The organism is Pseudomonas sp. GW821-FHT02H06 (assembly GCF_059421525.1).
In genome coordinates, this window is the sequence record NZ_JBWKVD010000016.1 from 44,250 (window position 1) to 101,250 (window position 57,001).

Sequence of the window (57,001 nt, forward strand, 5' to 3'; positions counted from 1 at the left end):
GGTGCACTCGACAGGATTCGAACCTGTGACCGCTCGGTTCGTAGCCGAGTACTCTATCCAGCTGAGCTACGAGTGCAGATGGCGCTTTTTAAACCAGTTCACCTCTGGGCATCGCATTTTACTTCTGGAAGTGAGTGGTGCTTCCGAAGACCTGTTGAAGCCAGGCTCTTTCTAACTTAAGACTGTTATTCATATCACTACAAACAACGCTTAAATGGTGCACTCGACAGGATTCGAACCTGTGACCGCTCGGTTCGTAGCCGAGTACTCTATCCAGCTGAGCTACGAGTGCATTTGTTGCCGCGCATTATAGGCCGTCAAATCTCTTGGTCAAGCACTTTTTCTAGTAAATTCAACAACTTACCGATCAAGCCAGATTACAACGTACTACGCAAATAATGGCGGAGAACGGGGGATTCGAACCCCCGACACCCTTTTGAGGTGTACTCCCTTAGCAGGGGAGCGCCTTCGGCCACTCGGCCAGCTCTCCGCAACACGGGGCGTATAATAACCACCCTTTTCCCCGTTTGCAAACCAAAAATTCAATAAAAATTAATGGCTTGGTTCTTCGTCCTTCTCTTTCTTTATACGCAGGTAAATCTCTTCGCGGTGAACAGCCACTTCCTTGGGCGCGTTGACCCCAATGCGCACCTGATTGCCTTTTACGCCGAGCACGGTCACGGTGATTTCACCATCACCAATGATCAGACTTTCCGCGCACCGGCGAGTCAGAATCAGCATACCTATCTCCTTACGGCTTACATTCAAGGGATTACAGTCTGCACAGACAAACGGCATGATCCCGAGCCAGAGGCCGCAGGTCCATGCCTCAGTATCGACCAGCGCCGGAAAAAGAATAGCGACTTGCGCACATCCACTCGCAGAAGGCGCAGCCGAAACCGCGCCCTCTGCCGAAGGCTTACTCGCCCTGACGCGGTGCGTCGAGTTCGAAGGCGGTGTGCAGCGCGCGCACGGCCAACTCCAGGTACTTCTCCTCGATCACCACCGAGACCTTGATTTCGGACGTCGAGATCATCTGAATGTTGATGCTCTCCTTGGCCAGCGCTTCGAACATGCGGCTGGCAACCCCGGCATGGGAACGCATGCCGACACCGACGATGGAAACCTTGGCGATCTTGGTGTCGCCAATGACTTCGCGAGCGCCGATTTCGTTGGCGGTGTTCTGCAGAACCTGCAGCGCGGCCTGGTAATCATTGCGGTGAACGGTGAAGGTGAAATCGGTGGTGTTATCGTGCGAAACGTTCTGCACGATCATGTCGACTTCGATGTTCGCGCCGCTGATCGGGCCGAGAATCTTGAACGCAACGCCCGGGGTGTCTGGCACGCCACGGATGGTCAGCTTGGCTTCGTCGCGGTTGAAGGCGATGCCCGAAATGATCGGCTGTTCCATGGATTCCTCTTCATCAATGGTAATGAGGGTGCCTGGACCCTCCTTGAAGCTGTGCAGTACGCGCAGCGGGACGTTGTACTTGCCGGCGAATTCGACCGCGCGGATCTGCAGGACCTTTGAACCGAGGCTCGCCATCTCCAGCATTTCTTCGAAGGTGATCTTGTCCAGCCGCTGGGCCTGCGACACAACACGCGGGTCAGTCGTATAGACGCCATCGACGTCGGTGTAGATCTGGCATTCATCGGCTTTCAATGCCGCAGCCAGCGCCACGCCGGTGGTGTCGGAACCGCCACGACCCAGGGTCGTGATGTTGCCGTCTTCATCGACACCCTGGAAACCGGCGACCACCACCACACGACCGGCCTTCAGGTCAGCGCGAATCTTCTGATCATCGATCTGCAGAATCCGCGCCTTGTTATGGGCGCTGTCGGTGAGGATGCGAACCTGATTGCCGGTATACGACACAGCCGGAACGCCGCGCTTGATCAGCGCCATGGCCAGCAGTGCAATAGTGACCTGCTCGCCGGTGGAAACGATGACGTCCAGCTCGCGTGGCACCGGTTGGTCGCTGATTTGCCGGGCCAGTTCGATCAGGCGATTGGTTTCGCCGCTCATGGCCGAAAGCACGACCACCAGATCATCGCCCGCATCACGGAATTTCTTGACCTTGTCGGCCACCTGTTCGATGCGCTCTACCGAGCCCACCGAGGTGCCGCCAAACTTTTGTACGATTAAAGCCATCTCAAAGCCGCCTCAGCCCATGAAGGGCGCCCGTTATCATTCAAACCGCGAAGCGCCGGGACCCGAACGACGGGCCCCGGGGTGGGTCGACTTAAATACCTTGTTCGGCGAACGGAACAGCCAGTGCCAGCGCTGCTTCGAGTCCGGCAGCATCAACACCGCCGCCTTGCGCCATGTCAGGACGACCGCCGCCTTTACCGCCTACAGCGGCAGCCGCTTGCTTCATCAAATCACCGGCTTTGAGTTGGCCAGTCAGGTCTTTGGTGACGCCTGCCACCAGCACGACCTTGTCTTCATGCACCCCGCCGAGCAGGATCACTGCGCGACCGAGCTTGTTCTTCAATTGGTCAACCAGGGCCAGCAGCGCCTTGCCATCCTGACCGTCGAGACGGGCAGCAAGAACCTTGACGCCTTTGACGTCCACTGCCGAGCCCGACAGATCGTCGCCCGCAGCACTGGCCGCCTTGGCCTGCAGTTGTTCCAGTTGTTTTTCCAGCAGACGATTGCGTTCCAGCACCGCCGACAGTTTGTCCAGAACGTTGTCGCGATTGCCTTTGACCAGGTTCGCGGCTTCCTTCAGTTGTTCTTCAGCCGCGTTCAAGTACTCCAGCGCCACGGGGCCGGTGACCGCTTCGATACGGCGCACGCCTGCGGCCACACCGCTTTCGCTGATGATCTTGAACAGCGCGATGTCGCCGGTACGGTTGGCGTGAATGCCACCGCACAGCTCGACCGAGAAACCGCCGCCCATGCTCAGCACGCGGACGTTGTCGCCATACTTCTCGCCGAACAACGCCATGGCGCCTTTCTTCTTGGCGGTCTCGATGTCGGTTTCTTCAGTCTCGACGGCCGTATTCTTGCGGACTTCGGCGTTGACGATGTCTTCAAGCGCCTTGATCTGCTCGGGCTTGATGGCTTCGAAGTGGCTGAAGTCGAAACGCAGGCGCTGACTGTCGACCAGCGAGCCTTTCTGCTGAACGTGATCGCCCAACACCTGGCGCAACGCCGCGTGCAGCAAGTGCGTGGCGGAGTGGTTCAACGACGTGGCCTGGCGCACTTCGGCAGCCACTTCGGTGCTGACGGTGGTGCCGACTTTCAGGCTGCCCGACACTTGAACACCGTGGTGCAGGAACGCGCCGCCGGTCTTGGTGGTGTCGCTCACGTCGAAGCGCGCATCGCCCGCGGTCAGGTAACCGCTGTCGCCAATCTGGCCGCCGGACTCTGCGTAGAACGGGGTCTGGTCGAGGATGACCACGCCGTCCTCGCCTTCACTCAATTGCTCGACCGCGAGGCCGTCTTTGTACAGGGCGACGACCTTGGCCTCGCCTGCGGTGGCTTTGTAACCGGTGAACTGCGTGGCCACGTCAACCTTGACCAGGCTGTTGTAGTCCATGCCGAAGGAACTGGCGGAACGCGCACGTTCACGCTGGGCATCCATCTCACGTTCGAAACCGGCCTCGTCGAGGGTCAGGTTGCGTTCGCGGGCGATGTCGCCGGTCAGGTCCATCGGGAAACCGTAGGTGTCGTAGAGCTTGAACACCACATCGCCGGGGACGATGGTGCCCTTGAGTTCGGCGAGATCCTGCTCGAGGATCTTCAAGCCCTGCTCCAGGGTTTTGGCGAACTGCTCTTCTTCGGCCTTGAGCACGCGCTCGATGTGCGCCTGCTGGTTTTTCAGCTCAGGGAAGGCTTCGCCCATTTCGGCGACGAGTGCGGCGACGATCTGGTAGAAGAAGCTGCCCTTGGCGCCCAGCTTGTTACCGTGACGGCAAGCGCGACGAATGATGCGGCGCAGCACGTAGCCACGGCCTTCATTGGACGGCAGCACGCCGTCGGCAATCAGGAAGCCGCACGAACGGATGTGGTCGGCGACGACTTTCAGGGACGCCTGATTGTCGTTGCTGCAACCGATGGCTTTTGCAGCAGCGGCGAGCAGGCTCTGGAACAGGTCGATTTCGTAGTTGGAATTGACGTGTTGCAGGACGGCGCTGACGCGCTCGAGGCCCATGCCGGTGTCGACCGATGGCGCTGGCAGCGGGTGAAGAACGCCGTCGGCCGTGCGGTTGAACTGCATGAACACGTTGTTCCAGATCTCGATGTAGCGGTCGCCGTCTTCTTCCGGCGAACCCGGCGGGCCACCCCAGATGTCGGCGCCGTGGTCGTAGAAGATCTCGGTGCACGGGCCGCACGGGCCGGTGTCGCCCATCGTCCAGAAGTTGTCGGAGGCGTACGGCGCGCCCTTGTTGTCACCGATGCGCACCATGCGCTCGGCCGGCACGCCGATTTCCTTGGTCCAGATGTCGTAGGCTTCGTCGTCCGAGGCGTAAACCGTGACCCAGAGTTTTTCCTTGGGCAGGTTCAGCACGCCGGTCAGGAAGGTCCACGCGTAGGTGATTGCGTCGCGCTTGAAGTAGTCGCCGAAGCTGAAGTTGCCCAGCATCTCGAAGAAGGTGTGGTGACGCGCGGTGTAACCGACGTTTTCCAGGTCGTTGTGCTTGCCACCGGCACGCACGCACTTCTGGCTGCTCACGGCGCGGGTGTAGGCCCGTTTTTCCTGGCCGAGGAAGCAATCCTTGAACTGGTTCATGCCTGCGTTGGTGAACAGCAGGGTTGGGTCGTTGCCCGGGATCAGGGAGCTGGAGGCGACTCGGGTGTGGCCTTGCTCTTCGAAGAAGCGAAGGAAGGCTTCACGGATTTCTGCGCTTTTCATAGGTTCTTCCACGGAAACTGCGGCCTGGCACATGCATAGCGTCGTTCGACGCAGCGACGGCAAAGGGCCGCATTATATAGGCGTTGTACGCTCGGTACAGCGTGTTATTCGATAGAAACCGGCAATCGGGCTGATCACCCGATCAGCGAACGCCAAATTCGGCAAATGCCGCAACGACCTTGTCCAGATGCGCAGCCGTCACATCCAGATGGGTGACCATGCGCAACCGCGGCGCAGCACTCAGCACGATACCGCGCTCGGCACACAGGGCGTTGAGCGCCTGGGCGCGATCGCCGATCCGTACGTAAACCATGTTGGTCTGCACCGGCTCTACGTCAAAACCGAGGTCCGCAAGCGCTTTGCCCAAGGCGGTGGCATTGGCGTGGTCGTCGGCCAGACGCTCGACCTGATGCTCCAGCGCGTACAACCCCGCTGCTGCCAGGATGCCAGCCTGACGCATGCCGCCGCCGACCATCTTGCGCAGACGCCGGGCCTTGGCGATGAACTCACTTGAGCCGCACAGCACTGAGCCGACCGGCGCGCCGAGCCCTTTGGACAAGCACACGGAAACCGAATCGAAATGCCGGGCAATCTCACGCGCGTCCACGCCCAGTTTGACGGAGGCGTTGTACAGGCGAGCGCCGTCGAGGTGCAGATTCAGCCCTTTTTCCCGGGTGAATGCCCGGGCCGCCGCGAGGTATTCCATCGGCAAGACCTTGCCCTGCATGGTGTTTTCCAGGGCCAGCAAGCGGGTGCGGGCGAAATGAAAGTCGTCGGCCTTGATGGCGGCGGCGACCTGATTCAGGTCCAGCGATCCGTCCGCCTGGTTGTCGAGGGGTTGAGGCTGGATCGAGCCGAGCACCGCCGCGCCGCCGCCTTCGTATTTGTAGGTGTGCGCCTGCTGGCCGACGATGTATTCGTCGCCGCGCTCACAGTGAGCCATCAGGCCGAGCAGGTTGCTCATGGTGCCGGTCGGCACGAACAGCGCGGCGGCAAAACCGAGACGCTCCGCCAGCCACGATTCCAGCCGGTTGACCGTCGGGTCTTCGCCATACACGTCATCGCCAAGGGGTGCGCTGGCCATGGCGTCGCGCATGCCGGCCGAGGGTTGAGTCACGGTGTCACTGCGCAGATCGATAACCGCCACGATGAAGCTCCCGTTCATTAGGGTCGAGCCTCAGTTCTGAGGCCCGGGGCATCGATAATCAAGGCTTGGGACTGGAATGCCAAGACGCCTTATAAGAAAAGCTGATGAAAACCATCAAAAAGGCTCCAAGCGAATCCCGGAAATCTATGTTACAAACTGCACGCCGACGGAAAACGCCGTTGGCAACGTTCTCAGGGCGGGGTGCGATTCCCCACCGGCGGTAATGGCGCGCAATGCGTCTAGCCCGCGAGCGCTTGCAGCGAGCTTACCCTCGATGCAAGGTCAGCAGACCCGGTGTGATCCCGGGGCCGACGGTATAGTCCGGATGAAGAGAGAACGGGACTGGCACAACAGGATCGTTTCGAGACCAATCCAGGCGCTTGGCGTCGCGGACGGTTTCGCACGTACCCTGGCATCCCATTCGATCCAAAACGCCCTGTTTTTTTCATTCAAACAGGAGTCAGAACATATGCAACCTACCGCCATTCACGCTCACGAGCGCATCGCTTTCATTCAAGCCTGCTGGCACAAGGAAATCGTCGATCAGGCGCGCAAGGGCTTTGTCGCCGAGATGGCGCAACACGGTTACGCCGAGACCGACATCGATTTCTTTGAAGTCGGCGGCGCGTTCGAAATCCCGCTTCACGCCAAGTTGCTGGCCAAGTCAGGTCGCTACGGCGGTGTCGTGGCTGCAGGTCTTGTGGTCGACGGCGGCATCTATCGCCACGAGTTCGTCGCGCAATCGGTGATCAGCGCGCTGATGCAGGTTCAGTTGGAAACCGAAGTGCCAGTCTTCTCGGTCGTGCTGACCCCGCACCACTTCCACGCCGGTGAAGAGCACCAGAAGTTCTTCTTCGATCACTTCGTACACAAGGGTCAGGAAGCGGCCAAGACCTGCGCGGACACGCTGACAAAGCTGCGTGCAGTGCGTCGGGTGAGTGAGGGGCAGAAAGCGGCGGGTTGATGTGATGCGTCTGGAATGCCATCTGCTGAAGATTCGGTAGTCCAGACGTCGCGCCGCCTCGCATGAAACACGGCACCTGTGGGAGTGACCGGGGTGGCGCTCCACCTTGCTCACGAAGGTGGCATTCCAGTCGCTAGACACTTAGCGGCTGTACCGACGCCTTCGCGAGCAAGCTCGGCTCCCACAGTCCATTGTTCGGCAGATGCTTCTGCGAAGGCAGTTTGAACAGGTCGCTTCAGGCCAACGTCTCTTCCGTCGCTGGCACGATCAGAATCCCCGCCCGCAGCCCGTTCTTGACGTTCGGGTTGGGGAAGATGATCCGGGCGCCCTCTTCTTCTATGACCCAGCGTGAGTCGGCCAGGTCTTCGGCCAGCACGTAGCCTTTTTCCAGCTCCGTGAAGTTCTCGATGTCCGCTGGCAAGTTCAGGCGGAAGGCGTCGCTGTGCTTGATGATCTCCCGGGCTACGCTGAACAGCTGCAACCCGTTCAGATCCCCAGGCTCATCGGCTTCGGTGCCGGTGATCAGGCGTTCGAGGCAGGACTTCAGCTTGTCGAGATTGACCTGCTGGTTCTGCCCGAACGGGCGTGCCTTGCCCAATTCCAGGGTGAAGGCTTCGGCGTCGAGCTTGTCGTAGGTGTAGGCGCTGAACACGATCGACGACTTGTTCTGCAGCAGCACCGCTTCCATGCCGGCACTGCGCAGCCGTGCGAGTTCGCGGCGGGAATGAGCGCGGCCTTCTTTCCACGGGTACAGCGCGAACTGCTCGATCTTCGAACCGCGAATCGCCGTGTGCAGGTCGTAGTGCAGGCGGTAGCGGCCCGGAATATTGAAGAAGCTGGCGGCCAGACGCTCGAGTTCGCAGGCGCGCAAGGCTTCGCTGCCGCCGCTGTGCTCATGACGGCCATTGAACAGCCGGTTGACGTCCTGCTCGACGTAACGCCCACCGCTGCGCATCGCTTCGGGATTGCCGAACAGGAACAGAATACGTGCGCGAGGCTTGAGTTCGCCCCGGGCGATGGCGTGAATCAGCGCGTCGAGCAGCTCGATGGGCGCGGTTTCATTGCCGTGGATGCCGGCGGACAGCAGCAGGTCGGTGCCATTGTCACGCGCTTCGGGAGGCCGGACTTCCAGCGCTCCCTCGGCGAGCCAGCGCATGCGAACGCCGTCGACGGTCAGCTGAGTCTTTTCCGCAGGTTCGCGACCCGCGAGGGTCAGTTCAAGCAGTTTGCCGAGGGCGAGCATGGGGAGCTTCCTGCGCAGGCTTAGTCGTGGGTGCAGTCTGGGCCGTGCACGTGGCCTTCTTCGTCGTCGCCGCTCATGTCAGCCGGTTCCATTTCCAGCTGCAGGCTGACCAGGTTGGTCGCCAGTGGACGCAGCAGCAGGTTGGCGTATTCGGCATCGCCTTCTTCGACGTCAACGCCGATCAGCAACTGGCCACGGCCGTCCTGTTGAATCCAGACTTCTTTGCCCTGCCAGATAACGGCAAGACGGGTGCAGGACGTTTCCAGCTGAGTGCCGTCGGTGTCTTCGAGGATCAAACGCAGCGCGTCGGTCATGGCAAAACTCTCTCTGTAAAAGCAAAAACATCGCCGCCTGACGCCGCTCGGGCGCAGGCGTAACGGATGGGGTGCATCAATTGATCTGGAAAGGATAGACCGCGCCCAGCTTCAGGTGCTGCGTCAACTCGTCCAGCGCCGTACGGCATTCAATCAGCAGTTGGGGATCGGCCAGATCACTGTCGCTCATGCGGTCGCGATAGTGCTTGTCGACCCACTGCGTCAGCGTGTCGTACAGCGGCGCGGTCATGATAACGCCTGGATTGACCGCCGCCAGTTCGGTTTCATTCAGGGCCACGCGAAGACGCAGGCAAGCCGGGCCGCCACCGTTCTGCATGCTCTGCTTGAGGTCGAATACCTTGACCTCGCGGATCGGGCTGTCGTCTGCCAGCAGGCGCTGCAGGTAATGCCACACGCGCTCGTTGCTGCGGCATTCTTCCGGCACGATCAGCAGCATCGAACCGTCGGCGCGTGACAGCAACTGGCTGTTGAACAGGTACGAACGCACAGCGTCTTCCACGGCCACTTCACTGCGCGGCACGCAAATGGCCTGGAAGCGACCGCCACGTTGACCGAGTTTGTTGTGCAGCTCGGCGAGCATGGGCTCGGTATTGAGGAATGCGTCCTCGTGATAAAACAGGACCTCGCCATTGCCCACCGAGATCACGTCGTTATGAAACACGCCCTGATCGATCACGGCCGGGTTCTGCTGAGCGAAAACGACGCCCTCGGCGCTCAGGCCGTGCAGACGCGCAACGGCCTGGGACGCTTCGAGGGTCTGGCGGGCCGGGTATTTCTGCGGCGCGGGGAAACGGCTGTCGAACGCGGCGCGGCCGAAGACGAAAAACTCGACGCCGGGGTCCCCGTAGCTGCGGCAGAAGCGCGTGTGGTTGGCAGCGCCTTCGTCGCCGAACTGGGCAACGGCAGGCAGCGCCGCGTGGTGGGCGAAATGCTGCTGATCGGCGAACATTGCGCCGAGCACGCGGCTGGTGGTCGGGTGCTCGATGCTGCGGTGGTATTTGCAGTTGAGGTTGGCGGCGGTGAAATGCACGCGGCCATCGGAGGTATCGGCGCTCGGGCTGACCGTGGCGGCGTTGGCCACCCACATGCTCGAAGCCGAGCAGCTGGCGGCCAGCAGCGGCATCGACTCTTTGGCGGCGCGCTCGATGACCTGTGCGTCGCTGCCGCTGAAGCCCAGCTTGCGCAGACCGGCCACATCGGGACGTTCCTGGGGGGCCAGCACGCCCTGGGTAAAACCCATCTCCATCAGCGCTTTCATCTTGGCCAGCCCCTGCAAAGCGGCCTCGCGCGGATTAGAGGATTGCTGGCAGTTGTTCTGGGACGCGACGTTGCCGTAGGACAGCCCACCGTAGTTGTGGGTCGGGCCCACTAGACCGTCAAAGTTGACTTCACAGGATTTCATCGGTGAGGCTCCGTGGATCTGTTTTTATGTGCACATTCTTCGACGTGCGCTGCGCTATCAAGGAGCGCGGTCAGTTCAGGGTGATGCCGGGCGTCAGGCTGGCAGGCAGCGCCAGGGTTTCGGTCTCCAGCGACGCCACCGGATACGCGCAATAATCCGCCGCGTAGTAGGCGCTGGCGCGATGGTTGCCCGAGGCGCCGACACCGCCGAACGGTGCCGTACTCGCCGCGCCGGTCAGTTGCTTGTTCCAGTTGACGATGCCTGCACGGCTCTGCAGCCAGAACTGCTGATAGCGCGCCTGGGAATCCGACAACAGCCCCGCCGCCAATCCGTACTGCGTGGCATTGGCCTCTTCGATGGCTGCGTCGAAATCAGCGTAGCGAATCACCTGCAATAGCGGGCCGAACAGTTCCTCATCCTCACGATCTGCCACGTCACTGACGTCGATGATGCCCGGCGTCAGCAGCGCCGATTGCGCGGCAGGCTGGGTCATTTCAAGCAATGCAACCGCGCCATTGGCCAGCATTACTTCCTGGGCATCGATCAGTGCCTGCGCAGCGGCCAGGGAAATCACCGAGCCCATGAACGGCGCCGGCTGTTGATCGAATGCGCCGACCTGAATGGTCGACGTCACCTCAACCAGCCGCGCCAGGAATGCATCGCCCCAGGCACCCTGGGGCACCAGCAGGCGGCGGGCGCAGGTACAGCGCTGGCCGGCGGAAATAAAGGCCGACTGGATCACGGTGTACACCGCGGCGTCGACGTCCGCGACCTGATCGACCACCAGCGGGTTGTTGCCGCCCATTTCCAGCGCAAGAATCTTGTCCGGGCGACCGGCGAACTGTTGATGCAGGGAATTGCCGGTGCGGCTGGAACCGGTGAAGAACAACCCATCGATCCCTGAATGGCCCGCCAGTGCGATGCCGGTGTCCCGCGCGCCTTGCAGCAGATTGAGAACGCCCGCCGGCAGACCGGCTTCGATCCAGCATTGCACGGTCAGTTCGGCAACTTTGGGGGTCAGCTCGCTCGGCTTGAACACGACAGTGTTGCCCGCCAGCAATGCTGGCACGATGTGCCCGTTAGGCAGGTGACCCGGGAAGTTGTAAGGACCGAACACCGCCACCACACCGTGGGGCTTGTGTCGCAGCACGGCGGTGGCGTCGCCCAGCGGGCCGCTCTTCTCGCCGGTCCGCTCGCGGTAGCTCTGAATCGAAATCGCCACCTTGTTGGCCATGCTGGTCACTTCTGTCGCCGATTCCCACAGCGGCTTGCCGGTTTCCTCACCGATGCAACGGGCGATTTCATCGGCGCGGTTTTTCAGCGCAGCGGCGAAGGCTTCGAGCACGGCAATGCGCTCGTCCAGACTGCGCGTCGCCCAGGCCGGAAACGCCTGTCGGGCGGATCTGACCGCCGCATCAACCTGTTCAGCCGTCGCGCTTTGGCCCGACCAGATCACCTGCTGGCTCACCGGGTTCAGGGACTCGAATGCGTCGCCCTGCCCGTCCTGCCAGGCACCGGCAATGTACAAAGTGTTCATCAAATACTCTCCCGAGCGGGCGACAGTTGCACGGCGCGAACTTGATCACCGGCGCTGAGGCGCAAGCGCTTGGCCGTCTGTGGATCGACCACCAACGTGCCGGCGGCAAGGCGCGCAGGCGCAGCGGTCACGCGGCAGTCTTCGCGCTTGCGGTTGTGGATAAGGAATGGCGTCGCATCGTCGCCCGGTGTGCCGACGGCCAGCACCAGCGCCTGGCTGTCGCGGACTGCGCGAATCTTGCTGGTTTCGCACTCGATGGCCGGGCCGGCGTCGAAAATGTCGACGTAACCTTGATAGCTGAAACCTTCGGCCTTGAGCATGGCCAGCGCCGGTTCGGTGCTGACGTGTACGCGGCCAATGACCTCACGCGCTGCCTCTGAGAGGAAGCAGCTGTACAGCGGAAACTTCGGCATCAGCTCGGCGATGAAGGCGCGGTTGCCGACCCCGGTGAGGTAGTCGGCCTGGCTGAATTCCATTTTGAAGAAGTGTCGGCCCAGGCTTTCCCAGAACGGCGAATGGCCGTGTTCGTCGGAGATGCCGCGCATTTCAGCGATGGTCTTGGTGCCGAACAGCTCCGGAAACTCGGCAATGAACAGCATCCGCGCCTTGGACAGCAAGCGGCCATTGAGGCCATTGCGGTAGTCGGCGTGGAGGAACAACGAGCACAGCTCGGAGTTGCCGGTGAGGTCGTTGGCCAGGAACAGCGTCGGGATCTCCCGATAGATATTCAGCTCTTGAGAAGCGCTGACCGTCAGGCCGACCCGGTAGTTGTACCAGGGCTCGCGCAACCCCACGGCGCCCGCGACGGCGGAAATGCCCACGACTTTCTCGTCGTCATCTTCGAGCACGAACAGGTAGTCAGCGTCGCCCCGCCCGGCCTCGCCACGGAAGGTTTTCTCGGCCCAGCCGACCCGGTGCGCCAGACGCTCTTCATTGGCCGGCAAGGTGGTCAGGCCTGCGCCGGTGCTGCGCGCCAGCTCGATCAGCGCCGGAAGGTCACTGCTGCGTACGGGACGAACGATCATGCTTTCTCCTCATGCCGGTGGTTCTGCAACCGCCGGCGAACTCGCTAACCTGCTTTACGGCGTCGGCCTGCGACTGCAGCGCCCATCACCGTCAACTCATCTCATCCATCGAGCCCGGCTTTCAGACCGCGACAATGCGCACGCTGGCGCCTTCGCCGACACCCAGCGCTTCGGCCGCGGCCAGGCTCAGGGCCACTGGCTTGCCTGGCACCCAGTCCAGTTCCAGCATTACGGCGCGGTAGTCCTGCAACTGGCCGTTGGAAACCAGATAAGGCCGCCCGCCCTTCACCGCATCACCGGTACTGACCGTGTCGACCTTGACCGGCACGACGCGGCTCTGGGCGATGGAGCGAATGCCGGACACCCGCGCGTGCAGGGTCGGCCCGCCGTCGAAGATGTCGATGTAATGATCGGTCTCGAAGCCTTCGCGCATCAGGATGTCGAAGGTGATCTGCGCACGCGGATGAACCTGGCCCATGGCTTCCTGCGCTTCATCGGGCAGCAGCGGCACGTAGATCGGGTAATGGGGCATCAGCTCGGCGAGGAAGGTCCGGCTTTTCAGCCCGCACAGGCGCTCGGCTTCGGCGTAGTTGATGTCGAAGAAGTTGCGGCCGATGGCGTCCCAGAAGGGTGAGTCGCCGTGGTCGTCGCTGTAACCGACGATCTCGGTCACCACCGAATCGGCGAAGCGCTCCGGGTGGCTGGCGACGAATAGCAGACGGCCACGGGAATTGAGTTCCGACCACAGCGTGCCGACCAGCTCAGGCAGCACGTAGAAGCTGGTCAGCAGGCTGTTGCCGGTGAGGTCGTGGCACTGCGAGAGCACGTGGATCTTGTTGTGGATCTTCAGTTCACGGGAGGCGTGGACGAAGGTTTCGTTGCGAAAGCTGTAGAACGGCTCGGAATAACCCGCCGAGGCGACGATCCCGGAGCAGCCCACCAAACGACCGGACTCGGTGTCTTCGAGGACAAAGAAGTAGGTCTCTTCGCCGTTGAAACTGACTTCCGCCGCGAACGAGGCTTCGGACGCGGCAATCTTGTCACTCAGACGTCCAGCGTCATCCGGCAGGGACGTGACACCAATCGGGCTGTCTGCCGCGAGTCGTTGAACCTCGCTCAGATCCGCCATTTGCGCGGGGCGCATCACCAGCATGGTGTCACTCCTTGAGAAAAAAATCGGGCCGGTCATCCGGCACAGGAAAAAACAAAAGCTGAAGCGGCGCTCAACCTTGTGGGAGCGAGCTTGCTCGCGAATGCGGCGTGTCTGATCCAAGCGTTTCGCTGACACACCGTTATCGCGAGCAAGCTCACTCCTACAGAGGTTATGCGTCCATTAGCGAAGGGCTTTACACCCCGGCCAGCTTGGCAACCGCACGTTCGAAGCGGTTCAGGCCTTCTTCGATGTCGGCGTCTTCGACCACCAGGCTCGGCGCGAAACGCACCACGTCGGGACCGGCCTGAAGCACCATCACGCCTTCCTGCTCGGCGGCGTTGAAGAAGTCTTTGGCCTTGCCTTTCCAGGCGTCGGTCAACACGCAGCCGATCAGCAGGCCCATGCCACGCACCTGGCTGAACACGCCGTATTGCTGACCGATCTTCTCCAGACGGGCCTTGAACAGTTCGTGCTTGGCCTTCACCCCCGCCAGCACTTGCGGGGTGTTGACCACGTCAATGACTGCCTCGCCCACCGCGCACGCCAGCGGGTTGCCGCCGTAGGTGGTGCCGTGAACGCCAACAGCCAGGTGCTTGGCAAGTTTTTCAGTGGTCAGCATGGCCGCCATCGGGAAGCCGCCGCCGATGCTTTTCGCGCTGGAGAGAATGTCCGGCGTCACGCCGTAATGCATGTACGCAAACAGGTGACCGCTGCGGCCCATGCCGCTCTGGACTTCGTCGAAGACCAGCAGCGCGTTGTGCTCGTCGCACAATTTGCGCGCGCCTTGCAGGTATTCAAGTTCGGCCGGCAATACGCCGCCCTCACCCTGGATCGGCTCGAGCACCACCGCGCAGGTCTTGTCCGAGACGGCGGCTTTCAGCGCGTCCAGGTCATTGAAGGGGACGTGGGTGATGCCGGTGATTTTCGGGCCGAAGCCGTCGGAGTATTTCGGCTGACCGCCGACGCTCACGGTGAACAGGGTGCGGCCGTGGAAGCTGTTCAGGGCCGCGACGATTTCGTACTTGTCCGGGCCGTACAGATCGTGGGCCACGCGACGGGCCAGTTTGAACGCGGCTTCGTTGGCTTCGGCGCCGGAGTTACAGAAGAACACGCGGTCGGCGAAGGTGGCGTCAACCAGCTTCTTGGCAAAACGCAGCGCCGGTTCGTTGGTGAAGACGTTGGAGACATGCCACAACTTGTTGGCCTGCTCGGACAGCGCGCCGACCAGCGCAGGGTGCGCATGGCCCAGCACGTTGACCGCGATGCCGCCGGAGAAATCAACCAGTTCGCGACCCGACTGATCCCAGACGCGAGAACCCTGACCGCGCACGGGGATGAAGGCTGCCGGGGCATAGTTGGGGACCATCACCTGGTCGAAATCGGCACGTTGCACCGGTACTTGCTCAACGGACATCGGAGTCTCCTGAAGAGGAACGCCTGCCTGGAACTGGCGAGCGATGGAAGGATTGTAAGGACTGATTCGGGCCGGGCCTTGCCGCCAAGCGACAACTTCTTATAGCGCCAAACCGGCTTTTTACGGGGTTTTCGGCAATGCGACAAATTGCGTCACAAAGGCGCAGTTTAAACACTGGCGTGCGGTTGGGGCACTGTTGACTTCAGGGCGACCCGCCTGGATTTTCAACCGCGCTCGGCGGGCACCGATGACAATTCGAACGGGCTGCTGCTGCGACGCTGATTGCGGTCTTCGCGAGGGGTGGCGCCGAAGAAGTTACGGTAGGCGCTGGAGAAATGCGGCCCCGAAGAGAAACCGCAGGACAGGCCGATCTGAATGATCGATTTGCTCGTCTGCATCAGCATCTGCCGCGCCTTGTTCAGGCGCAGTTCGAGGTAATACTGGCTCGGCACCCGATTGAGGTACTGCTTGAAGATGCGCTCCAGCTGACGCCGCGACACGCACACGTGCTGGGCGATTTCGTCGGTGGTCAGCGGCTCTTCGATGTTGGCTTCCATTAACAGCACCGCCTGGGTCAGCTTCGGGTGACTGGAACCCAAACGGTTCTGCAGTGGAATCCGTTGACGCTCGCCGCCTTCGCGGATGCGCTCCACCACCAGTTCTTCCGACACCGCGCCGGCCAGTTCGGCGCCGTGGTCACGGGCCAGCACCGCCAGCAACAGATCCAGCACCGACATCCCGCCGCAGGCCGTCAGGCGATCGCGATCCCAGTCGAACAAATGGCTGGTGGCGATGACCTTGGGGAAGCGCTCGGCGAAATCGTCCTGCCAGCGCCAGTGCACCGCCGCACGGTACCCGTCGAGCAAACCCAATTGCGCCAGCGGATACACACCCGCCGACAACCCACCGATCACGCAACCGGCGCGGACCAGTTGCTTGAGCGCGCCGCCGAGGGCCGAAGACATCGGCGCCGGTGGCTCGTCGGCCAGCAGAAACAGCTTCTGAAACCCTTCCAGACGACCGACCCACGGCTCGCCCGGCAATTGCCAACCGCTGCCATCAATCGGCGGTTCGGCCTGCAGAAACGACAGTTCGTACACCACTTCGGGGTGAACGCGCTGAGCAACACGCAGGGCTTCCTCCGCCAGCGCCAGGGTCAAGGCTTTGGTGCCGGGCCAGATGAGAAATCCGATTCGATGGGCAGTCATGGCGTGCAATCCGAAACGTGTCGCTAAAAGGGGTCGCACGCCTGGCATGCGATGGGATTCTGTAACCTTCAGTCAATGGCTGCGGCCTGAATGACGCGCAGCATGAACCGTTCTGAAGCAAAACGCACCGCTCTCACGTGGGGGCGGGTTACTTCAAACTGCCTGACAGGAACTGCTGCAAACGCTCGGATTTCGGATTGACCAGCACTTCACGGGGGTTGCCGCTTTCTTCGACCAGGCCCTTGTGCAGGAAGATCAGCTGATTCGACACTTCACGGGCGAAGCCCATTTCGTGAGTGACCACCACCATGGTCCGGCCTTCCTGGGCCAGCGCCTGCATGACTTTCAGCACATCACCGACCAGCTCGGGGTCCAGGGCGGACGTCGGTTCGTCGAACAGCATGACTTCCGGCTCCACTGCCAGCGCCCGGGCAATCGCCACGCGCTGCTGCTCGCCGCCGGACATATGCCCCGGGTAAGCATCCTTGCGGTGATAGACGCCGACCTTGTTCAGATAATGTTCGGCCTTTTCCAGCGCTTCTTTCTTCGGCACGCCCAGGACGTGCACGGGCGCTTCGATGATGTTTTCCATCGCAGTCATGTGCGACCACAGGTTGAAGTGCTGAAACACCATCGACAGGCGCGAACGCATGCGCTGCAGCTGTTTCGGGTCAGCCGCCTTCAGGCCGCCGTCCTTGTTGGAGACCAGCTTGAGCTCTTCGTTGTTGAGCAGAATGCGGCCGGATTTCGGCTGCTCCAGCAAGTTGATGCAGCGCAGAAACGTACTCTTGCCCGAGCCGCTGGAGCCGATGATGCTGATGACATCGCCAGCCTTGGCGGTCAGCGAAACGCCTTTGAGCACTTCGTGACTGCCGTAGCACTTGTGCAGGTCCTGGACTTCCAGTTTGTTCATGATGTCGGTTCTCACAAGTAATCAGTCACTGAGCAGGCGGCCGCTGCGCAACGGTGTGCGGCCGGCCACTTTGGCCATCCAGAAACCCGGCTGGGCGTAACGCAGTTTTTCGATGGCGAACAGCACGCCGGCGGTACCGGCACAGACGGTGGTAGCGCGATCGGTCAACGGGTCGATGACGTCGAACAGCGGTTCACCGGGCTCGACCCAGGCCCCCGCTGGACGCAAGAAAGTCAGCACGCCGGGATGGGGCGCATAAATCATTTCGGTGCCTTCGAACGGCATGCCTTCGCAGGCTTCATGGCCAGGTTGCGGCCACTCGCCACTGATCAGCCCCTGCTCGGCCAGAAACGCCAGAATGCCTTCGGCGTAGGCCTCAGCTTCGGCCTTGCCGGTGTTGGCCTGACCGCCCAGTTCGAGGGTAGTCGCCAGGCAGGCCAGCGGTATCTGCGCGTCCGGAAACTGCTTGGACAAGCGCAACCACGGCAGCGAACAGGCTTCGTCGAACGAGCTGCCGCCGGAATCTTCGGCCAGCAGCGCGACGGTCACCCCCAGATGCGCCGACAGCGAACGCCACTGCGGCCAGTGCTGCGGCAAGGCGTACATGTGCAGCGAAGCGTCGGTGTCGCAATGCAGGTCCAGCACCACGTCGGCGTTGCAGGCATGACTGAGCAAGACGCGCTGCATCCCGGCCAGTTCGCTGCCGGCCGGCGGCAATTGCTCGAGCACGTCGGCCATGGCCTGACGGATCAGTTTGACGTTGGCGTGGGGGTCGTCACCGAGCTTGCCTGCCAGCGCCTGGGCGACCGGCTCGCTGAGCTCGGTGAAATCGCGATTGAAGTTCTTGCCGCTGCCGTACTCGAAACGGCCCTGGTGGTTGCCCTGCAGCAACTGGCCCAGACCGATCGGATTGGCGACCGGCACCAGCTCGATGACGCCCTTGAGCAGGCCCTGTTCTTCCAGCTGGGTCAGGCGTTTCTTCAATTCCCAGGCGGTGCGCATGCCCGGCAGCTCGTCGGCGTGCAGGCTGGCCTGAATGTAGGCCTTGCGCTCGCCCTGACCGAAACGGAACACACTCAGGGTGCGCTGGGTGCCGAGATTGCCCCACGGTAGATCGTGATCGATGCGCTGCATATCAGTGCTTCCTCGGGGCGAGGTAACTGAGCCAGCGGCGCTCGGCCAGCTTGAACAGTTTCACCAGAATGAACGTCAGGCAGAGGTAGAAAACGCCCGCCGTGATGTAGGCCTCGAACGGCAGGTAGAACTGCGCGTTGACCGCGCGCGCCGCACCGGTGATGTCCATCAGCGTGACGATGGAGGCCAGACTGGTGGTCTGCAGCATCATGATCACTTCGTTGCTGTACTGCGGCAGCGCCCGGCGCAGGGCCGATGGCAGCAAAATCCGGCGGTACATCTTGGCTTTTGACATGCCGATTGCCCGCGCCGCTTCGATCTCGCCCGGCGGCGTGGATTTCAGGCTGCCGGCAATGATTTCAGCGGTGTAAGCGCTGGTGTTGATGGCAAAGGCCAGGCACGCGCAGAAGGTCGCACTCGACAGCCACGGCCACAGGATGCTTTCACGCACCGCTTCGAATTGCGCCAGCCCGTAGTAGATGAGGAACAGCTGCACCAGCATCGGCGTGCCGCGAATGACGTAGGTGTAGCTCCACGCCAGCAGATTGACCCAGGCGATTTTCGACACGCGCATCAGGCCCAGCGGCAGGGCAGCGAGCAGGCCAAAAAACAGCGACAGCGCGAGCAGTTTGAGGGTGATCAGCAGACCGCCGACGTACAGCGGCAGGCTTTCCCAGACGACGTTGTAATCGAAAATCATAGGTCTGCCACCCTCACGCCGGCCGAGTAACGTTTTTCGATGTAGCGCAGTACGAGCAGCGAGACGCTGGTGATCACCAGGTACATGGCCGCGACTGCGAGGAAGAAAGTGAAGGGTTCGCGGGTGGCATCGGCCGCCTGCTTGGCCTTGAACATCATGTCCTGCAGACCGACCACGGAAATCAGCGCGGTGGCCTTGGTCAGTACCAGCCAGTTATTGGTGAACCCGGGGATTGCCAGACGAATCATCTGCGGCACCAGAATGCGGAAGAACACCCGGCCACTGCTCATGCCGTAGGCCATGCCTGCTTCGGCCTGCCCTTTCGGGATGGCCATGAACGCGCCGCGGAAGGTTTCCGACAGGTACGCGCCAAAGATGAAACCCAGCGTGCCGATACCGGCCACCAGCGGGTTAAGGTCGATGTAGTCGTCGTGACCGAGCAGCGGCGCGATGCGGTTGAGCAGGTCCTGACCGCCGTAGAAAATCAGCAGAATCAGCACCAGATCGGGAATGCCGCGGATCACGGTGGAGTACAGGTCGCCCAGCCATGCCAGCCAGCGCACCGGCGACAGCCGCAATGCCACGCCGATCAGGCCGAGCACGATCGCCAGCGCCATGGAGCACAGAGCGAGCTGCAAGGTCAGCCATGCACCGTCGAGGATGACGGCTCCGTAACCTTTCAACATGTTGTTTGGCCCTCAAGCGCGGGATAGAAAAATGGCGCAATCAGTCGGTGCGGTGACCGGCTGCTTGCGCCATTGACGGCTTCAAACCACGTTACTTGCCGTAGATGTCGAAGTCGAAGTACTTGTCTTGAATGGCTTTGTATTTGCCGTTGGCACGAATGGCCGCGATGGCTGCGTTGAGCTTGTCCAGATCAGCCTTGTCGCCCTTGCGCACGGCAATGCCGACGCCGTCGCCGAAGTAGTTGACGTCGGTGAAGGCCGGGCCGACGAATGCGTAGCCTTTGCCGGATTCGGTATTCAGGAAGCCGTCCTGCAGCAGGGTGGCATCCGCCACGGTGCCATCGAGACGACCGGCGGCGATGTCCAGATAGACTTCGTTCTGCGAGCTGTACGGTTTGATTTCAGCACCCAGCGGGGCCAGGACTTCGCGGGCGAAACGCTCGTGGATCGAGCCACGCTGCACGCCGATGTTCTTGCCCTTGAGTTCGGTCAGCGCGTCGCTGACGACGGTGCCCTGCTTCATGACCAGACGGGCCGGGGTGTTGTAGTACTTGTTGGTGAAGTCGACGGACTTCTTGCGGTCTTCGGTGATGGACATCGAGGACAGGATGGCGTCGATCTTGCGCACTTTCAGCGCCGGGATCAGGCCGTCGAATTCCTGCTCGACCCATACGCACTTGACCTTCATCTCTTCGCACAGGGCGTTGCCGATGTCGTAGTCGAAACCGACGATGCTGCCGTCCGGCGCCTTGGAGGCAAACGGAGGGTATGCCGCTTCGATGCCGATCTTCATGGGCTTTTCATCGGCGAATACGGGCTGTGCCAATACGGTCAGTGCCAGCGCACCCAGCAGCATGAGCTTTTTCATTTCTTGGAACTCCATCGGTATAACGCGACAAATGGCAGTGAGCGAGACGCTCAATGAACAGGAGGAATCAGAAAGTGCGACGCGAGGTGCCGGCGGGTCTCTGGACCCGACAAGCCTTCGGCGAGTGGTCGGCATTTTAGCGGCAGGCTGAAAGTCGATATTTCTTCAATGCGACAACTAGTTACAGAAGCACATGAAATCGTGATCAGGCCAATTGACATCCAAAAAGCTTTATGCAAGTGCCAGAGTTGGCAAACCTATCAACGAAGCAAATAACGCGCCCATTATTGGCAAAGCCTTATGATCCGGCAAGTCCAGCGTGGGAGCGGGTTGATTCGGGGCGATGAAATGCTTTGTTTTCGGGTGGAAACGCCCCACAGCGGGGCGGGAGGTTACCGGGGCGGGTGTGGGGTAACAAATCGATATTTCCCGATTCTTCGGGGGACCGTCCGGGTATTAGGATCAAGAGCGTCCGCCTGGGGGCGGACTGTTTCGCCTTCGGCGAGTTACTTGGAAAAGCACCCCAAGTAACCAAGGGTGCTTGCTCTCGGTTGGGCCCTTCGTTCCTCAGGGTTCCCTCACTCCGGCCTCGCTCCGTGGGCCCGCCGCCATCCGCCATCCATGGCGGGGGGCGGCTCTCGCGGCATCCATGCCGCTCGGCCCACTCCACGAGACCTGCGTTCAGCCTGCACCCAAGTCGCGATTGGCGGTGTCTGAGCCTTTTGCATATGAAGATCAAAAGCAGATCAAAGGCCAATCAAGGGCAGATCAAACGCTGAGGACTTGTGGGAGTGAGCTTGCTCACGAAGGGGTTGGTACATCCATCGAATATCTGGTGCTTGGAATACAGCATTCGCGAGCAAGCTCGCTCCCACAGGGAGGGGGTGCGATCAGCAAAATTGTTGGCGCCTGGACTGGCCTCTTCCTGGCTAAAGCCAGTCCCACTGACAGCAGCGCGTTCAGTCAGTAGGACTGGCTCCGACTGTAGGACCGGCTTCAGCCGGGAAGCTTTTGCTTTTGCAGTTGATCTTCTACGCGATAGCCCAGACACCGCAAAATGCGACTTTGGTGCAGGCTGAACGGAGGTCTCGAGGAGTGGGCCGAGCGGCATGGATGCCGCGAGAGCGCCGTCAGGACATGGATGTCCGTTCGGCGCGGGCCCACGGAGCGAGACCGGAGTGAAGGAACCCGACGAAGTCGGGCCCAACCGAGAGCAGGCACTTTTGGTTACTTTTAGTGCTTTTTAAAAGTAACTCGCCGAAGGCGAAACGTCTGCCCCCAGGCAGACGCCCTTGACGTTAAAGGCTTTCACGCCGCAGTCATGGTCTTGTGGGTCTCAACCAGATGCGCAACCACACTCGGATCGGCCAGCGTCGAGATATCGCCCAGCGCGTCGTACTCCCCGGTGGCGATCTTGCGCAGGATGCGTCGCATGATCTTGCCGGAACGGGTCTTCGGCAGACCCGGCGCCCACTGAATCACATCCGGCGAAGCAATAGGACCGATCTCCTTGCGCACCCAGTTGCGCAATTCGATGCGCAACGCTTCGTCCGGAACCTCACCGCCATTAAGGGTGACGTAGACGTAGATGCCCTGCCCCTTCAAATCGTGAGGCACACCCACGACGGCCGCCTCGGCGACTTTCGGGTGAGCCACCATCGCGCTCTCGATCTCGGCGGTGCCCATGCGGTGGCCGGACACGTTGAGCACGTCGTCGACGCGGCCGGTGATCCAGTAGTAACCGTCTTCGTCACGACGGGCGCCGTCGCCGGTGAAATACATGCCGCGGAAGGTCTTGAAGTAAGTGTCGACGAAACGGTCATGGTCGCCGTACAGGCTGCGCGACTGACCCGGCCACGAGTCGAGAATCACCAGATTGCCTTCCGCTGCGCCTTCGATGAGGTTGCCCAGGTTATCCACAAGGGCCGGAATCACGCCGAAGAACGGACGCGTCGCCGAACCCGGCTTCAAGGCAATGGCGCCAGGCAGCGGGCTGATCAGAATGCCGCCGGTTTCGGTCTGCCACCAGGTGTCGACAATCGGGCAATTCTTCTTGCCGACCGTGTTGTAGTACCAGTTCCAGGCTTCCGGATTGATCGGCTCGCCCACCGAACCCAACAAACGCAGGCTCGAACCGTCCGCGCCCTCTACGGCCTTGGTGCCCTCGGCCATCATGGCGCGGATGGCGGTCGGTGCGGTGTAGAGGATGTTGACTTTGTGCTTGTCGACGATTTTCGACACGCGGGTGATGTCCGGGTAATTCGGCACCCCTTCGAACAACAGCGTGGTCGCGCCATTGGCCAGCGGGCCGTAGACGATGTAGCTGTGGCCGGTGACCCAGCCGACGTCCGCGGTGCACCAGTACACTTCGCCCGGACGATAGTCGAACACGCGCTCGTGGGTCAGCGCCGCGTACAGCAGATAGCCCGCAGTGGTGTGCAACACGCCCTTCGGCTTGCCAGTGGAGCCCGAGGTGTAAAGGATGAACAGCGATTCTTCGGCGCCCATTTCTTTCGGCGCGCAGGTGCTCGATGCCACGTCCAGCAGCGAGTGGTACCAGATGTCGCGATGACGGTTCCACTCGATGTCGCCACCGGTGCGTTTGCACACGATGACCTTCTGTACGCTCGCCGTTTCCGGGTTGGTCAGCGCACGGTCGACGTTGGCTTTCATGGCGGTCTTCTTGCCGCCACGCAGCCCTTCGTCAGCGGTGATCACCACTTTCGATTTGCAGTCGATGATGCGACCGGCCAGTGCTTCCGGGGAGAAACCACCGAACACCACGGAGTGAATCGCACCGATGCGCGCGCAGGCCAGCATGGCAACCACGGCTTCCGGGATCATCGGCATATAGATGGTGACGACATCGCCGCGATGGACATCCTGCCCGCGCAGCGCGTTGGCGAACTTGCAGACTTCTTCGTGCAGCTCGCGGTAGGTAATGTTGCGGCTCTCGGAAGGATCGTCGCCTTCCCAGATGATCGCGATCGAATCGCCGCGCTCGGCCAGATGGCGGTCGAGGCAGTTGTAGGAAACGTTCAGGGTGCCGTCGGCGAACCACTTGATGTCGACGCGGTGGTCGTCGAACGAGGTCTGTTTGACGGTGGTGAATGGCTTGATCCAGTCAAGGCGCTGGGCTTGTTCGCGCCAGAAGCCATCGGGATTGACCACCGACTGCTGGTACATCGCCTTGTAGGTCGCCTCGTCAGTCAGCGTGTTGGCTGCCACTTCAGGGCGGACGGGGTACAGGGAAGCCGCACTCATCTTTCTTACCTCGGTGGAAATGTTGTTGTTTTATGACCCTGTTGTATCCGCCGATGGCTGTAAAGGCCATTCGACGATGGTCTTACCGACTCCGAGCATAGCGCCGAAAGCAGGTCCAGTGCCCGATTCCAGGCAAATCTTCATGTCCCGGCTACGACTGAAGAACCCATCGAACGCCTGGCCGCAACCCGACAACGGCGATTGTTGCCGTTTCGCTCAATAGACTTTATCAAAATGGTTTCTATATGAATTCAGAACAGGGGCATAGAATCCGTTCCGCCAACACGGCAAATGATTGATAAACAACAGCCCCCCCACACTGCACTGTCAATCAACTAAACCTACCCGGTCATGATTCGCTTCACGCAGAGCCCCAAAAAGGTTTTGTGCACCCTGTCGACCGCAGTTCTTGCGACGCAGTGTGAATGAAGCAACTTAGAGGAAATGAGTAATGAAAGCTGCACTGGTTGTAATGGCTCTTTGTGGTTTCAGCGCCATGGCAATGGCAGAAGAATCCGGCGCAAAAGTGGCCGCTCAGCAACAGCGTGTCGAGGAGTACACCTATTCCACTAAACTGGATATCGCGAAAGTCATTTCGGTGGACGAAGTGCCTAACGTCTGCCAGGTCGTCCCGCAGCATATGACTTACGAAGACTCGCAGGGCAAACGCCACGTGCTTGAGTATCAGGTCATGGGTAACGGGTGCAGCAACGGTTGATCAGCACGCTCTGTTGATCAGTTGAGCGCGCCGCTTACTTGCAGGAGTGCGCTTGCCCGTGAAGTGCGGTGCATGAGTTTATATATCCGCCAGCAGTATTACCGATTCGCGGGCAAGCGCACTTCTGAAGTCATCACCCACTATTAACTCTGGCCTATTCCATAGTGCTTCAACTTATTGGCGACAGTTGTATGGGAAACACCCAATCGCTTGCCTAATAAGCGGCTGCTCGGGTGTGCCGCATAGAGTTGCTCAAGTACTGCCTTCTCGAATCGCCCGACAATATCTTCCAGCCCGCCTTCCAGAGAGAAGTCGCCCAAGGGTGGGCGCACGCCGTAATCCGGCAGGCGAATATGTTCGGCTTTCACCCATTTGCCGTCGCACAGCGAAACAGCCTGGAACAATACGTTTTCCAGTTGCCGTACATTGCCGGGCCAATCGTATTGGCTGAGGCGTTCCATTGCCGCTGGCGCCAGCCGGGGCAAAGTGCAGCCGATCTGTCGGCTGGCCTGATCGAGAAAGTGCTCAACCAGCGGCGCGAGCCCATCCAGGCAGTCGCGCAGGGGCGGAATGTGCAGCGATAGCACGTTGAGCCGGTGGTAGAGGTCCTGGCGGAATTCACCCCGGGCGCAAAGTTCGGAAAGATCCACCTGCGTCGCGCAGATGATGCGCACGTCCAGGTAAACCTCTTCGTCGCTGCCTACGCGTCGAAAGCAGCCTTCCTGCAAATAGCGCAACAGTTTCGCCTGCAACCGCGCACTCATTTCCGCAACGCCGTCGAGAAACAACGTGCCGCCCGAGGTCAGCTCCAGCAGCCCCAACTTGCCTTCGGCGCGGGCACCTTCGAACGCGCCGGGGCCGTAGCCGAACAGCTCGGTCTCGGCCATGGATTCGGAGAACCCCGCGCAGTTGAGCGCCATCATCGGGGACTGGCCGCGAGGGCTGGCCAGATGACAGGCCCGCGCCAGCAGCTCTTTACCCGTTCCGGTTTCGCCTTCGATCAGCAACGGCGCATCCAGCGGCGCCATGCGCCGGGCCTCCCGGACCACAGCCGCCATCACTTTCGAGCTTTGAAAGATGCTGTCGAACCCCCGCAGCTCCTGCTTGCGCACGTTATAGATGTGCTCGCCGACCCGGTCGGCGCGGTGCAGCGTCAGCACCGCGCCGGCCATGGCTTCGCTGTCTTCGTGCTCGGACTGCAGGGGCGCGATGTCAGCCAGAAAGATGTCGCCCTTCACTTTCACGCGCAGGCCGTTGATGCGCGAGCGATTGGCGCGCACCAGTTGCGGCAGGTCGAAATCCTCGGCGTAACGGGACAGCGGAATGCCCGGCACTTCATCGACCCGCACGCCCAGCAACTGCGCGGCGGCGCGGTTGGCCGCAACGATGGAGCCGCCCATGTCGATGGAGAGCACGGGGAATTCAAGTGCGCCGAGCAAGGCATTGAGCTCCATATGCCGACGCTCGCTGGGCATTAATCCCACACGCTTGACGCCAAATACCCCAGCGACGGTCTCGAATTTCGGCACCAGCGCCTGGAACTGCAGATTGATCAGGTTCGGGCAGCGCAGATAGATGGCGTCGCCATGCTCACCGCCGACTTCTCCGCCGGAGACGTTGACGCCGTAGGCCACCAGTAGCTCGAGGATGTCGCGGAGGATGCCGACGCGGTTCTGGCAATGGACTTTGATACGCATGGAGGGCTCGCGGGGTGGCATCGATTTCGGGTTGGCCCGAGTTTATCGTCAAGAATACGTTACAGCGCAAGGGCCAGACGAGACAGCACGGCGAATGTATTCAGGCGAACCCGGTCAACCGTCACGATTTCTTTACGAATTATCGGACAGGGCTGCGCAAATCGGGCTGGAGCCTTGCAGCTGAGAGGCGCCAAATCAGCTATCAATATCCCAATCAGTTTTACCCCCAATCGCATTGCTCCATATAAGAACAAGCCATCAGGAGAGCCCCATGAGTACGCAGTACGTCGCCCGCGAGCCGGACGCCACCGGATTCATTGATTACTCGGAAGCCGAGCACAGAATCTGGAACACCCTCATCACCCGCCAGCTCAAGGTGATCGCAGGTCGTGCGTGCCAGGAGTATCTGGATGGCATCGAGCAGCTCGCCCTGCCCCAGGACCGTATTCCGCAGCTTGGCGAAATCAACCGCGTGCTGGGCGCGACCACGGGGTGGCAAGTCGAGCGCGTGCCGGCGCTGATCCCCTTTCAAACCTTCTTCGAGTTGCTGGCGAGCAAGCGATTTCCGGTCGCCACATTCATTCGCAGCGAAGAAGAGCTCGACTACCTGCAAGAGCCCGACATCTTTCACGAGGTTTTCGGACACTGCCCCTTACTGACCAACCCCTGGTTTGCAGAATTTACCCACACCTACGGCAAGCTCGGTCTGGCAGCCAGCAAAGAGCAGCGCGTGTATCTTGCCCGCCTCTACTGGATGACCATCGAATTCGGCCTGGTCGACACGCCCCAGGGGCGCAAGATCTACGGCGGCGGCATCCTCTCCTCGCCCAAGGAAACCGTTTACAGCGTGTCAACAACCCCTGAACATCAGCCCTTCGACCCGATTGAGGCCATGCGCACGCCCTACCGCATCGACATTCTGCAGCCGGTGTATTTTGTGCTGCCGGACCTCAAGCGCCTGTTCGACCTAGCCCATGAAGACATCATGGGCATGGCCCGCACGGCGGCTGAACTGGGGCTGCACGCGCCGAAATTTCCACCGAAAAATAAAGCCGCTTAAAACAACAGCCGCCCCAAAAAAAGCAGCCCGAACCCGATCAAGGAATCTTTCAATGACCGCTCTCAACCAATCCCAATGCGAAGCCTGCCGCGCCGACGCCCCACAGGTCAGCGACGCCGAGCTGCCGGATTTGCTCAAGCAGATCCCGGACTGGAACATCGAAGTGCGTGACGGCGTCATGCAGCTGGAAAAAGTCTTTCTGTTCAAGAATTTCAAATTTGCGCTGGCGTTTACCAACGCGGTCGGCGAAATTGCCGAGGCCGAAGGTCACCACCCGGGTCTGCTGACCGAATGGGGGAAAGTGACCGTGACCTGGTGGAGCCATTCCATCAAGGGGCTGCACCGCAACGATTTCATCATGGCCTCCCGCACAGACGAGGTGGCCAAAAGCGCCGAGGGCCGTAAGTAAATGCATTTTTCACAGATCCAGCGCGTACCGGACGACCCCATCCTGGGCCTGATTCAGGCCTACGCCAAAGACCCGAATCCGAACAAGTTCGACCTGGGCGTGGGCGTCTATAAAGATGCGCAGGGCCTGACCACCATTCCCCGCGCGGTGAAAATCGCCGAGCAACGGCTGGTCGATTCCCAGCCCACCAAGAGCTACATCGGTGGCCATGGCGAACCGCGTTTCGGCACGCTGATCTGTGAGCTGGTCATGGGCGCCGATTCACCGCTGATCGCCAGCAAACGCGTCGGCGCTACCCAGACCCCTGGCGGCACGGGCGCGCTGCGGTTGAGCGCCGACTTCATTGCCAACTGCCTGCCGGGCAAAGGCATCTGGCTGAGCGATCCGACCTGGCCGATTCACGAGACCATCTATGCCGCTGCAGGCCTGAAGGTCAGTCACTACCCCTACGTGGGTAGCGACAACACGCTCAACGTGCAGGCCATGCTGGCGACGTTGAAGACCATTCCGGAAGGCGACGTTGTCCTGCTGCATGCGTGCTGTCACAACCCGACCGGGTTCGACCTGTCCCGTGATGACTGGTACGCGGTGCTGGAAATCGTCAAGCAACGCAATCTGCTGCCGCTGATCGACTTCGCGTATCAGGGTTTTGGCGACGGTCTTGAAGAAGACGCCTGGGCGGTTCGTCTGTTTGCCGGCGAACTGCCTGAGCTGCTGATCACCAGTTCGTGCTCGAAAAACTTCGGCCTGTATCGCGAACGCACTGGCGCCTTATTGGTCTGCGCTGACACCACCGAGAAGCTGATGGATGTGCGCAGTCAGCTGTCGGCGACCGCCCGCAATCTGTGGTCGAACCCGCCGGATCATGGTGCCGCCGTCGTGGCCGAGATCCTGGGCGATCCTGAGTTGAAAGCCCTGTGGGCTGAAGAAGTGGAAGAGATGCGCAGCCGAATTGCGCAGTTGCGCGTCGGGCTGGTGGAGGCGCTTACACCGCTGGGCCTGGGTGAGCGTTTCGCCCACATCGCCGTGCAGCGCGGCATGTTTTCCTACACCGGCATGAACGACGATCAGGTAGCGCGTCTGCGCAACGAGCACAGCGTGTACATGGTGGCGGCGGGTCGAGCCAACGTTGCGGGGATTGATGCCACGCGGCTGGATGAACTGGCAGCGGCGTTTGCGGCGGTTTGCAAAGACTGAGGCGATCACCGATTCAACGCTTTTAGCGGGCCGCGCGGATGTTGCAGGAACCCATCCTCACTACATGACCGGCGGCCCGCATTTAAAAGTCTGATTGTCATTTGTACTGCTGTATCCTCCCTGAGCGTTTTAGGACGCGCTGTTCAATTCAGCCGCAACACACTTGTGAGGAGCGACGATATGCATGAAATCCCGAACTTCCCCTTCCCAAGCCAAACCCAGCAAAGCGCAGCAGCCCGCCAGGAACTCGGTCAGCCGATCGAGATGAAAGCCAGCGGTAAACGCAACGAGAGCAGCAAAGCCCAAAGCCCGCGCTGAAGGCTAATTGTCCAGCCCCTATGGAAGAGCGTCTTCAAGGTGTATTTCCATAAGGGCTGAATCATTCGCGACAGGCTTCACCCCTGCCCCACCCCGAATTCAGATCTACCCATCCGCTACTGCCATGAACGGCCGTGCCTCGTTATCATGTGCCCTCGCGCGGATTCAAGCGTCTACGCTTCAACCCGATTGCCCCCTCGCTATTCTTTTTCCGTCGTAACCGTGGATCTATGCCCATGCCAGACGCTTCGAGCGCTGCCCCTCAACGTCCTATGGCTGTCACGCTGCAGGTTGTTTCCATCGTGCTGTTCACCTTCATCGGCTACCTAAACATCGGTATCCCGCTGGCCGTATTGCCCGGTTATGTGCACACCGACCTTGGCTTCGGCGCGGTCGCCGCCGGGCTGGTGATCAGCGTGCAATACCTCGCGACCCTGCTCAGCCGCCCCTACGCCGGGCGCATCATTGACACCCGGGGCCCGAAGAAAGCAGTGATCATCGGCCTGTTCGGGTGCGGGTTGAGCGGCGTGTTCATGCTCCTCGCCGACTGGCTCGACGCCTGGCCGATGGTCAGCCTGATCAGCTTGTTCGTGGGCCGGCTGGTGCTTGGCAGTGCAGAGAGCCTGGTTGGCTCCGGCTCGATCGGCTGGGGCATCGGCCGCGTTGGCGCCGCCAATACGGCCAAAGTGATTTCATGGAACGGCATCGCCAGTTATGGCGCACTGGCCATCGGCGCGCCGGTGGGTGTTTTGCTGGTCAACGCGCTGGGGCTGTGGAGCATGGGCGTCAGCATCATGCTGCTGGCAGCGCTGGGTATTTCCCTGGCCTGGAAGAAAACCCCGGCGCCGCTGGTGCATGGGGAGCGGTTGCCCTTCCTTCACGTGCTCGGCCGCGTGCTGCCCCACGGCACCGGGCTGGCGCTGGGTTCGATCGGCTTCGGCACCATCGCGACCTTCATCACCCTGTATTACGCCAGCCACACCTGGCCGAATGCGGTGTTGTGCCTGAGCCTGTTCGGCGCCTGCTTCATCGGCGCACGCCTGCTGTTCGGCAACCTGATCAACCGCATCGGCGGCTTCCGCGTGGCGATTGCCTGCCTGTCAGTGGAGACGTTGGGGTTGCTGCTGCTGTGGCTGGCGCCCAACCCGAATCTGGCGCTGGCCGGTGCGGCGCTGACTGGCTTCGGCTTCTCGCTGGTGTTCCCGGCGCTCGGCGTCGAAGCAGTCAATCTGGTGCCGCCCGCCAGTCGCGGTGCGGCAGTCGGGGCTTATTCGCTGTTCATCGACCTGTCGCTGGGGATAACCGGACCGGTGGCGGGCGCCGTGGCGGCAGGTTTTGGCTTTGCGTCGATCTTCCTGTTCGCCGCGCTGGCTTCACTGAGCGGGCTGGGGCTGAGCGTCTACCTGTACAAGCACGCGAAGAGAACGCGAGAAAAGCCGGTCGCCAGCTGATCCCGTAAACGCTGCTCAAAAATCGACCTTGCCCCGTCCTGCCTTGATCGACCCGCGCTTGGTCTTCGACTCCAGCCGGCGGGTCTTCGAGCCCAGGGTCGGCTTGGTCGGCCGGCGCTTCTTCTCGACCTTACCCGCACTAATGATCAGCTCGCTCAGGCGTTCCAGCGCATCGGCCCGGTTCTGTTCCTGCGTCCGGTATTGCTGCGCCTTGATGACCAGCACGCCGTCGCTGGTGATGCGGCTGTCACGCAGCGCCAGCAGGCGTTCCTTGTAGAACGGCGGCAACGACGAGGCATTGATGTCGAAGCGCAGGTGCATGGCGCTGGACACCTTGTTGACGTTCTGACCACCCGCACCCTGGGCACGGATGGCGGTCAGCTCGACGTCGCTGTCCGGCAGATGGATGTTGTTGGAAATGATCAGCATGGCAACCTGTGTCCTGGTTCGAAGCCGCCGCGACGTCACCGGCGGCTCTCGCCTTATTTAATGATCGACGTCCGCTGGGCCATTGACTCGCTATCGGCCCGACGCTTGTTCTTGATCAGGTAGAACACCCACATCGCCGCCAGCCAGACCGGGATCGCGTAGACCGAAATCCGGATGCCGGGAATCATCAGCATGATCCCGAGAATCAGCACCACAAACGCCAGACAGACGTAGTTGCCGTACGGGTACCACAGCGCCTTGAACAGCGGCTGCTGGCCGACCCGGGTCAGGTGCTGGCGGAACTTGAGGTGCGAATAGCTGATCATCGCCCAGTTGATCACCAGCGTGGCGACCACCAGCGACATCAGCAGCTCAAGGGCATTTTGCGGCATCAGGTAGTTGAGCAGCACGGCAATCAGCGTCACCGCCGCCGACACCAGAATCGCCCGCACCGGAACTCCCCGACCATCGACCCGCGCCAGTGACTGCGGCGCATCGCCCTGCTCGGCCATGCCAAACAGCATGCGCGCGTTGCAATAGGTGCCGCTGTTGTAGACCGACAAGGCCGCCGTCAGCACGACGAAGTTCAGAATGTGCGCCGCTGTCGTGCTGCCCAGCATCGAGAACACATGCACGAACGGGCTGCCGCTGTAGGCATCGCCGGAGGCATTGAGGTCAATCAGCAAGGCGTCCCATGGCGTCAGCGACAGCAGCACCACCAGCGAGCCGATGTAAAAAATCAGAATCCGGTAAATGACCTGATTGATCGCCTTGGGAATGATGGTCTGCGGCTGGTCCGCTTCCGCAGCGGTGAAGCCGAGCATCTCAAGGCCACCGAACGAGAACATGATGAACGCCAGGGCCATGACCAGGCCGCTCACGCCATGGGGGAAGAAGCCGCCCCGATCCCACAGGTTGCTGACCGACGCTTGCGGGCCACCCTCGCCGCTCACCAGCAGATAACTGCCCAGGGCAATCATCCCCAGAATCGCCACGACCTTGATGATCGCGAACCAGAATTCGGCCTCGCCAAAGACTTTTACGTTGGCCAGGTTGATGACGTTGATCATCACGAAGAACACCGCGGCCGAGGCCCACGCCGGGACTTCCGGCCACCAGTACTGGATGTATTTGCCAACGGCGGTCAGCTCTGACATGCCCACCAGAATGTACAGGACCCAGCAGTTCCAGCCCGACAGGAAACCGGCAAAGCCGCCCCAGTATTTGTGGGCGAAATGGCTGAACGACCCGGCCACCGGCTCTTCGACGATCATTTCGCCGAGCTGGCGCATGATCATGAAGGCGATGAAGCCGCAGACGGCGTAGCCAAGGATCATCGACGGGCCAGCGGACTTCAGCACCCCTGCCGAGCCCAGGAACAGACCCGTGCCAATCGCGCCACCGAGGGCGATCAGCTGGATGTGACGGTTCTTCAGACCACGCTTCAAGTCACCCGAATGGGACATGTTTTCACTCATTGGCAAACCACCTTGGCGCGCTTGTCTGTGACGGAATCGAACCCGACGCGCTCATGACGCGGCGGAGGGAAACGGAGTGGGTAACCCCGAGGGATTGGCGTCCATACGCCGGTGGATCACAGAAAAAACGGGCGCGCATTGTACACCGCTCACACCGGATTGCGCGGAAGAGTAGGACCGGCTTTAGCCGGGAATCTGTTATTGACTGGGCTCTCAATCACTCTGCCGACACAATTCTGTCGCAAAAATAATTCCCCGAAATCGAAAGCTCCCTAACGTTGTTTTCGCAGGAAGTTTCGATAATTCCGGCGAAATGCCAGCATTTATCTCCCATTTTTTATTTTGCAACACTCCGGTTATTGCACTAGTTTTTTCAGTGCTTGCTGGCCACGAAGGTCAGTGTGCTTCCATGACGAGGACCCGGGGCTCAGCCCTCTCGTCCTCGCTGCATTCGGCAAGTACGTCATTCTCAGGAGATTCACCTATGCAAACAGTTGAACTGGCTCTGGAAGAAGAACTGCAATTGGACGATTGGTTTGAAGCACCGACTCATGATGCCGCTGTGGAAATGATGCAGGCTGACGCCGTCGTGCCGTTTGGCACCGCGATGTGGCCGTTCTAAAACAGCTGAAGGGCGAACGTGGCTAACGCGTTCGCCCTCTTGTTTTAAGCATTCGGAGCGGAGCGCACTATGGATAACAGCAGCGCAATCGAACATTTCCTGTATTACCTGCAACGCCACCCCGCCGTCACCGGCATGAACACTCCCCAAGTACTACTGGCTCATACCCCGGAATACCGCCGCATCGTCAATGGCATCATCGAAAGCGCTACGGCGCGGGATTTCTTCCGGTTCAGCACTATGCCGCTGGACACGTCTCCTATCAGCGAACTGACCGAAGCCATCACCGATTCCGATCTCTTCGTCTTGTTCTACGATTCCTCAACGCTGCCCAATCCTCGCGCGGAGGGGCCACCGTTCATTCGCCAGTTGCAGGAGTTGATGTCGGCGCAGTGGAAGAAGTCTCTGCTGTTCAAAGATTACGGCGACTATTTCTACGACGCCTTCAGCGTTGAGCCCGAGCGCATCGCGCAGCTGAATGCGGCACTGATCGACACCATGAACCAAGGCGAGACCCTCAGCTTCAGCGACGATCACGGTTCATATTTTGAGGCCCCGCTGCGCGAGCTGAAGAAATGGACCAACATCAACGGCGTCGGCAACTACGACCTGGCCCCCGGTGAGATCGCCACCCACAGCGAATCCATCAACGGTCATGTGCGGTTCCTCGGCACCTTTCTCAGCACCATCCCTTTCGCGCGCAAGTACGGGATCATCGAATCCCCACTGGAACTGTGGATCGAGAACTCCGTGGTGACCCGCATCGCTACTGAGGTACCGGGGCTGGAGCACGACTTCAATAAATACCTGGACGCCAATCCCTCGAACCGTCGAATCGAGGAACTGGGGATCGGCACCAACGAAGGCGTCAGTCAGCTGTACGCGCGCAACGCAGGGTTCGAAGAGCGCCACTGCGGGCTGCACCTGGGCTTGGGCGGCGGCGCCAAGGGCAGCCATCACATGGACCTGATCTTCAACAGCGGCTCACTGGCCGTGGACAAGCGCGTGGTGTTCGACGGGACCGCCTACGTCGTCTGACTCCCAAGCGGGCATAAAAAACGCCAGTCTCTCGACTGGCGTTTTTCGTAGTGCAGACCGCTGTCAGTGTTTCACAACGGCATTACTCAGGCTTGCGGCGACCGAAGCCCGGACGCTGACCGGAGCCGCTTGGCGGGCCGCGGCGTTTGCCGGACGGGGTCTTGTCGTCCACCAGACCGATGCCGGGGCGCGAAGGCTTCGGCTTGGCAGGACGCTTGTTCATGTCGCTCGGACGTTCCGCCACCGGCGTGCCACGACCGCTTTCGCTGCGGGCGCTGTCGCCACGTGGATTGCCGCCACGGGCAGTGTCGCCACGACCACCGATGGCCGGACGCGGCGTGCGCGCCGGACGACCGCTTTCGGCAGGTTTGCGCGCCGGGCGCTCGCCATCAGCCAGACGCGGCTCGCGGGCCGGACGATCCGGGGACACCGCATCCTTGGCCGGACGAACCTGACGCACGCGCTCGCCTTTGCCCAAAGGACGGGATGACTGACGCTGCAAACGTTCCAGCTTGTCTTTGGTCTTGGCGGTCATCTGCGGCATCGCGACCGGCGTCAGGCCGACCTCGGCGCTGAGGATGTCCACTTCCTGCTGACTCATTTCGCGCCAGCGACCCATCGGCAGATCGGAATTGAGGAACACCGGACCGAAACGCACGCGCTTCAGGCGGCTGACCACCAACCCCTGGGATTCCCACAACCGGCGAACTTCACGGTTGCGGCCTTCCATGACCACGCAGTGGTACCAGTGGTTGAAGCCTTCGCCACCCGGCGCCTGCTGAATGTCGGTGAAACGCGCCGGGCCGTCTTCCAGCACCACGCCAGCCTTCAGGCGCGCCAGCATGTCGTCGTCGACTTCACCACGGACGCGCACGGCGTACTCGCGGTCCATTTCGAACGAGGGGTGCATCAGGCGGTTGGCCAGTTCACCGTCGGTGGTGAACATCAGCAGGCCGGTGGTGTTGATGTCCAGACGACCGATGTTGATCCAGCGGCCTTCTTTCGGGCGCGGCAGGCGATCAAATACAGTCGGACGGCCTTCAGGGTCGTCACGGGTGCAGATTTCACCGTCGGGCTTGTTGTACATGACGACGCGGCGAACGGTCTCGGCGGCTTCTTCGCGGCGGATCACGCGACCGTCGACCGTGATGGCGTCGTGCAGGTCGACGCGCTGACCGAGCGTGGCCTGAACACCGTTGACCTTGATGCGGCCTTCGCCGATCCAGGCTTCAACGTCGCGACGGGAACCGACGCCAATGCGCGCCAGGACCTTCTGCAGTTTTTCGCCTGCTGGGCCGATCTCTTTGTCTTGCTTGTCTTGTTCACTCATCTGGGCACCTCCCGGTGTGTCGAATCAGGGCATGCGCGAGTGGGCATGGCCTGTGGCCCGGCTCTCTGGACGAGAGCGGCTCCGGATCAGAACAACTCTGAAGCGGAACGGGCAGAAAACTGAAATCCCTGGCGCGTGTGGATCGCCAAAAGGTCGCGAATCATACGCGCCTGACGCGCGTTGCGCATCAGAGAGTAGATGAAAAATTCAGGCTCACTTCTTTTTCCGCCGACTGGCGCCCTTGAGTTTGATCAGCCGCAGAGCCGACTCGGCGAGCACCGAGCGCTTTTCGTCCTTCTCCATCTTCTTCCAGGACTTGATTTCGCGCTTGCTGCGACCGCAGCCGAGGCAAATTTCTTCGTCGAATTTGCAGAGGCTGATGCAGGGGTTTTTGGTGCTCATGGGTTCGCCTGAGTGAGGAATTGGGCGCTGCGGACATTTCCGCCACAGCCATCGTCACCGCGGATCTTCATCGTCCTGCGGCGGTTCTTCCAATTCAGACTCTTTATCGGCCTCATCGAGCAATAAATCGTCGAAGTCGATTTTCAGGCCCTGCTCCATGGTGTCGAGCTCGGCCAGCAGGCTGCGGAAACTGGTCTCATCCCGGGGCGCTTCGGGCTCGGCGTCAGCATCGAGCGACAGACTGGCGTCGGCCAACGCTTGCAAATGCGCGGGCACCGGCGCGTCGTCGAATTCCAGCACCGGCTCGGTTTCCATCTCGCGCAGGTCGGCCAGCGGTGGCAGTTCATCGAGGTTTTTCAGGTTGAAGTGATCAAGAAAAGCTTTGGTGGTGGCGAACATTGCCGGCTTGCCGGGTACGTCACGGTAGCCGACGATTCTGATCCACTCGCGCTCCATCAAGGTCTTGACGATGTTGGTATTGACCGCGACGCCACGCACGTCCTCGATCTCGCCACGGGTGATCGGCTGGCGATACGCGATCAGCGCCATGGTTTCCAGCAGGGCCCGCGAATAACGCTGGGGCCGCTCTTCCCACAAGCGCCCGACCCACGGCGCGAACTTCTCGCGGATCTGCAAGCGATAGCCGGTGGCAACTTCTTTGAGCTCAAAGGCGCGGTTATCGCAGGATTTGGCCAGCAGCGTCAGGGCCTTCTTGAAGACCGGAGGTTCGGGCCGCTCTCCCTCTTCGAACAGCTCATAGAGGCGCTCCAGGGACTGCGGTTTTCCGGAGGCAAGCAGAAACGCTTCGAGCAACGGCGCCAGATCGCGGGGTTCATTCAGGTTCATTGATCAGCTCTTGCTCTTTATTCGGCTCGCGCCCGCACATGAATAACGGCGAAGGCTTCGTTTTGCACCAGCTCCACCAGTTGCTCCTTGACCAGTTCCAGCACGGCCATGAACGTCACCACCACGCCCAGCCGCCCCTCTTCTGCCGTAAACAGCTCGGCAAAGGGCACGAACCCCGCGCCTTTCAAGCGCTCCAGCACATCACTCATGCGCTCGCGGGTGGACAGCGCCTCGCGGCTGACCTGGTGGCTTTCAAACATGTCGCCACGACGCAATACGTCGGCCATCGACATCAACAGCTCTTCGAGGGCGACATCCGGCAGTAACTTGCGCACCCGCGCTTCGGGCGCCTCAAGCCTGGGTATAAAGACATCACGGCCCACGCGAGACAGCTGGTCGATGCCTTCAGCTGCCGCCTTGAACCGCTCGTATTGCTGCAAGCGGCGAATCAGCTCGGCGCGAGGGTCACCCTCTTCTTCCTCGGCCATTTCCGAGCGCGGCAGCAACATACGCGATTTGATCTCGGCAAGCATGGCCGCCATGACCAGATACTCGGCGGCGAGCTCCAGACGCACGGTTTTCATCAGCTCGACGTAACCCATGTACTGACGGGTGATTTCCGCCACAGGGATGTCGAGGATGTTGATGTTCTGCTTGCGAATCAGGTAAAGCAGCAGGTCCAGCGGGCCTTCGAAGGCTTCGAGGAACACTTCCAGCGCATCCGGCGGGATGTACAGATCGACCGGCATCTGCGTGACGGCCTGACCGTAGACCATGGCAAACGGCAGCTCTTGCTGAGCGCCGGCCTGCGGGTCGATGTGAGCGTCGGTCTGAACATCCAGCGTTTGCGCCTGGGTCACTCGACTTCGACCCCGAACGGCGTCGGATCGCCGCAACCCACGCGCACCACCTGCGGCTCGCCATCGGTCAGGTTGACCACGGTCGAGGCCGAAATGCCGCCCTCGCCTGCGTCGATGATCAGGTCCACCTGATGCTCGAGAATCCCGCGCATCTCGTAAGGGTCACTCATCGGAATGGTCTCGCCGGGCAGGATCAAGCTGACGCTCATCAGCGGCTCGCCCAGTTCCTGCAACAGCGCCTGCGCAATGGGATGACCCGGCACGCGCAAACCAATGGTCCGCCGCTTGGGGTGCAGGACCAGACGCGGCACGTCACGGGTGGCGCCGAGGATGAAGGTGTACGGCCCCGGCGTGTGCGCCTTGAGCACGCGAAACGCCGCCGTGTCGACCTTGGCGAATAACCCGAGCTGGGAAAGGTCGCTGCACATCAGCGTGAAGTTGTGTTTGTCATCGAGTTGACGCAGGCGACGGATGCGCTCGACGGCGGTCTTGTCGCCCATCTGGCAACCCAATGCGTAGGACGAATCGGTGGGATACACCACCAGACCGCCCGCCCGGATGATTTCCACGGCCTGCTTGATCAGGCGCGCTTGCGGATTCTCCGGGTGGACCTGGAAAAATTGACTCACGGTAATTTCCTGTTCAGACGGCAGTAGGCTGGTCATGTTTGAACCGACACCAAAGGGGGGGCAGGTCTTCGGGCAATGGGCGATAAACGCCGATTTCAGACCATGCGCCTGGGGCATGAAAATCACTGCCGGCACTGACCAGCAGACCGAACTCACGGGCCAGAATCGCCAGACTGCCGACCTGATCGGCAGGCTGCAGGCCGTTGACCACTTCTATTGCGTGGCCGCCGGCCTGGATGAAGTCAGCGACCAGCTTGCGACGCTTGCTGCGGGTGAAATCGTAATGCGAAGGGTGCGCAAGGCTGATCCAGGCTCCGGCGGCGCGCAGGGTCGCCACCGTTTCCTCAAGGGTCGGCCAGTGTTGCTTGACGTCGCCCAGTTTGCCCGCACCGAGCCATTTGCGGAACGCTTCGGCGCGGTCTTTGACGAACCCCTGATTAACCAGAAAGTCGGCAAAATGCGGTCGGGCCGGCGCATTGCCGCTGTCGCCCAGTGCCTGCTGCACTGCGCGCGCACCTTCGAGCGCGCCGGGCATACCTTTCATCGCCAACTTGCGGCTTATTTCTTCGGCCCGCAACCAGCGTCCGGTGTGCAATTGCTCGACGGCTTCACGCAATTGCGGGGCATCCACATCGAATGCATAGCCCAGCACATGAATGGTGGCACCGCCCCAAGTACAGGACAGTTCGATGCCATCGATCAGCTGCATACCCAGCGCAACCGCCGCAGTACGGGCTTCAGCCAGGCCTTCGAGGGTGTCGTGATCGGTCAGCGCGAGGATTTTCACGCCGTGCTCATGGGCACGCGCGACGAGTACCGCGGGCGCAAGGGCGCCATCGGAAGCGGTACTGTGGCAGTGCAGATCGACGTTCATAGGGGCGCTTTCGCAGTCATTGATGTTTGTTATTATGCCGTCACATCCAGCTTCTGGCTCTTACTGTGAAACAATTCATCGACTTCATCCCGCTCATCCTGTTCTTCATCGTTTACAAAATCAGCCCGCAAGCCGTCGATGTCCTTGGCCACAGCTTCATGGTAGGCGGGATTTACAGCGCCACCGCGATGCTGATCGCCAGTTCCCTGGTGGTCTACGGCGTCCTTTATTTCCGGCAGGGCAAACTGGAAAAGAGTCAGTGGCTGACGCTGATTGCCTGTCTGGTCTTCGGTAGCCTGACCCTGGCTTTCCACAGCGAAACCTTCCTGAAGTGGAAAGCCCCGGTGGTCAACTGGGTCTTCGCGCTGATCTTTGCCGGCAGCCACTTCATTGGCGACCGTCTGTTGATTCAACGCATCATGGGCCACGCGCTCACACTGCCGCAGGCGGTCTGGACCAAGCTGAATATTGCCTGGATCGTGTTCTTCCTGTTCTGCGGCGCGGCCAATCTCTATGTGGCGTTTACCTATCAAGAATTCTGGGTCGACTTCAAGGTGTTCGGCAGCCTGGGCATGACCCTGCTGTTCCTGGTGGGCCAAGGCATCTACCTGGCTCGCCACATCCATGACGCCGACCCGTCCACCCAGCCTTCAAACAAAAAAACGAGGACTGACATGCTCTACGCAATCGTGGCAACCGACGTCGCCAACTCGCTGGAAAAACGCCTGGCCGCGCGCCCTGCGCACCTTGATCGCCTGAACGCAATGAAGGCCGAAGGCCGCATCGTTCTCGCCGGTCCGATGCCAGCGGTGGACAGCATCGACCCGGGCACTGCAGGTTTTACCGGCAGCCTGATCGTCGCGGAATTCGAGTCCCTCAAGGACGCCCAGGCCTGGGCTGATGCCGATCCGTACGTTGCAGCCGGTGTCTACGCCGGCGTGGTCGTCAAACCGTTCAAGCAAGTCCTGCCCTGATAGGCCTGACCAGCGCCCGGCTCCGTACATGAGCCGGACCGCCTTCAACCCGCTTTACATTGCTCACCCTTCGCACTGGCCTGCCGATAAGTTGCTAGAACCAAGAGCTTTGACTGCGGCTCAAAGAGGCACGGGCGGTCATGCCTTTGCGGGTATTGATCGAACAACAACGGTTTGTCGCGAGGGGCCGCGCAACAAGGGTGGCCCTTCAGCGCGGTATCTTTGCCAGCGGCCGGCGTAGACGTCGTCGGCAACGGCTAAATTGAGTGAGTCATGAGCGAGCTGCTACTTATTGATGATGACCAGGAGCTGTGTGAGCTCCTGAGCAGTTGGTTGAGTCAGGAAGGGTTCGCCGTGCGCGCCTGCCACGATGGCCAGAGCGCGCGCAAGGCGCTCGCCGAATCCGCACCCGCTGCGGTGGTGCTGGACGTGATGCTGCCCGACGGCAGCGGTCTGGAACTGCTCAAACAATTGCGCACCGATCACCCCGACCTCCCCGTGCTGATGCTGTCCGCTCGCGGCGAACCGCTGGACCGCATCCTCGGTCTGGAACTGGGTGCCGACGATTACCTGGCCAAGCCCTGCGATCCCCGTGAACTGACAGCGCGTCTGCGCGCGGTATTGCGCCGCAGCCATCCGACGGCGGTCTCGTCGCAGATCGAGCTGGGCGACCTGTGCTTCAGCCCGGCGCGCGGGGTGGTCACGATTGATGAGCAGGAATTCACCCTGACCGTGTCCGAAGCGCGTCTGCTTGAGGCTTTGCTCGGCCAGCCCGGCGAGCCGCTCGAGAAGCAGGAGCTGGCGCAACTGGCCCTGGGTCGCAAGCTGACGCTCTACGACCGCAGCCTTGATATGCACGTCAGCAACCTGCGCAAGAAGATCGGCCCCCACGCCGACGGCCGCCCGCGCATAGTGGCCCTGCGCAGCCGTGGGTATTATTACAGCCTCTGACGAGGGAGTTGGGAGCGTAAGCCTCAAGCTGCAAGCTGCAAGCTGCAAGCAACAGCGACAGCACAAGCAACAGCATCGGCAGCGAAGCCGGACTGCTTTTGGCTTGAAGCTTGTGGCTTGCCGCTTACAGCTGGGCGCGCACTCGGTAACCGGCCCATTACGTCAACACGCCAGCGCGCCCCCTTTACCCAAGCTTTACCCACGCCTGACCTCCCTTGACCTTGATCTCCCTAAACTGGCCTCAACCGGCACAGAGCCGAAATCGAGACAAGGAGATTCACCATGCGCAAGACTTTGATGGCTTTGATGTTCGCCGCAGCCCTCCCTACCGTTGCAATGGCCATGCCTCCGGAAGGCGGCCCGATGGGTGGCCCTGGTGGTCCAGGCTTTGATGGGCCTGGCATGCATCACCGCAAAGGTCCTCTGGAACAGCTGAACCTGACCCCGGATCAACGTCAGCAAGTCGACAGGTTGATGGGCGCTCAATGGCACGGCCGCAACGAGATCACCCAGAAGTACCTGGCCAAGCTGTCGGCTGCCGACCAGAAAGCGATGAAGGATGAACAGGAAGCTGCCCGGGCCAAAACCCAATCCGACATCCGTGCACTGCTAACACCGGAGCAACAAAAGACCTTCGACCAGATCCAGAAGGATGAAGCCCAGCGCCGTGCGGACCGCGCCGAGTTCGAAGCCTGGAAAGCGCAGAAAGCGCAAAAAACTCAGTAACCGGCTGCTGGCGCGGCATTACACTTCCCCCAACCCGACACGCTCCCCGGCGTGTCGGGTTTTCTATTTGACGAACCGGGTCGAGGGCAGCACGTGCGTTCATTGTTCTGGAGAATCCTGGCCAGCTTCTGGCTGGCGATCGCGTTGGTGGCGGGCCTGTCGATTCTGATGGGGCATGTGCTCAATCAGGACGCCTGGATCCTCAGTCGCCATCCTGGTCTGCACAACTTGCCGCAGAAGTGGGTCGAGCTGTACGAAGGCCAAGGCGAGAAATCTGCCCAGGACTATCTGCAAGACCTCAAGCGCAAATACCACATCGACGTTCAGGTGCTGAACGACAGCGGCGAAGCGGTGATCCCCGGCACCTTCCCGCCCCGCGCCGCGGCCTTTGAAGAGCGGCAGAATGACGACACACGCCCGCTGCCCTGGCGGCGCCTGACCACCGAATACACCAGTGAAAAAACCGGCGAAACCTACCTGCTGATTTACCGCATCCCTCATCCGGAGCTGGACGCGTGGCACCGCGACAGTCTGGTCTGGCCGCTGAGTGCGCTGGGTATCGCGCTGGTGGTGCTGACGTTGTTCAGCCTGATGGTGACGTTGTCGATCACCCGCCCGTTAAGCCGTTTGCGCGGCGCGGTGCATGACCTCGGCCAAACCACGTATCAGCAGAACAGCCTGGCGCAACTGGCCAACCGTCGCGATGAATTCGGTGTGCTGGCCAATGACTTCAACCGCATGGGCGCCCGCCTGCAAAGTCAGATCAGCAGCCAGCGCCAGCTGCTGCGCGACGTTTCCCATGAGTTGCGCTCTCCTTTGGCCCGGCTGCGGATCGCCCTGGCCCTGGCCGAACGCGCCGAGCCGGTGGAGCGCGACAAGCTGTGGCCGCGCCTGACCCGTGAGTGCGACCGCCTGGAAGAGTTGATCAGTGAAATTCTGGCACTGGCGCGACTGGATGCCGACATGGGCAGCGCCACGGCGGTGGATGTGTCAGGGCTGCTGCATCATTTGCAGGCTGAGACGGAAATGGGCGGCGGCGAGCAAACGGTTTCGGTGTCGGTGGAACCTGGCGTGCAGTTGCAGGGCTGGCCGAGCGTGCTGGAACGGGCACTGGACAATCTGCTGCGCAACGCGCTGCGTTTCAATCCGGAGGGGCAACCGATCGAGTTGAGTGCGAGCACTGCGGGGGATGAGTTGCGTCTCAGCGTGCGGGATCACGGGCCCGGTGCCAATCCGGAGCATCTGGCGCAGCTGGGCGAGCCGTTCTATCGCGCGCCAAACCAGACCGCACCGGGTTACGGTCTGGGTCTGGCGATTGCCAAACGCGCCGCCGAGAAGCACGGCGGGACGCTGGTGCTGGGCAATCACCCGCAGGGCGGATTCGTGGCCAGCATCGTGGTGCCCCGCCAGTTGACCGCTCTGCACGGCTGATTCACCGGTCGCAGCCACTCCCGCTGAATGGGTGCGGTACCCAGTAGGACTGGCTTCAGCCGGGAAGAGGCCGGTATGCACACCCTCAGTTTTGCGGCGTAACGCCTGATGCCTTCCCGGCTAAAGCCGGTCCCACTAACCCTCCCACGCGCTGACAAACTCGGCCACGTCCGGCTTTGCCGGTTCGCGGGGCGGGTTTTGCGGGGTGCCCAGGTAAAGAAAACCGACGACTTCTTCGTCTGCTGTCAGCCCCAGCCCTTCGGCGACATGGCGGGAGTAGGACAAATCCCCCGAGCGCCAGACCGCGCCAATGCCCATCGCATAAGCGGCCAGGAGGATGCCATGGGCAGCGCACCCTGCGGTGATCACTTGTTCCTTTTTCGGCACTTTGAAGTGGTCAGTCAACTTGGCGATGACCACGACCACCAAGGGCGCGCGCAACGGCCCGTTTCTAGCCTTTTCCAGCGCTTTGGCGTCGACCTCGCCGCCTTTGTCGATCAATGCCTGGGCCAGCAAGTCTCCCATGCGGTTACGTGCGTCGCCTTCGACGGTCAGAAAGCGATAGGGCCGCAACACACCGTGGTCCGGCGCGCGCAGGGCGGCGCCAAAGAGGATCTCGCGTTGCTCGGCGTTTGGAGCGGGTTCGATCAAGCGGGGCACGGACACGCGATTAAGCAATACGTCGAGCGCTTCCATTAAGTCGTCTCCAGGAAAAATGACGGGCCATTGTAGTGCCCTGGGTGCAGTCTTGAACTTCAATAACGATTAACCAGGGCATTTACTTACAACACTCTCGGAAATGCCTCGGTTTACACGAACGGGCCCGCGAGTAGAATGGCCGCCCTCTCACTACCTGATCAGAGCGACTGCATGGCGTTGCCGACCCTCCGCATCATCGGTTTCATTATCGGCATCTTCCTGATTACCCTGGCCATCGCCATGGTCGTGCCGATGGTCACCCTGATGATCTTCCACCGCACCGCCGACATGCCGTCGTTTCTGTGGTCGAGCCTGATCACTTTCGTGTCCGGGCTGGCGCTGGTGGGTCAGGGCCGGCCGGAACACGTACACCTGCGCCCGCGGGACATGTACCTGCTGACGGTCAGCAGTTGGGTCATCGTCTGCGTCTTCGCGGCGCTGCCGTTTCTGCTCACGCAACACATCAGCTACACCGACTCCTTCTTCGAAAGCATGTCCGGCATCACCGCGACCGGCTCCACGGTGCTCAGCGGGCTGGACACCATGTCCCCCGGCATCCTGATCTGGCGTTCGTTGCTGCACTGGCTCGGCGGCATCGGCTTCATCGGTATGGCGGTGGCGATTCTTCCGCTGTTGCGCATCGGCGGCATGCGCCTGTTCCAGACCGAGTCGTCGGACCGTTCCGAAAAAGTCATGCCGCGTTCCCACATGGTCGCCAAGTTCATCGTCCTGGTTTACCTCGGCATCACCGTGCTGGGCACGCTGGCATTCTGGTGGGCGGGCATGAGCCTGTTCGACGCGATCAACCACGCGATGTCGGCGATTTCGACCGGCGGTTTCTCCACCTCGGATCAGTCCCTGGCGAAATGGCCACAACCGGCCGTGCACTGGGTGGCGATCGTGGTGATGATCCTCGGCGCCCTGCCGTTCACCCTGTATGTCGCGACGCTGCGGGGCAATCGCGGAGCGCTGCTCAAGGATCAGCAGGTGCAGGGCTTCCTCGTCCTGCTGCTGGTGACGTGGCTGGTGATGGGCGCCTGGTATTGGGCGACGACCGATCTGCCGTGGTATGACGCGTTGCGCCATGTGGCGCTGAACGTGACCTCGGTGGTGACGACCACCGGCTTCGCGCTGGGGGATTACAGCCTGTGGGGCAACTTCGCCCTGATGCTGTTTTTCTATCTGGGGTTCATCGGCGGGTGTTCAGGGTCAACGGCCGGCGGCGTGAAGGTCTTCCGCTTTCAGGTCGCTTACATCCTGCTGCGCGCCAATCTGCACCAGTTGATTCACCCACGCGCCGTGATCAAGCAGAAGTACAACGGTCACCGGCTGGACGACGAAATCGTGCGCTCGATCCTGACCTTCTCATTTTTTTTCACCTTCACCATCTGCCTGATCGCGCTGATGCTGTCGCTGCTGGGGCTGGACTGGATGACCGCGCTGACCGGCGCCGCCAGCACCGTCTCAGGCGTAGGGCCAGGGCTGGGTGAAACCATCGGCCCGGCGGGCAATTTCTCGACGCTGCCGGATGCCGCCAAGTGGATTCTCTCATTGGGGATGCTGCTCGGTCGGCTGGAAATCATCACGGTGCTGGTGCTGTGCATCCCGGCGTTCTGGCGGCACTAGAACACTGCGGGCCGGGCCATGTCATTCGCGAAGCCCTTAGAAATTTCGCGGCGAGCGGCGGGGGCTGAACTAAGCTCAGCCAATACCCTGCCTCGGAGCACAGTTTTGTGGAAACAATGAAGCGTTTCGACCGATTCGCAGACTTCTATCCGTACTACCTGCAGGAACACCGCGACAGCACCTGCCGCCGTTTGCATTTCATCGGCACAAGTCTGGTTATCCTGATCCTGGCATTCGCCGTGCTCAACGCTAGCTGGACGTTGTTGTGGGTCTTGCCGCTGGCGGGCTACACCTTCGCCTGGGTCGGCCATTTCTTTTTCGAGAAAAACCGCCCGGCTACGTTCAAGCATCCGTTCTACAGCCTGCTCGGCGATTTCGTGATGTACAAGGACATGCTCAGGGGCAAAGTGCCGTTTTGATCGGCACTCCCTCGGCATCACTTATGACGCCTTGCTGCCGCCCCTATTGAGCTACAAAGCGGCTGGCGCTCAGACCGTTTCGCCCACTGGTTCCGGCGCTTGCGGGCTTTTGGCTTTGACGTGTGCATCGGCCAGCCGGAACAGCTCGATCGTGCCATCCCAATGTTCGATCAAGGCCGTGCAGGACTCCACCCAGTCGCCGCAGTTGAGGTATTCCACGCCGCCCACCTGACGGATCTCGGCGTGGTGAATATGTCCGCACACCACCCCGTCCAGCCCGCGCTTGACGCACTCATGGGCGATGGCTTCCTCGAAGTCGCTGATGAAGCTCACGGCCGTCTTGACCTTGTGCTTCAAGTACGCCGACAGCGACCAATAGCCGTAACCGTATTTGGCGCGCCAGTGGTTGAGCCAGCGATTGAGGGTCAGGGTGAATTCGTAGGCCGAATCGCCAAGGAAGGCGAGCCAGCGATGGTAGCGGGTAATGACGTCGAACTGGTCACCGTGGATCACCAGCAGCCGACGACCATCGGCGGTCAGGTGCACGGCTTCATCGACCAGCTGGATATTGCCCAGAATGAGTTTCGAGTAGCGGCGCAGGAATTCATCGTGGTTGCCGGTGACGTAGATGACTTCCGTACCACGCTTGCTCATGGTCAGCAGGCGGCGGATGACATTGGTGTGGGCCTGCGGCCAGTACATGCCGCCGCGCATCTTCCAGCCGTCGATGATGTCACCGACCAGGTACACCTTGTCGGCATGGTATTGCTTGAGAAATCCGGAGAGGTGTTCGGCCTGGCAGTCACGGGTTCCCAGGTGCACATCGGAGATCCACAAGGTCCGGACACGTTGCTTACGGCTGGGTTTCACGTTCTCGGCAATGCTCATGGACCACCTCCACTTGGGTTTTCCCAAGCGTGGACGTGGTCGGTGATATGAACATGACGACCGTGTTTAGCTTTGATGACACGGCCTACCGATTAACACTTTGCGACAGCCGATGCGCATTCAGGTGTCGAGGCCGGCGTGACGATCGTTGTGCCCCAGGTCCCGGGCCGGATCAATCTGGTCGCGCACCCGCTGCTTGAGTACCTTGGCCTCGGGAAACCCGCCGTCGGACTTGCGCTCCCAGATCTGCACATCATCGCAGGTGATGCGGAACACACCGCCGGTGCCCGGGATCAGCGACACCTTGCCGAGGTCATCGGTGAAGGTGCTCAACAACTCCTGAGCCAGCCAGGCGGCACGCAACAGCCATTGGCATTGCGTGCAGTAGGTGATGGTGATTTCAGGCTTGGCGGACATCGGTCAGCCCAACCCTGCCAGCAGATCACGGGCCGTTTGCTGAGGTCCGTCGTCAGAGCCGTCGATCACTTCCTGCAACAGCCGGCGGGCTCCGTCGATGTTGCCTTCATCAATCAGAACCTGCGCCTCATTGATCTTGCTGAGCGGCTCTTCGTCCAGGCTCAGCAAGTCAAAGCCGCCCTCCTCGATCATGAAGCTGTCGAGAAAAGCGTCGTCCAGCAAATCGCTGTTGCTCTGCACGACGGCTGCCGGACCCGGTTCGAACTGGACGTCCATTTCCGGCGGCGTTTCCTCTTCGGCAAAATCGCTGAGGAACTGCTCTTCCGGCATCTCGAAAACCTCAGGCAGTTGCGTCAGGTCGGACGAGAACGACGTGTCCAGTTCAGGTTCGGCCTCGGGCGCCGGCGCGGGCTTGCGGGGAGCGGGCTTGCTGTCGAACGGATCAACCAGATCCCAGTCGGCGTCCATGGAGAGATCGTCGAGGTTGAGCTGGAAATCGTCGGCAGGGTCAACCGGGTTCAGCGATGCGGCCGTATTTTCGTCCAGCTGGGCGGGCTCTGTCAGGCTGAGCTCTGGGTGGTCGTCTGATGCTTGACTGGCCGAGGCTGTTTGACTGGCCAGCACCGCGGCTGCACCCAGCGCCGCCGCAGGCGCTGCCGCCGAGGTCATGGGAGGCGAGGCGACTGGCGCGGACGGCGGTTCGGGAGCAACGGGCTCGGGCTTCAGTTTCGGATAGCGGCTGCGGATGTCCTGGAGCTTCTGCCCATCGACGCCCTGGCTCAGCAGGACTCGTTCTTCCTCGTCATACGCATCCACGTCGCCCTGCTCGCCGAGCAGTTCGAGGATGCGCAGGCGGACATCGGTACGCTCGGGCTGCTTGTCCAGCGCATCGCGCAGAATGGCCAGCGCTTCGGCGAAACGACCGTAGGCGATGTAGATGCTCGCACCATCCAGCGCGTCGGTGGCGGCACCGGCCAGGCGCTGGCCGGCAGGCGCTGCCGAGGCTGGACGCGCCGCAGTAACAGCCGGCACTTCGAAGACCGGCGTGACCGTCGCGGCAGGCCTGACCACTGGCTCGACAGGCACGGGCTCAAGAGCCAGCTGATTTTTGAGCCGGTTGCGGCGCACCGACCAGGCCAGCGCAAGCAGCAGCAATATCACCAGCAACGCTGCCAGAATCGACGTCCAGGGGAAGTCATCGTACTCGGCGGCAACCGGCACCGGCGTCGGCGCTGGTGCGGGAGTGGCTATCGGAGCTGGCGCTGTAGCGGGAGTCGCAGTCGTCACCGCCCCTGCCGTCGGAGCAGCGGGCGCAGGTTTGGCCGACTGCGCCTTGAGTTCGGCGAGCTGGGTCTGCAGTTCGATGATCTGCTTGTCCTTGTCGGCCTCTTCGACGGTGGACGTCTGGACTTGCTGTTTGAGGTCGTCCAGCGTTTTGTTCAATTGCTGGTTTTCCAGTGCCGTCGCCGACAACTGATCGACCGCGTTCTGGTTCGCCGGGGTAGACGTCGAGGTGGAAGCTGCTGCCGAGGGGTTGCTGCCTGCAGCGGCGGGCGCACTGGCGGTCTTCGGTTCAACGGCGTTGTCCGGCAGCAAAAGGCTCTGACCGACCTTTAACTGGCTGCGCTCGCCATTGGGAAACGCTTGCGGATTGAGCGCCACCACACCTTTTATCAACTCGGCAGAAGAGGTCTTGCTGCCCGGCGCCTGTACCTGACGGGCAATACCCGCCAGGGTGTCGCCGGACACAACCGTGTAATGCTTGCCTTGTCGAGCCTGGGGCGGCGCAACCGGCAGACGCGACTCATCATTCTTCGCGCTGGCCGCCGGCGATTGAGTACGGCTGCGCGTCGCGGCGAGTCCCGTGGGCGATGTCGGCGGGTCGAGCAACACGGTGTATTCATGCAGCTGGTCGCCGTTAGGCCGTACCAGCCTGACGAGGAAATTCAAATAAGGCTCGGTGACTGCCTTGTGCGATTCGATGTGAATCACACTGCGGTTGCCACGGATCACCGGGGTGAAACGCAGGTCGTTGAGAAAGAACACGCGTTCAACGCCAGCCTTGGTGAAGGCCTCGGGCGGCGCGAGCCCAACGACGATTTCCTCGGGACTCAGCCCACCCGCTTCGATCAATTCGATATCGGCATTGAAGGGTTGCCCGAGGGCGGAATGCAGGCTGATCTCGCCCAGCCCCAGCGCAGCCGCCACGGAGCTGTGCAGCAACGCGGCCGAAGCAAGACCGATGGCGAGCAAACCCGAACGAAGACCTGACTGAACGCGAAGGGGCGCATCTCCTTCGCGACGACTACCGGCCTGAAAACTCTTCCGCATGCGAACCCTTTTGAAGACGAGGCAGGCTTCCCTGCACATTCGGTACGCCCGGACACGTCATCCGGGCATCATCAGTATGGGTGCAAATAGAACAGGATGTTTCGCCCGCATCAATGTATTTGTCGCGGGCGTTCGCGCGGTTTTCAGGATTTTTCGAGATTGGCGAGGATTTTCGAATGAACGCGCATGCACATGAGCAGTTCTTCTTCATCGATGCCGGCAAACAACTCGTGGCGCAACGCAGTGGCGATGGTTTCAATTTTCTCGATCAACGGCCGCGCTGTGTCGCAGAGAACGATCTTCTTCGCCCGACGATCTTCGAGCACTGCCTGCCGCAGAACCAGCCCCTGATTTTCCAGACTGTCCAGCAACCGTGCCAGGGTCGGCCCTTCAACGCCCACGCTCTGGGCCAGTTCACGCTGGGTCGGCGGCGTTTTGAAACGGGCCAGATGCAGTAAAACCAGCCAGCGCGCCTGGGACAATCCCAGGTCAGCCAGCCGGCGATCCAGCTCGGCACGCCAGCCCCGGGACATATGGGCTAGCTGCATGCCAAAGCGGTGTTCTTCGGTTAACGGCATAGGTAACTCGATGGTTAAAGGCGATTCCTAATTAATAGGCAGCTAACCATGGAGCCCGGCATGAGGCAAGCGCCTGGACGCGGTGATTCGTCGCACAGGCCGGGATGCGGCGGGTATGCCTTTGAAGTGCCTTGAACTGCTTGAACGTTTGCAGCCGGCCGCGGTGGGAGCCGGGTTAAACCTCGAATTCCGACTGCAACGCCGCGCGCACGCAATACAGCACCCCTTCGGGAACACGGCCGGTGAACAGCTCGGCAATGGCGGCAACGGGGGGCAGTTCGCCTTCGCCGTCGAGGAACGCGTCCTGAATCTCGGTCATCAGGTCCTCGGGCAGGTCCAGCGCCTGATCCAGCGAAAGCTGCTGTTTGCCGATCGCTTCGGCGAGCATCGTATAGACGTTCTTCTCCGAGCACTGCAGTTGCCCGGCGATCTGCATCGGCGTCATGCCCGCGCGAGCGAGGCTGATGAGTTCATGCCGCACACCGGCGACCACACGCGGCGCGGGTGCAGCACCGCCAAGCACTTCGAGGAAGGCCTCGCCGTAACGCTCCAGCTTGCGCGCGCCCACCCCGCTGACCCGGCCCATTTCGGCCATGGTGCCCGGCTGGCTGCGAAGCATTTCCAGCAAGGTTGAATCCGGGAAGATGACATACGGCGGCACGCCATGTTCTTCCGCCAGTTTGCGCCGCAACGTACGCAGCGCTTCCCACTGTTCGCGCTCTTCGCCGCGCACCAGCTGGCTCGCCGGGCTGCCGGAAGCTGTCGCGGTGGTCTGCGGTTTCAGGTCACGGCGTAACTGCAAGGTGACTTCACCACGCAACAGCGGTCGGCATGTGTCGCTCAGGCGCAGGCCGCCGTAGCCTTCCAGATCGATGTCCGCCAGACCGCGCGCCACCAGCTGTCGGAATAATGAACGCCACTCGCCTTCGCTGCGGCTTTTGCCGACACCGAACACCGCCAGCTTCTGATGACCGAAGCTCTGGACCTTGTCGTTTTCCTTGCCCAGCAAGACATCGACCAGATGGCCCACACCGTAGCGCTGGCCGGTTCGGTAGATCGCTGACAGCGCCTGTCGCGCGGGTTCGGTGGCGTCCCAGGTCTGCACACCATCGACGCAGTTGTCACAATGCCCACAGGGGTTGGGCATGATTTCGTCGAAGTAGGCGAGCAGCGACTGACGCCGGCAGCGTGTTTCTTCACACAGCGCCAGCATCGCGTCGAGCTTGTGCTGCTCGACGCGCTTGTGGCGCTCGTCGCCTTCGGAGTTCTGCAGCATCTGCTTGAGCATCAGGACGTCTTGCAGACCGTATGCCATCCACGCATCGGCCGGCAGACCGTCGCGCCCTGCCCGGCCCGTCTCCTGGTAGTAGGCTTCCAGCGATTTGGGCAGATCCATGTGCGCCACGAACCGCACGTTGGGTTTGTCGATGCCCATGCCGAATGCAATCGTGGCAACCATGATCAGCCCTTCCTCATTGAGGAAGCGCCGTTGATTGCCGGAGCGGGTCTCGATGGGCAAGCCGGCGTGGTAGGGCAGCGCCGGATAGCCGTTGTCGCTGAGGAACGCCGCGGTCTCTTCGACCTTTTTGCGCGACAGGCAATAAACAATGCCGGCGTCGCTGCGCCGCTCGGACAGAAACGCCAGCAACTGCTTGCGCGGCTGTTCCTTGGGCACGATGCGGTAAAAAATATTCGGGCGATCGAAACTCGACAGGAAGCGCTCGGCGTTCTGCAGGTGCAGACGCTCGACGATCTCTTCGCGGGTGCGCTTGTCGGCCGTGGCGGTCAGGGCAATGCGCGGCACGTCCGGGAACAGCTCGGCCAGTTGCCCCAGCTGCAGGTATTCCGGACGGAAATCATGCCCCCACTGCGACACGCAGTGGGCTTCGTCGATGGCGAACAGGGCGATTTTGAGGTTCTGCAGAAACGACAGCATGCGCGGCTGGACCAGACGCTCCGGCGCCAGGTACAGCATCTTGATTTCGCCCAGGCGAATGCGGTTGGCGAGGTCGCGCTGTTGTTCGGCGCTGAGCGTGGAATTCAGCGCGGCGGCTGAAACACCGAGTTCTTCCAGCGTCGCCACCTGATCGTCCATCAACGCAATGAGCGGCGAAACCACCACCGCGAGGCCGTCGCGCAACAGGCCCGGCACCTGGAAACACAGGGATTTGCCGCCCCCGGTGGGCATCAGCACCAATGCATCACCGCCACTGGCCACGCGCTCGATAATGGCACCCTGGCGACCACGGAAGCTGTCGTAGCCGAAGATGTCTTTAAGTACGCGTTGAGCCTGGTCGAGCATAAGTACCCCGGATGGTGCCGCAACAGCGGTCGAGAATCGCTGTGGAAATCGCAAAGCGCGGCAGTATACCGGAGCGCTCCGACAGATTGGACAGCGGTGACACCGGCGGTCGAAATTAACCGGAATACCGATTCCAGTGGCCTCGCCGCTGGCGCCGGGCGCCCTCAGGGCCTAGAATTCAGCATCGTTTATTCCCAAGGTAGTCTGTCAATGTCCTTCGCTGAGCAATTACACCGCCTGCAAGCCTTCCTCGATGCCGATGAGCTGCATGACGAAGCGCTGGACTACGTAGCCGCCCACGGCTATCTGACCGCGCTGTCCATTTGCGCCGAAACCGTGCCGGATCGCGAGTGGATCGACGCACTGTTCGCCGAGCCCCCGCACTACGCTGACAAAGCGCAGCACGAGGAAATCGAAGCCACCCTGATCCAGCTCAAGGCGCACATCGCTCGTCAGCTGGCGTCGGACGAAGAGTTCGAATTGCCGTGCGATCTCGACCTGGGCGATGACCCCGACGACTCCGAGCTGCGTGGCTGGTGCATCGGTTTCATGGAAGGCGTGTTCCTGCGCGAATCCGCCTGGTTCGAGAACGACGAAGAGGAAGTCAGCGAGATGCTGTTGCCGATCATGGTCGGTTCCGGTCTCTTCGATGAACAGCCAGAGTTCGCCGACATCGCCGCCGATGCCAACCTGATGGACGACATGATCGTGCAGATCCCGGAAGCGCTGACCGCGCTGTATCTGCTGCTTCAAGCCCCGGATGAAAAGCCGGCGATCCTCAAGCCGCGCCACCACTAAGCTCGACAATAACGTCCCACCGTTACCGATTGAGAAGCGTACGAGCCGACTCCGGCTCGTACGTCCCCCTCCCTGCTACTTGTGCTTTTTGTCACTCTTCTTGAATGCCGCCTCGATCGCTTCGTTGATCGTGCGCAGTACCTTTACCCGTGCCCAGCGTTTGTCGTTAGCCTCCACCAGCGTCCACGGGGCGATTTCAGTGCTGGTGCGGTCCACCATATCGCCCACCGCCTCGCGGTAAAGCGGCCACTTGCTGCGGTTACGCCAGTCATCCTCGGTGATCTTGTGGCGCTTGAACGGCACTTTCTCCCGCGCCTGAAAACGCTCCAGCTGGGTTTTGTCGTCGATCGCCAGCCAGAACTTCACCACCACCACGCCGAAATCCGTGAGCTGCTCTTCGAAGTCGTTGATCTCGCTGTAAGCCCTCAACCAGTCCGCCTCGGAGCAGAAGCCTTCGACTCGCTCGACCAGCACGCGCCCGTACCATGACCGATCGAACACGGTGAATTTCCCCCGCGCCGGAATCTGCCGCCAGAACCGCCACAGATAAGGCTGAGCCAGCTCGTCCTGACTGGGCGCGGCGATTGGCACGATGTGGTATTGCCTCGGATCGAGGGCTCCGGCGACACGTTTGATCGCGCCGCCCTTGCCCGCTGCATCGTTGCCCTCGAACACCGCCACCAATGAGTGACGGCGCATGCGTTTGTCGCGCATGAGCCCCGAAAGCCGCGCCTGCTCGGTGATCAGCTGCTCGTCGTAGTCGTCTTTTTCCAGCGCCAGGGTCATGTCGAGGTTGTCGAGCAGGCTCAGCTCGTTGCTGTTGTTGGGCAAAGGGCCGAGTCCGACTAGATGGGTCGCCCCTTCAGGCGTCTTCAGAGCATTTTGCAAACCCTCGAGCAGCAAGCGGCCAACGGTGAGACTGCGGTAGTTCGGGTCGACGCCTTCGATGACGTGCCAGGGCGCGTAGTCGCGACTGGTTCGGCGCAGCACGCGCTCGCCAAAACGCACAAAGCGGTCATAGGTCTTCGATTGCTGCCAGTCCAGCGGGCTGATCCGCCAGCTGTGCAGGGGATCATCCTTGAGGGTTTTGAGGCGCAGCTTCATCTGCCGCTTGGACAGGTGAAACCAGAATTTGAAGATCACCGCGCCTTCGTCGACCAGCATCTTTTCCAGTCGCTCGGCGCCGTTGATGGCCTGATCCAGCACGGGGTCCTTGAAGCGCTTGTGCACCCGGCCCTGGATCATCTGGCTGTACCAGTTTCCGAAAAATACGCCGATGCGGCCTTTCGGCGGCAACTGGCGCCAGTAACGCCAGACCGGCGGATGGGCCAGCTCTTCATCGGTTTGCTGATCGAAAGTGCGCACTTCGATGTAGCGCGGGTCCATCCAGTCGTTGAGCAGCTTGACGGTCTCGCCCTTGCCTGCGCCCTCGATGCCATTGATCAGCACGATAATCTGGCGCTTGCCTTGCTCATGCAGTTCGTACTGAGCTTCCAGCAGCGCCTCGCGCAGCGCCGGGACTTCAGCGTCGTAGGTTTCGTCGTCGATGGTGTGGCCGATTTCAGCGGATTCGAACATTCAAGGCTCCCTTCAGGATCGGTCAAGACTAGCAGGCGGCGGGCAGCGCCGATGCAGGTTATGACCGCCAACCGCTGCGATGGATCACTGCAGCGGGAAACATTCGGTTGCAGGTGTAACGAGGCGGCACCGTGGGAGTGCCACCTTGTTCAGCAAATTACCAGCCCGCGCGGTACAGATCGGTCAACTGCGTGAGCATCAGCGCCTCGGCCGCATCGCGTTCGGCGATGAGGGCCAGGCCCTGTCGGTGGTACTCGTCAGGATCGGTTGGCGGATGCTCTTCCAGGGCGGCCATGCGTGCGCGCACTGATTCAGTGGCCAAAGCCAGCGCGGGCGCATGCTCGGAGCGCAACCGCGCGTTCCACTGCTGGTCACCGACGGCAAAGTGCAGGAAAGCCGGGCCGCGTTCCGCTTCCAGCACCTGGCGACGAGCGTCCAGCAATGCCCCACGGTCGACCGCCGCCAGACGCGCCCAGACCATGCGGTAAGGCTGACCGGGCAGCCCGAGTTCATCCGCGAGCCCGACGCGGTAGGCCAGTCGCACCTCGGCATGATCCAGCGCCATCCCCAGGCTTTCGCGCCGGGCAATCTCCGCATCCGCAATCGCCTGCACTTCGTTGAGGCGAAAAAGCTGACGCAGGACACCCAGCAAGGCGTCCGTGCGTTGGCTTTCTGCAACGCCCCGCAGCGCACCATGGCTGTAAACCGCGACCTGGATGTCGCTGAAGATCAGGCGTGCCCCGTCCTGACAGGTCTGGTTGGCGCCGAACAAGCGGTCGTTGGCCATGACCTCGATCTGCCCGCGCAACCCGGCATCCTGCGCAGCTGTTTCCAGAACAGTGAGCACTTCACTGGCAAGCTCGGCATGGAACTGGCGGAAGTCCGGGGTTTCCCTCAAACGCTGCAACAACACCAGCAGATGAGGCGCATCGGCGGCCTGTTCGACCTGCGTCCACGCTGCCAGCAACCGCTGATTCAACACATCTTCCCCCGTGCGCAACCATACCTGCGCCGAGGGTCTGGCAGCACCCGCGCTCGGACCAGAGCGGTGACCATGAGACGCGGACTCGTCATCAGATGGCTCAGAGTCTGTGTCCATCGGCGCGCCTTCGACGTGGATCTCGCGGATGTCTTCGGGAAAGTCGTAATCGAGCTGATAGCGATGACCGTAGCCGGTGTCGTTGCGCCAGTAATCCTCAAGGTCCTGGCGGTTGAACGGGTTGTTGTAGGCGTAGATCACCGTGTGCTGGCCATCATCCCTTGAGTTTTCGATCACGTCGGAAGGGATGTCGGTGATCTGGTTGTCACTGATGTCCAGCTCGCCAAGGCCCAGCGAATCGGTCCATTCAGGCCACTGGGTAAGGCCGGTGTTGTTAATCCACAAGGTCGACAGGCTCAGGCGGCTGGTGTCGGTGAATTCACCCAACTGGCTGCCGGCCAGACTCAGGGAATTCAGCGCGGGGATGTCCATCAGTGTGTCCATGGCAGGCTGGCCCAGGGGCCATTGCATGTTCTCCAGCGAAAGGTGCTGCAGGGACTCAAACTGCGGTAACACACTCGGGAGCTCGGTGAAGCTTCCGCGCACGTTCAAGTGGGTCATGTTCGGAAAGTTCGCCAGAAACGCATTGGCAGCGTTGGTATCAAACTGCACGTTATTGAGCTCGATCTGTGTGATGTCCCCATAGAAACTTTGCAAGGGCGGCAATTCCGGCATTGTCAGGAACTCAAGCGTCAGCCAGCGCGTACCCCGTGGCGCATCAGCATGGCTGTAGCGCCAGGCCCGACCCAGCGCGTTGGCCACCCGACGCCGCGCCAGACGTTCACCGTCATTGAGCAGCACGCTGATATCGTCGGCTTCCGCCCAGGCGATCAGGCTCACGTGCAACTGGTCATAGGCCACAGCACGAGCGCGCGTCGCGTGCAGCAGTTGCTCCAGTGATCGCCCCCGCCGGGCCATGCCACGCACCTGCTCCGTCATCTCGAGACTCTCCGGGTAGAGCTGCGCCATTGCCTGGAGCAATTGCTGATGAACCGCGCTGTCAGCCACAGGCACACCGCGCCCGCTGAGTG

The 57,001-nt window shown here is 61.2% G+C and carries 51 protein-coding genes, 3 tRNA genes, 1 pseudogene and 1 riboswitch (1 of these 56 running past the window's edge); of the genes and pseudogenes, 17 read left to right on the top strand and 38 right to left on the bottom strand.

Going from position 1 to position 57,001, the window contains the following annotated elements; genetic code table 11:
* Positions 1-2 precede the first annotated feature (2 nt).
* The 7 genes from AC07VF_RS21605 to ltaE form a co-directional block, all read right to left on the bottom strand.
* Positions 3-76 (bottom strand) — tRNA-Arg (locus AC07VF_RS21605).
* A 139-nt stretch (positions 77-215) separates the two neighbouring features.
* Positions 216-292: transfer RNA gene (locus AC07VF_RS21610), tRNA-Arg, on the bottom strand.
* A 107-nt stretch (positions 293-399) separates the two neighbouring features.
* Positions 400-490, bottom strand: a tRNA-Ser gene (locus tag AC07VF_RS21615).
* A gap of 62 nt (positions 491-552) precedes the next feature.
* Positions 553-741, bottom strand: coding sequence for a carbon storage regulator CsrA (gene csrA / locus AC07VF_RS21620; protein WP_002554426.1), 189 nt, complete (start codon positions 739-741; stop codon positions 553-555).
* A 178-nt stretch (positions 742-919) separates the two neighbouring features.
* Positions 920-2,152 carry an aspartate kinase gene (locus AC07VF_RS21625; RefSeq protein WP_065986190.1) on the bottom strand — a complete coding sequence of 411 codons (1,233 nt, stop codon included), beginning with the start codon at positions 2,150-2,152 and terminating at the stop codon, positions 920-922.
* A 91-nt stretch (positions 2,153-2,243) separates the two neighbouring features.
* The gene (gene alaS, locus AC07VF_RS21630) at positions 2,244-4,862 is read right to left on the bottom strand and encodes an alanine--tRNA ligase (RefSeq protein ID WP_495010004.1); all 2,619 of its coding nucleotides are present in this window, start codon (positions 4,860-4,862) and stop codon (positions 2,244-2,246) included.
* A gap of 142 nt (positions 4,863-5,004) precedes the next feature.
* Entirely contained in the window at positions 5,005-6,009 is a 1,005-nt protein-coding gene (gene ltaE / locus AC07VF_RS21635; protein ID WP_192171007.1) for a low-specificity L-threonine aldolase, read from the bottom strand.
* A gap of 183 nt (positions 6,010-6,192) precedes the next feature.
* Positions 6,193-6,351: riboswitch (FMN riboswitch) on the top strand.
* Between the two features lie 127 nt (positions 6,352-6,478).
* On the opposite strand from ltaE, the gene AC07VF_RS21640 reads away from it, so the two are divergent.
* The gene (locus AC07VF_RS21640) at positions 6,479-6,973 is read left to right on the top strand and encodes a 6,7-dimethyl-8-ribityllumazine synthase (protein WP_192171006.1); all 495 of its coding nucleotides are present in this window, start codon (positions 6,479-6,481) and stop codon (positions 6,971-6,973) included.
* Between the two features lie 235 nt (positions 6,974-7,208).
* On the opposite strand, the gene astE is transcribed toward AC07VF_RS21640, so the two are convergent.
* From astE to acs, 14 genes are all read right to left on the bottom strand, one after another.
* Entirely contained in the window at positions 7,209-8,216 is a 1,008-nt protein-coding gene (gene astE, locus AC07VF_RS21645) for a succinylglutamate desuccinylase (protein ID WP_495010003.1), read from the bottom strand.
* 20 nt (positions 8,217-8,236) lie between these two features.
* Positions 8,237-8,530 carry a topoisomerase II gene (locus AC07VF_RS21650; protein WP_065986195.1) on the bottom strand — a complete coding sequence of 98 codons (294 nt, stop codon included), beginning with the start codon at positions 8,528-8,530 and terminating at the stop codon, positions 8,237-8,239.
* 76 nt (positions 8,531-8,606) lie between these two features.
* Positions 8,607-9,953, bottom strand: coding sequence for an N-succinylarginine dihydrolase (gene astB, locus AC07VF_RS21655; RefSeq protein WP_495010002.1), 1,347 nt, complete (start codon positions 9,951-9,953; stop codon positions 8,607-8,609).
* Positions 9,954-10,023: 70 nt separating this feature from the next.
* Positions 10,024-11,493 (bottom strand): succinylglutamate-semialdehyde dehydrogenase, encoded by a 1,470-nt coding sequence (gene astD, locus AC07VF_RS21660; protein WP_495010001.1) that lies wholly within the window; start codon positions 11,491-11,493, stop codon positions 10,024-10,026.
* Positions 11,490-12,515 carry an arginine N-succinyltransferase gene (gene astA, locus AC07VF_RS21665; protein ID WP_282372439.1) on the bottom strand — a complete coding sequence of 342 codons (1,026 nt, stop codon included), beginning with the start codon at positions 12,513-12,515 and terminating at the stop codon, positions 11,490-11,492. Before astA ends, astD begins: the two co-directional genes overlap by 4 nt.
* Positions 12,516-12,636: 121 nt before the next feature.
* Positions 12,637-13,668: an arginine/ornithine succinyltransferase subunit alpha gene (aruF, locus tag AC07VF_RS21670; protein ID WP_192171002.1), complete on the bottom strand. Its 1,032-nt coding sequence runs from the start codon at positions 13,666-13,668 to the stop codon at positions 12,637-12,639.
* A 193-nt stretch (positions 13,669-13,861) separates the two neighbouring features.
* Positions 13,862-15,082, bottom strand: coding sequence for an aspartate aminotransferase family protein (locus AC07VF_RS21675; RefSeq protein WP_346625430.1), 1,221 nt, complete (start codon positions 15,080-15,082; stop codon positions 13,862-13,864).
* A 224-nt stretch (positions 15,083-15,306) separates the two neighbouring features.
* Positions 15,307-16,290, bottom strand: a complete 984-nt coding sequence (argR, locus tag AC07VF_RS21680; protein ID WP_192171000.1) for a transcriptional regulator ArgR — start codon at positions 16,288-16,290, stop codon at positions 15,307-15,309.
* A gap of 148 nt (positions 16,291-16,438) precedes the next feature.
* The gene (locus AC07VF_RS21685; RefSeq protein WP_192170999.1) at positions 16,439-17,203 is read right to left on the bottom strand and encodes an ABC transporter ATP-binding protein; all 765 of its coding nucleotides are present in this window, start codon (positions 17,201-17,203) and stop codon (positions 16,439-16,441) included.
* Between the two features lie 21 nt (positions 17,204-17,224).
* Complete coding sequence (locus tag AC07VF_RS21690) at positions 17,225-18,337, bottom strand: succinylglutamate desuccinylase/aspartoacylase family protein (protein WP_282373507.1); 1,113 nt, start codon at positions 18,335-18,337, stop codon at positions 17,225-17,227.
* 1 nt (position 18,338) lies between these two features.
* Positions 18,339-19,037 carry an ABC transporter permease gene (locus AC07VF_RS21695; protein ID WP_495010000.1) on the bottom strand — a complete coding sequence of 233 codons (699 nt, stop codon included), beginning with the start codon at positions 19,035-19,037 and terminating at the stop codon, positions 18,339-18,341.
* On the bottom strand, positions 19,034-19,723 hold the full coding sequence (locus AC07VF_RS21700) for an ABC transporter permease (RefSeq protein ID WP_065986205.1): 690 nt from the start codon (positions 19,721-19,723) through the stop codon (positions 19,034-19,036). The genes AC07VF_RS21695 and AC07VF_RS21700 overlap by 4 nt, the downstream gene beginning before the upstream one ends.
* A 91-nt stretch (positions 19,724-19,814) precedes the next feature.
* A complete protein-coding gene (locus tag AC07VF_RS21705) occupies positions 19,815-20,591 on the bottom strand; it encodes an ABC transporter substrate-binding protein (RefSeq protein WP_282373504.1) in 777 nt (258 codons plus the stop codon).
* Positions 20,592-21,899: 1,308 nt separating this feature from the next.
* Entirely contained in the window at positions 21,900-23,855 is a 1,956-nt protein-coding gene (gene acs / locus AC07VF_RS21710; RefSeq protein WP_122624629.1) for an acetate--CoA ligase, read from the bottom strand.
* 451 nt (positions 23,856-24,306) lie between these two features.
* Here acs and AC07VF_RS21715 point away from each other — a divergent pair, with 451 nt between their 5' ends.
* A complete protein-coding gene (locus AC07VF_RS21715) occupies positions 24,307-24,573 on the top strand; it encodes a DUF2790 domain-containing protein (RefSeq protein WP_133773333.1) in 267 nt (88 codons plus the stop codon).
* A 143-nt stretch (positions 24,574-24,716) separates the two neighbouring features.
* Here AC07VF_RS21715 and AC07VF_RS21720 read toward each other — a convergent pair whose 3' ends face one another.
* Positions 24,717-26,270 (bottom strand): sigma-54-dependent transcriptional regulator, encoded by a 1,554-nt coding sequence (locus tag AC07VF_RS21720; protein WP_346631111.1) that lies wholly within the window; start codon positions 26,268-26,270, stop codon positions 24,717-24,719.
* A gap of 271 nt (positions 26,271-26,541) precedes the next feature.
* Here AC07VF_RS21720 and phhA point away from each other — a divergent pair, with 271 nt between their 5' ends.
* From phhA to AC07VF_RS21745, 5 genes are all read left to right on the top strand, one after another.
* Positions 26,542-27,330, top strand: a complete 789-nt coding sequence (phhA, locus tag AC07VF_RS21725) for a phenylalanine 4-monooxygenase (RefSeq protein ID WP_495010076.1) — start codon at positions 26,542-26,544, stop codon at positions 27,328-27,330.
* A 52-nt stretch (positions 27,331-27,382) separates the two neighbouring features.
* Positions 27,383-27,739, top strand: a complete 357-nt coding sequence (locus tag AC07VF_RS21730) for a 4a-hydroxytetrahydrobiopterin dehydratase (protein ID WP_074890313.1) — start codon at positions 27,383-27,385, stop codon at positions 27,737-27,739.
* Entirely contained in the window at positions 27,740-28,936 is a 1,197-nt protein-coding gene (locus AC07VF_RS21735) for an amino acid aminotransferase (protein WP_346625434.1), read from the top strand. It begins immediately after the preceding gene.
* 180 nt (positions 28,937-29,116) lie between these two features.
* On the top strand, positions 29,117-29,254 hold the full coding sequence (locus AC07VF_RS21740) for a hypothetical protein (protein ID WP_192170990.1): 138 nt from the start codon (positions 29,117-29,119) through the stop codon (positions 29,252-29,254).
* A 236-nt stretch (positions 29,255-29,490) separates the two neighbouring features.
* A complete protein-coding gene (locus AC07VF_RS21745; RefSeq protein ID WP_346625435.1) occupies positions 29,491-30,705 on the top strand; it encodes an MFS transporter in 1,215 nt (404 codons plus the stop codon).
* 15 nt (positions 30,706-30,720) lie between these two features.
* Here the strand turns inward: AC07VF_RS21745 and arfB are convergent, their stop codons facing one another.
* Positions 30,721-31,134, bottom strand: coding sequence for an alternative ribosome rescue aminoacyl-tRNA hydrolase ArfB (gene arfB / locus AC07VF_RS21750; protein WP_065986956.1), 414 nt, complete (start codon positions 31,132-31,134; stop codon positions 30,721-30,723).
* Between the two features lie 53 nt (positions 31,135-31,187).
* A complete protein-coding gene (locus AC07VF_RS21755) occupies positions 31,188-32,612 on the bottom strand; it encodes an amino acid permease (protein ID WP_495010075.1) in 1,425 nt (474 codons plus the stop codon).
* Between the two features lie 484 nt (positions 32,613-33,096).
* Here AC07VF_RS21755 and AC07VF_RS21760 point away from each other — a divergent pair, with 484 nt between their 5' ends.
* Together AC07VF_RS21760 and AC07VF_RS21765 are read left to right on the top strand one after the other, a co-directional pair.
* Positions 33,097-33,234 carry a hypothetical protein gene (locus tag AC07VF_RS21760; RefSeq protein ID WP_163022139.1) on the top strand — a complete coding sequence of 46 codons (138 nt, stop codon included), beginning with the start codon at positions 33,097-33,099 and terminating at the stop codon, positions 33,232-33,234.
* 69 nt (positions 33,235-33,303) lie between these two features.
* A complete protein-coding gene (locus tag AC07VF_RS21765; RefSeq protein WP_495010074.1) occupies positions 33,304-34,272 on the top strand; it encodes a CgnE/CgnB domain-containing protein in 969 nt (322 codons plus the stop codon).
* Positions 34,273-34,354: 82 nt separating this feature from the next.
* Here AC07VF_RS21765 and rluB read toward each other — a convergent pair whose 3' ends face one another.
* The 6 genes from rluB to AC07VF_RS21795 all read right to left on the bottom strand — a co-directional run bounded on the left by rluB (position 34,355) and on the right by AC07VF_RS21795 (position 39,213).
* Positions 34,355-35,602: a 23S rRNA pseudouridine(2605) synthase RluB gene (gene rluB, locus AC07VF_RS21770; protein WP_192170986.1), complete on the bottom strand. Its 1,248-nt coding sequence runs from the start codon at positions 35,600-35,602 to the stop codon at positions 34,355-34,357.
* Between the two features lie 213 nt (positions 35,603-35,815).
* On the bottom strand, positions 35,816-36,004 hold the full coding sequence (locus AC07VF_RS21775) for a DUF1289 domain-containing protein (RefSeq protein WP_163022138.1): 189 nt from the start codon (positions 36,002-36,004) through the stop codon (positions 35,816-35,818).
* A gap of 54 nt (positions 36,005-36,058) precedes the next feature.
* On the bottom strand, positions 36,059-36,850 hold the full coding sequence (gene scpB / locus AC07VF_RS21780; protein ID WP_282371077.1) for an SMC-Scp complex subunit ScpB: 792 nt from the start codon (positions 36,848-36,850) through the stop codon (positions 36,059-36,061).
* A gap of 17 nt (positions 36,851-36,867) precedes the next feature.
* Positions 36,868-37,626 carry a segregation and condensation protein A gene (locus tag AC07VF_RS21785; RefSeq protein ID WP_495010078.1) on the bottom strand — a complete coding sequence of 253 codons (759 nt, stop codon included), beginning with the start codon at positions 37,624-37,626 and terminating at the stop codon, positions 36,868-36,870.
* A gap of 80 nt (positions 37,627-37,706) precedes the next feature.
* Positions 37,707-38,339, bottom strand: coding sequence for an L-threonylcarbamoyladenylate synthase (locus AC07VF_RS21790; protein ID WP_192170984.1), 633 nt, complete (start codon positions 38,337-38,339; stop codon positions 37,707-37,709).
* 13 nt (positions 38,340-38,352) lie between these two features.
* Positions 38,353-39,213, bottom strand: a complete 861-nt coding sequence (locus tag AC07VF_RS21795; protein ID WP_346631117.1) for a PHP domain-containing protein — start codon at positions 39,211-39,213, stop codon at positions 38,353-38,355.
* A gap of 65 nt (positions 39,214-39,278) precedes the next feature.
* Here AC07VF_RS21795 and AC07VF_RS21800 point away from each other — a divergent pair.
* From AC07VF_RS21800 to AC07VF_RS21820, 5 genes and pseudogenes are all read left to right on the top strand, one after another.
* Positions 39,279-39,857, top strand: a pseudogene (locus AC07VF_RS21800) (septation protein A); the annotation flags it as partial.
* Positions 39,858-39,887: 30 nt separating this feature from the next.
* Complete coding sequence (locus AC07VF_RS21805; protein ID WP_192170981.1) at positions 39,888-40,187, top strand: YciI family protein; 300 nt, start codon at positions 39,888-39,890, stop codon at positions 40,185-40,187.
* Between the two features lie 273 nt (positions 40,188-40,460).
* Positions 40,461-41,138 carry a response regulator transcription factor gene (locus AC07VF_RS21810; protein WP_074890298.1) on the top strand — a complete coding sequence of 226 codons (678 nt, stop codon included), beginning with the start codon at positions 40,461-40,463 and terminating at the stop codon, positions 41,136-41,138.
* A gap of 282 nt (positions 41,139-41,420) precedes the next feature.
* The gene (locus tag AC07VF_RS21815; protein WP_192170980.1) at positions 41,421-41,864 is read left to right on the top strand and encodes a Spy/CpxP family protein refolding chaperone; all 444 of its coding nucleotides are present in this window, start codon (positions 41,421-41,423) and stop codon (positions 41,862-41,864) included.
* A gap of 93 nt (positions 41,865-41,957) precedes the next feature.
* Complete coding sequence (locus AC07VF_RS21820; protein ID WP_192170979.1) at positions 41,958-43,295, top strand: ATP-binding protein; 1,338 nt, start codon at positions 41,958-41,960, stop codon at positions 43,293-43,295.
* A gap of 135 nt (positions 43,296-43,430) precedes the next feature.
* Here the strand turns inward: AC07VF_RS21820 and AC07VF_RS21825 are convergent, their stop codons facing one another.
* Positions 43,431-43,991, bottom strand: a complete 561-nt coding sequence (locus AC07VF_RS21825; RefSeq protein WP_192170978.1) for an NAD(P)H nitroreductase — start codon at positions 43,989-43,991, stop codon at positions 43,431-43,433.
* Positions 43,992-44,165: 174 nt separating this feature from the next.
* Here AC07VF_RS21825 and AC07VF_RS21830 point away from each other — a divergent pair, with 174 nt between their 5' ends.
* Both AC07VF_RS21830 and AC07VF_RS21835 read left to right on the top strand, forming a co-directional pair.
* Positions 44,166-45,620 (top strand): TrkH family potassium uptake protein, encoded by a 1,455-nt coding sequence (locus tag AC07VF_RS21830; RefSeq protein ID WP_282371117.1) that lies wholly within the window; start codon positions 44,166-44,168, stop codon positions 45,618-45,620.
* A 107-nt stretch (positions 45,621-45,727) separates the two neighbouring features.
* Positions 45,728-46,039: an Mpo1-like protein gene (locus AC07VF_RS21835; RefSeq protein WP_423572691.1), complete on the top strand. Its 312-nt coding sequence runs from the start codon at positions 45,728-45,730 to the stop codon at positions 46,037-46,039.
* 69 nt (positions 46,040-46,108) lie between these two features.
* Here AC07VF_RS21835 and AC07VF_RS21840 read toward each other — a convergent pair whose 3' ends face one another.
* The 5 genes from AC07VF_RS21840 to recQ all read right to left on the bottom strand — a co-directional run bounded on the left by AC07VF_RS21840 (position 46,109) and on the right by recQ (position 52,555).
* On the bottom strand, positions 46,109-46,927 hold the full coding sequence (locus AC07VF_RS21840; protein ID WP_192170976.1) for a UDP-2,3-diacylglucosamine diphosphatase: 819 nt from the start codon (positions 46,925-46,927) through the stop codon (positions 46,109-46,111).
* A gap of 120 nt (positions 46,928-47,047) precedes the next feature.
* Complete coding sequence (locus AC07VF_RS21845) at positions 47,048-47,344, bottom strand: Rdx family protein (RefSeq protein ID WP_495010073.1); 297 nt, start codon at positions 47,342-47,344, stop codon at positions 47,048-47,050.
* A 3-nt stretch (positions 47,345-47,347) separates the two neighbouring features.
* Positions 47,348-49,675: a FimV/HubP family polar landmark protein gene (locus AC07VF_RS21850; RefSeq protein WP_495010072.1), complete on the bottom strand. Its 2,328-nt coding sequence runs from the start codon at positions 49,673-49,675 to the stop codon at positions 47,348-47,350.
* A 143-nt stretch (positions 49,676-49,818) separates the two neighbouring features.
* On the bottom strand, positions 49,819-50,253 hold the full coding sequence (locus tag AC07VF_RS21855) for a MarR family transcriptional regulator (RefSeq protein WP_065986915.1): 435 nt from the start codon (positions 50,251-50,253) through the stop codon (positions 49,819-49,821).
* 175 nt (positions 50,254-50,428) lie between these two features.
* The gene (gene recQ / locus AC07VF_RS21860; RefSeq protein ID WP_495010071.1) at positions 50,429-52,555 is read right to left on the bottom strand and encodes a DNA helicase RecQ; all 2,127 of its coding nucleotides are present in this window, start codon (positions 52,553-52,555) and stop codon (positions 50,429-50,431) included.
* Between the two features lie 210 nt (positions 52,556-52,765).
* Between recQ and AC07VF_RS21865 the strand changes: the two genes are divergently transcribed.
* Positions 52,766-53,353, top strand: coding sequence for a UPF0149 family protein (locus AC07VF_RS21865; protein ID WP_192170973.1), 588 nt, complete (start codon positions 52,766-52,768; stop codon positions 53,351-53,353).
* A 75-nt stretch (positions 53,354-53,428) separates the two neighbouring features.
* Here AC07VF_RS21865 and pap read toward each other — a convergent pair whose 3' ends face one another.
* A complete protein-coding gene (gene pap / locus AC07VF_RS21870) occupies positions 53,429-54,931 on the bottom strand; it encodes a polyphosphate:AMP phosphotransferase (protein ID WP_192170972.1) in 1,503 nt (500 codons plus the stop codon).
* A gap of 157 nt (positions 54,932-55,088) precedes the next feature.
* Positions 55,089-57,001 carry the 3' portion of a dermonecrotic toxin domain-containing protein gene (locus AC07VF_RS21875; protein WP_495010070.1) on the bottom strand. Its footprint extends 2,386 nt past the window's final position, so the window shows 1,913 of its 4,299 coding nt (coding positions 2,387-4,299); its start codon lies beyond the right edge, outside the window; the stop codon is at positions 55,089-55,091.

What these genes read in the sequence shown, in the direction of transcription:
- AC07VF_RS21690 (WP_282373507.1), bottom strand. Translation starts at nt 18,337, where the DNA reads ATGCAGCGCATCGATCACGATCTACCGTGGGGCAATCTCGGCACCCAG.
- AC07VF_RS21795 (WP_346631117.1), bottom strand. Translation starts at nt 39,213, where the DNA reads ATGAACGTCGATCTGCACTGCCACAGTACCGCTTCCGATGGCGCCCTT.
- pap (WP_192170972.1), bottom strand. Translation starts at nt 54,931, where the DNA reads ATGTTCGAATCCGCTGAAATCGGCCACACCATCGACGACGAAACCTAC.
- AC07VF_RS21705 (WP_282373504.1), bottom strand. Translation starts at nt 20,591, where the DNA reads ATGAAAAAGCTCATGCTGCTGGGTGCGCTGGCACTGACCGTATTGGCA.
- AC07VF_RS21640 (WP_192171006.1), top strand. Translation starts at nt 6,479, where the DNA reads ATGCAACCTACCGCCATTCACGCTCACGAGCGCATCGCTTTCATTCAA.
- AC07VF_RS21855 (WP_065986915.1), bottom strand. Translation starts at nt 50,253, where the DNA reads ATGCCGTTAACCGAAGAACACCGCTTTGGCATGCAGCTAGCCCATATG.
- AC07VF_RS21850 (WP_495010072.1), bottom strand. Translation starts at nt 49,675, where the DNA reads ATGCGGAAGAGTTTTCAGGCCGGTAGTCGTCGCGAAGGAGATGCGCCC.
- recQ (WP_495010071.1), bottom strand. Translation starts at nt 52,555, where the DNA reads ATGCTCGACCAGGCTCAACGCGTACTTAAAGACATCTTCGGCTACGAC.
- alaS (WP_495010004.1), bottom strand. Translation starts at nt 4,862, where the DNA reads ATGAAAAGCGCAGAAATCCGTGAAGCCTTCCTTCGCTTCTTCGAAGAG.
- AC07VF_RS21810 (WP_074890298.1), top strand. Translation starts at nt 40,461, where the DNA reads ATGAGCGAGCTGCTACTTATTGATGATGACCAGGAGCTGTGTGAGCTC.
- astA (WP_282372439.1), bottom strand. Translation starts at nt 12,515, where the DNA reads ATGATCGTTCGTCCCGTACGCAGCAGTGACCTTCCGGCGCTGATCGAG.
- astE (WP_495010003.1), bottom strand. Translation starts at nt 8,216, where the DNA reads ATGCTCGCCCTCGGCAAACTGCTTGAACTGACCCTCGCGGGTCGCGAA.
- AC07VF_RS21745 (WP_346625435.1), top strand. Translation starts at nt 29,491, where the DNA reads ATGCCAGACGCTTCGAGCGCTGCCCCTCAACGTCCTATGGCTGTCACG.
- AC07VF_RS21685 (WP_192170999.1), bottom strand. Translation starts at nt 17,203, where the DNA reads ATGAACAAACTGGAAGTCCAGGACCTGCACAAGTGCTACGGCAGTCAC.
- AC07VF_RS21625 (WP_065986190.1), bottom strand. Translation starts at nt 2,152, where the DNA reads ATGGCTTTAATCGTACAAAAGTTTGGCGGCACCTCGGTGGGCTCGGTA.
- AC07VF_RS21805 (WP_192170981.1), top strand. Translation starts at nt 39,888, where the DNA reads ATGCTCTACGCAATCGTGGCAACCGACGTCGCCAACTCGCTGGAAAAA.
- phhA (WP_495010076.1), top strand. Translation starts at nt 26,542, where the DNA reads ATGAGTACGCAGTACGTCGCCCGCGAGCCGGACGCCACCGGATTCATT.
- AC07VF_RS21845 (WP_495010073.1), bottom strand. Translation starts at nt 47,344, where the DNA reads ATGTCCGCCAAGCCTGAAATCACCATCACCTACTGCACGCAATGCCAA.
- scpB (WP_282371077.1), bottom strand. Translation starts at nt 36,850, where the DNA reads ATGAACCTGAATGAACCCCGCGATCTGGCGCCGTTGCTCGAAGCGTTT.
- AC07VF_RS21755 (WP_495010075.1), bottom strand. Translation starts at nt 32,612, where the DNA reads ATGAGTGAAAACATGTCCCATTCGGGTGACTTGAAGCGTGGTCTGAAG.
- AC07VF_RS21760 (WP_163022139.1), top strand. Translation starts at nt 33,097, where the DNA reads ATGCAAACAGTTGAACTGGCTCTGGAAGAAGAACTGCAATTGGACGAT.
- astB (WP_495010002.1), bottom strand. Translation starts at nt 9,953, where the DNA reads ATGAAATCCTGTGAAGTCAACTTTGACGGTCTAGTGGGCCCGACCCAC.
- arfB (WP_065986956.1), bottom strand. Translation starts at nt 31,134, where the DNA reads ATGCTGATCATTTCCAACAACATCCATCTGCCGGACAGCGACGTCGAG.
- AC07VF_RS21650 (WP_065986195.1), bottom strand. Translation starts at nt 8,530, where the DNA reads ATGACCGACGCGCTGCGTTTGATCCTCGAAGACACCGACGGCACTCAG.
- aruF (WP_192171002.1), bottom strand. Translation starts at nt 13,668, where the DNA reads ATGCTGGTGATGCGCCCCGCGCAAATGGCGGATCTGAGCGAGGTTCAA.
- AC07VF_RS21765 (WP_495010074.1), top strand. Translation starts at nt 33,304, where the DNA reads ATGGATAACAGCAGCGCAATCGAACATTTCCTGTATTACCTGCAACGC.
- AC07VF_RS21775 (WP_163022138.1), bottom strand. Translation starts at nt 36,004, where the DNA reads ATGAGCACCAAAAACCCCTGCATCAGCCTCTGCAAATTCGACGAAGAA.
- AC07VF_RS21865 (WP_192170973.1), top strand. Translation starts at nt 52,766, where the DNA reads ATGTCCTTCGCTGAGCAATTACACCGCCTGCAAGCCTTCCTCGATGCC.
- AC07VF_RS21740 (WP_192170990.1), top strand. Translation starts at nt 29,117, where the DNA reads ATGCATGAAATCCCGAACTTCCCCTTCCCAAGCCAAACCCAGCAAAGC.
- AC07VF_RS21825 (WP_192170978.1), bottom strand. Translation starts at nt 43,991, where the DNA reads ATGGAAGCGCTCGACGTATTGCTTAATCGCGTGTCCGTGCCCCGCTTG.
- AC07VF_RS21675 (WP_346625430.1), bottom strand. Translation starts at nt 15,082, where the DNA reads ATGTCCGTTGAGCAAGTACCGGTGCAACGTGCCGATTTCGACCAGGTG.
- AC07VF_RS21840 (WP_192170976.1), bottom strand. Translation starts at nt 46,927, where the DNA reads ATGAGCATTGCCGAGAACGTGAAACCCAGCCGTAAGCAACGTGTCCGG.
- AC07VF_RS21735 (WP_346625434.1), top strand. Translation starts at nt 27,740, where the DNA reads ATGCATTTTTCACAGATCCAGCGCGTACCGGACGACCCCATCCTGGGC.
- rluB (WP_192170986.1), bottom strand. Translation starts at nt 35,602, where the DNA reads ATGAGTGAACAAGACAAGCAAGACAAAGAGATCGGCCCAGCAGGCGAA.
- AC07VF_RS21730 (WP_074890313.1), top strand. Translation starts at nt 27,383, where the DNA reads ATGACCGCTCTCAACCAATCCCAATGCGAAGCCTGCCGCGCCGACGCC.
- AC07VF_RS21720 (WP_346631111.1), bottom strand. Translation starts at nt 26,270, where the DNA reads ATGCGTATCAAAGTCCATTGCCAGAACCGCGTCGGCATCCTCCGCGAC.
- AC07VF_RS21815 (WP_192170980.1), top strand. Translation starts at nt 41,421, where the DNA reads ATGCGCAAGACTTTGATGGCTTTGATGTTCGCCGCAGCCCTCCCTACC.
- AC07VF_RS21695 (WP_495010000.1), bottom strand. Translation starts at nt 19,037, where the DNA reads ATGATTTTCGATTACAACGTCGTCTGGGAAAGCCTGCCGCTGTACGTC.
- AC07VF_RS21830 (WP_282371117.1), top strand. Translation starts at nt 44,166, where the DNA reads ATGGCGTTGCCGACCCTCCGCATCATCGGTTTCATTATCGGCATCTTC.
- AC07VF_RS21715 (WP_133773333.1), top strand. Translation starts at nt 24,307, where the DNA reads ATGAAAGCTGCACTGGTTGTAATGGCTCTTTGTGGTTTCAGCGCCATG.
- AC07VF_RS21785 (WP_495010078.1), bottom strand. Translation starts at nt 37,626, where the DNA reads ATGGTCTACGGTCAGGCCGTCACGCAGATGCCGGTCGATCTGTACATC.
- csrA (WP_002554426.1), bottom strand. Translation starts at nt 741, where the DNA reads ATGCTGATTCTGACTCGCCGGTGCGCGGAAAGTCTGATCATTGGTGAT.
- acs (WP_122624629.1), bottom strand. Translation starts at nt 23,855, where the DNA reads ATGAGTGCGGCTTCCCTGTACCCCGTCCGCCCTGAAGTGGCAGCCAAC.
- argR (WP_192171000.1), bottom strand. Translation starts at nt 16,290, where the DNA reads ATGACTGCCCATCGAATCGGATTTCTCATCTGGCCCGGCACCAAAGCC.
- AC07VF_RS21700 (WP_065986205.1), bottom strand. Translation starts at nt 19,723, where the DNA reads ATGTTGAAAGGTTACGGAGCCGTCATCCTCGACGGTGCATGGCTGACC.